Origin of the sequence: Marinovum sp. 2_MG-2023 (assembly GCF_030548265.1) — a bacterium.
Classification (GTDB): Bacteria; Pseudomonadota; Alphaproteobacteria; order Rhodobacterales; family Rhodobacteraceae; genus Marinovum.
This window is the reverse complement of sequence record NZ_JAUOSD010000008.1, coordinates 1-54,512: the sequence shown is the minus strand read 5'-3', so window position 1 is coordinate 54,512 and position 54,512 is coordinate 1. Positions and strand designations below refer to the sequence as shown.

General features: G+C 59.5%; 64 protein-coding genes and 1 pseudogene (1 of these 65 running past the window's edge). 36 read left to right on the top strand and 29 right to left on the bottom strand.

The window, feature by feature from the left end:
* The 9 genes from glcF to Q4577_RS11140 form a co-directional block, all read left to right on the top strand.
* Positions 1-211: the 3' portion of a glycolate oxidase subunit GlcF gene (glcF, locus tag Q4577_RS11180; RefSeq protein ID WP_303468038.1), read on the top strand. It extends 1,076 nt beyond the left edge of the window; the window shows 211 of its 1,287 coding nt (coding positions 1,077-1,287); its start codon lies off the left edge, out of view; the stop codon is at positions 209-211.
* 85 nt (positions 212-296) lie between these two features.
* A complete protein-coding gene (locus Q4577_RS11175) occupies positions 297-1,079 on the top strand; it encodes a serine protease (protein WP_303468036.1) in 783 nt (260 codons plus the stop codon).
* A gap of 122 nt (positions 1,080-1,201) precedes the next feature.
* Positions 1,202-1,957, top strand: coding sequence for a hypothetical protein (locus tag Q4577_RS11170; RefSeq protein WP_303468034.1), 756 nt, complete (start codon positions 1,202-1,204; stop codon positions 1,955-1,957).
* A gap of 186 nt (positions 1,958-2,143) precedes the next feature.
* Positions 2,144-2,614 carry an Hsp20 family protein gene (locus tag Q4577_RS11165; protein ID WP_244691784.1) on the top strand — a complete coding sequence of 157 codons (471 nt, stop codon included), beginning with the start codon at positions 2,144-2,146 and terminating at the stop codon, positions 2,612-2,614.
* 186 nt (positions 2,615-2,800) lie between these two features.
* On the top strand, positions 2,801-3,412 hold the full coding sequence (locus tag Q4577_RS11160; RefSeq protein WP_303468032.1) for a VOC family protein: 612 nt from the start codon (positions 2,801-2,803) through the stop codon (positions 3,410-3,412).
* The gene (locus Q4577_RS11155) at positions 3,412-3,885 is read left to right on the top strand and encodes a GNAT family N-acetyltransferase (RefSeq protein WP_303468417.1); all 474 of its coding nucleotides are present in this window, start codon (positions 3,412-3,414) and stop codon (positions 3,883-3,885) included. Before Q4577_RS11160 ends, Q4577_RS11155 begins: the two co-directional genes overlap by 1 nt.
* 43 nt (positions 3,886-3,928) lie before the next feature.
* Entirely contained in the window at positions 3,929-4,618 is a 690-nt protein-coding gene (locus Q4577_RS11150) for a molecular chaperone DjiA (protein ID WP_303468030.1), read from the top strand.
* A 176-nt stretch (positions 4,619-4,794) separates the two neighbouring features.
* Positions 4,795-5,400, top strand: a complete 606-nt coding sequence (locus Q4577_RS11145) for a TetR/AcrR family transcriptional regulator (protein ID WP_303468029.1) — start codon at positions 4,795-4,797, stop codon at positions 5,398-5,400.
* A gap of 5 nt (positions 5,401-5,405) precedes the next feature.
* Positions 5,406-6,386: a zinc-binding dehydrogenase gene (locus tag Q4577_RS11140; RefSeq protein ID WP_244691776.1), complete on the top strand. Its 981-nt coding sequence runs from the start codon at positions 5,406-5,408 to the stop codon at positions 6,384-6,386.
* A 67-nt stretch (positions 6,387-6,453) separates the two neighbouring features.
* On the opposite strand, the gene Q4577_RS11135 is transcribed toward Q4577_RS11140, so the two are convergent.
* The gene (locus tag Q4577_RS11135) at positions 6,454-7,068 is read right to left on the bottom strand and encodes a CAP domain-containing protein (protein WP_244691773.1); all 615 of its coding nucleotides are present in this window, start codon (positions 7,066-7,068) and stop codon (positions 6,454-6,456) included.
* Between the two features lie 167 nt (positions 7,069-7,235).
* Between Q4577_RS11135 and Q4577_RS11130 the strand changes: the two genes are divergently transcribed.
* Both Q4577_RS11130 and Q4577_RS11125 read left to right on the top strand, forming a co-directional pair.
* Complete coding sequence (locus tag Q4577_RS11130) at positions 7,236-7,829, top strand: L,D-transpeptidase (protein ID WP_244691771.1); 594 nt, start codon at positions 7,236-7,238, stop codon at positions 7,827-7,829.
* A gap of 149 nt (positions 7,830-7,978) precedes the next feature.
* Positions 7,979-8,173, top strand: coding sequence for a ferrochelatase (locus Q4577_RS11125; protein ID WP_244691769.1), 195 nt, complete (start codon positions 7,979-7,981; stop codon positions 8,171-8,173).
* Positions 8,174-8,221: 48 nt separating this feature from the next.
* Here the strand turns inward: Q4577_RS11125 and Q4577_RS11120 are convergent, their stop codons facing one another.
* Genes Q4577_RS11120 through Q4577_RS11110 form a run of 3 tightly spaced genes read right to left on the bottom strand, consistent with a single transcriptional unit; the run spans position 8,222 to position 10,531 of the window.
* A complete protein-coding gene (locus Q4577_RS11120) occupies positions 8,222-8,620 on the bottom strand; it encodes a VOC family protein (RefSeq protein ID WP_303468028.1) in 399 nt (132 codons plus the stop codon).
* A complete protein-coding gene (gene hemH, locus Q4577_RS11115; protein WP_303468027.1) occupies positions 8,617-9,666 on the bottom strand; it encodes a ferrochelatase in 1,050 nt (349 codons plus the stop codon). Before hemH ends, Q4577_RS11120 begins: the two co-directional genes overlap by 4 nt.
* Positions 9,667-9,718: 52 nt before the next feature.
* Positions 9,719-10,531: a methyltransferase domain-containing protein gene (locus Q4577_RS11110; RefSeq protein WP_303468026.1), complete on the bottom strand. Its 813-nt coding sequence runs from the start codon at positions 10,529-10,531 to the stop codon at positions 9,719-9,721.
* An 18-nt stretch (positions 10,532-10,549) separates the two neighbouring features.
* On the opposite strand from Q4577_RS11110, the gene Q4577_RS11105 reads away from it, so the two are divergent.
* From Q4577_RS11105 to Q4577_RS11090, 4 genes are read left to right on the top strand one after another with little or no spacing between them, the layout of a single operon-like run.
* Positions 10,550-11,281, top strand: coding sequence for a ComF family protein (locus Q4577_RS11105; RefSeq protein WP_303468025.1), 732 nt, complete (start codon positions 10,550-10,552; stop codon positions 11,279-11,281).
* A gap of 30 nt (positions 11,282-11,311) precedes the next feature.
* Complete coding sequence (gene grxC / locus Q4577_RS11100; RefSeq protein WP_244691758.1) at positions 11,312-11,572, top strand: glutaredoxin 3; 261 nt, start codon at positions 11,312-11,314, stop codon at positions 11,570-11,572.
* Positions 11,572-12,402, top strand: coding sequence for a carbon-nitrogen hydrolase family protein (locus Q4577_RS11095; RefSeq protein ID WP_303468023.1), 831 nt, complete (start codon positions 11,572-11,574; stop codon positions 12,400-12,402). The genes grxC and Q4577_RS11095 overlap by 1 nt, the downstream gene beginning before the upstream one ends.
* Positions 12,402-12,848 carry a MarR family winged helix-turn-helix transcriptional regulator gene (locus Q4577_RS11090; protein WP_244691754.1) on the top strand — a complete coding sequence of 149 codons (447 nt, stop codon included), beginning with the start codon at positions 12,402-12,404 and terminating at the stop codon, positions 12,846-12,848. Before Q4577_RS11095 ends, Q4577_RS11090 begins: the two co-directional genes overlap by 1 nt.
* Before the next feature lie 166 nt (positions 12,849-13,014).
* On the opposite strand, the gene ubiG is transcribed toward Q4577_RS11090, so the two are convergent.
* Positions 13,015-13,761, bottom strand: coding sequence for a bifunctional 2-polyprenyl-6-hydroxyphenol methylase/3-demethylubiquinol 3-O-methyltransferase UbiG (ubiG, locus tag Q4577_RS11085; protein ID WP_303468022.1), 747 nt, complete (start codon positions 13,759-13,761; stop codon positions 13,015-13,017).
* 48 nt (positions 13,762-13,809) lie between these two features.
* Between ubiG and pip the strand changes: the two genes are divergently transcribed.
* A complete protein-coding gene (pip, locus tag Q4577_RS11080) occupies positions 13,810-14,796 on the top strand; it encodes a prolyl aminopeptidase (protein ID WP_303468021.1) in 987 nt (328 codons plus the stop codon).
* A gap of 49 nt (positions 14,797-14,845) precedes the next feature.
* On the opposite strand, the pseudogene Q4577_RS11075 reads toward pip, so the two are convergent.
* A pseudogene (locus Q4577_RS11075) lies at positions 14,846-15,015 on the bottom strand (transposase); the annotation flags it as partial.
* Between the two features lie 217 nt (positions 15,016-15,232).
* Positions 15,233-15,949: a response regulator gene (locus Q4577_RS11070; RefSeq protein ID WP_244691826.1), complete on the bottom strand. Its 717-nt coding sequence runs from the start codon at positions 15,947-15,949 to the stop codon at positions 15,233-15,235.
* A gap of 135 nt (positions 15,950-16,084) precedes the next feature.
* Between Q4577_RS11070 and mce the strand changes: the two genes are divergently transcribed.
* On the top strand, positions 16,085-16,489 hold the full coding sequence (mce, locus tag Q4577_RS11065; protein WP_303468020.1) for a methylmalonyl-CoA epimerase: 405 nt from the start codon (positions 16,085-16,087) through the stop codon (positions 16,487-16,489).
* A gap of 6 nt (positions 16,490-16,495) precedes the next feature.
* The gene (locus Q4577_RS11060) at positions 16,496-16,783 is read left to right on the top strand and encodes a DUF1467 family protein (protein WP_244691831.1); all 288 of its coding nucleotides are present in this window, start codon (positions 16,496-16,498) and stop codon (positions 16,781-16,783) included.
* 23 nt (positions 16,784-16,806) lie between these two features.
* Here Q4577_RS11060 and Q4577_RS11055 read toward each other — a convergent pair whose 3' ends face one another.
* Both Q4577_RS11055 and Q4577_RS11050 read right to left on the bottom strand, forming a co-directional pair.
* Positions 16,807-17,496: an EI24 domain-containing protein gene (locus Q4577_RS11055; RefSeq protein WP_244691833.1), complete on the bottom strand. Its 690-nt coding sequence runs from the start codon at positions 17,494-17,496 to the stop codon at positions 16,807-16,809.
* The gene (locus tag Q4577_RS11050) at positions 17,493-18,071 is read right to left on the bottom strand and encodes a nitroreductase family protein (RefSeq protein WP_303468018.1); all 579 of its coding nucleotides are present in this window, start codon (positions 18,069-18,071) and stop codon (positions 17,493-17,495) included. Before Q4577_RS11050 ends, Q4577_RS11055 begins: the two co-directional genes overlap by 4 nt.
* Positions 18,072-18,168: 97 nt before the next feature.
* Here Q4577_RS11050 and Q4577_RS11045 point away from each other — a divergent pair, with 97 nt between their 5' ends.
* Positions 18,169-18,426 (top strand): DUF167 domain-containing protein, encoded by a 258-nt coding sequence (locus tag Q4577_RS11045; RefSeq protein ID WP_303468017.1) that lies wholly within the window; start codon positions 18,169-18,171, stop codon positions 18,424-18,426.
* A gap of 10 nt (positions 18,427-18,436) precedes the next feature.
* Here Q4577_RS11045 and Q4577_RS11040 read toward each other — a convergent pair whose 3' ends face one another.
* Positions 18,437-18,958, bottom strand: coding sequence for a cell wall hydrolase (locus Q4577_RS11040; protein ID WP_244691840.1), 522 nt, complete (start codon positions 18,956-18,958; stop codon positions 18,437-18,439).
* Positions 18,959-19,157: 199 nt separating this feature from the next.
* The gene (locus Q4577_RS11035) at positions 19,158-19,397 is read right to left on the bottom strand and encodes a hypothetical protein (protein WP_303468016.1); all 240 of its coding nucleotides are present in this window, start codon (positions 19,395-19,397) and stop codon (positions 19,158-19,160) included.
* Positions 19,398-19,518: 121 nt separating this feature from the next.
* Between Q4577_RS11035 and Q4577_RS11030 the strand changes: the two genes are divergently transcribed.
* Together Q4577_RS11030 and Q4577_RS11025 are read left to right on the top strand one after the other, a co-directional pair.
* Positions 19,519-20,247 (top strand): M48 family metallopeptidase, encoded by a 729-nt coding sequence (locus Q4577_RS11030; RefSeq protein WP_303468015.1) that lies wholly within the window; start codon positions 19,519-19,521, stop codon positions 20,245-20,247.
* Between the two features lie 127 nt (positions 20,248-20,374).
* Positions 20,375-21,376, top strand: coding sequence for a LacI family DNA-binding transcriptional regulator (locus tag Q4577_RS11025; RefSeq protein ID WP_303468014.1), 1,002 nt, complete (start codon positions 20,375-20,377; stop codon positions 21,374-21,376).
* Positions 21,377-21,387: 11 nt separating this feature from the next.
* Here the strand turns inward: Q4577_RS11025 and Q4577_RS11020 are convergent, their stop codons facing one another.
* Together Q4577_RS11020 and Q4577_RS11015 are read right to left on the bottom strand one after the other, a co-directional pair.
* Complete coding sequence (locus Q4577_RS11020; RefSeq protein WP_303468013.1) at positions 21,388-22,545, bottom strand: Gfo/Idh/MocA family protein; 1,158 nt, start codon at positions 22,543-22,545, stop codon at positions 21,388-21,390.
* A gap of 14 nt (positions 22,546-22,559) precedes the next feature.
* A complete protein-coding gene (locus tag Q4577_RS11015; protein ID WP_303468012.1) occupies positions 22,560-23,453 on the bottom strand; it encodes a TIM barrel protein in 894 nt (297 codons plus the stop codon).
* Positions 23,454-23,592: 139 nt separating this feature from the next.
* On the opposite strand from Q4577_RS11015, the gene iolC reads away from it, so the two are divergent.
* The 4 genes from iolC to Q4577_RS10995 all read left to right on the top strand — a co-directional run bounded on the left by iolC (position 23,593) and on the right by Q4577_RS10995 (position 26,621).
* Complete coding sequence (gene iolC / locus Q4577_RS11010) at positions 23,593-24,609, top strand: 5-dehydro-2-deoxygluconokinase (RefSeq protein WP_303468011.1); 1,017 nt, start codon at positions 23,593-23,595, stop codon at positions 24,607-24,609.
* Positions 24,610-24,612: 3 nt separating this feature from the next.
* Complete coding sequence (locus tag Q4577_RS11005) at positions 24,613-25,452, top strand: 5-deoxy-glucuronate isomerase (protein ID WP_303468010.1); 840 nt, start codon at positions 24,613-24,615, stop codon at positions 25,450-25,452.
* Positions 25,449-26,279 carry a class II fructose-bisphosphate aldolase gene (locus tag Q4577_RS11000; RefSeq protein WP_303468009.1) on the top strand — a complete coding sequence of 277 codons (831 nt, stop codon included), beginning with the start codon at positions 25,449-25,451 and terminating at the stop codon, positions 26,277-26,279. The genes Q4577_RS11005 and Q4577_RS11000 overlap by 4 nt, the downstream gene beginning before the upstream one ends.
* 84 nt (positions 26,280-26,363) lie before the next feature.
* The gene (locus Q4577_RS10995; RefSeq protein WP_303468008.1) at positions 26,364-26,621 is read left to right on the top strand and encodes a DUF6455 family protein; all 258 of its coding nucleotides are present in this window, start codon (positions 26,364-26,366) and stop codon (positions 26,619-26,621) included.
* Positions 26,622-26,737: 116 nt separating this feature from the next.
* Here the strand turns inward: Q4577_RS10995 and ygiD are convergent, their stop codons facing one another.
* Positions 26,738-27,556: a 4,5-DOPA dioxygenase extradiol gene (ygiD, locus tag Q4577_RS10990; RefSeq protein WP_303468006.1), complete on the bottom strand. Its 819-nt coding sequence runs from the start codon at positions 27,554-27,556 to the stop codon at positions 26,738-26,740.
* A gap of 260 nt (positions 27,557-27,816) precedes the next feature.
* Here ygiD and Q4577_RS10985 point away from each other — a divergent pair, with 260 nt between their 5' ends.
* Complete coding sequence (locus Q4577_RS10985) at positions 27,817-27,942, top strand: hypothetical protein (protein WP_280520750.1); 126 nt, start codon at positions 27,817-27,819, stop codon at positions 27,940-27,942.
* A 100-nt stretch (positions 27,943-28,042) separates the two neighbouring features.
* On the opposite strand, the gene Q4577_RS10980 is transcribed toward Q4577_RS10985, so the two are convergent.
* From Q4577_RS10980 to Q4577_RS10965, 4 genes are all read right to left on the bottom strand, one after another.
* The gene (locus Q4577_RS10980; protein WP_244691862.1) at positions 28,043-29,692 is read right to left on the bottom strand and encodes an ABC transporter ATP-binding protein; all 1,650 of its coding nucleotides are present in this window, start codon (positions 29,690-29,692) and stop codon (positions 28,043-28,045) included.
* 2 nt (positions 29,693-29,694) lie between these two features.
* Positions 29,695-30,759 carry an ABC transporter permease gene (locus tag Q4577_RS10975; protein ID WP_303468005.1) on the bottom strand — a complete coding sequence of 355 codons (1,065 nt, stop codon included), beginning with the start codon at positions 30,757-30,759 and terminating at the stop codon, positions 29,695-29,697.
* A 14-nt stretch (positions 30,760-30,773) separates the two neighbouring features.
* Entirely contained in the window at positions 30,774-31,730 is a 957-nt protein-coding gene (locus tag Q4577_RS10970; protein WP_303468004.1) for an ABC transporter permease, read from the bottom strand.
* A gap of 108 nt (positions 31,731-31,838) precedes the next feature.
* Positions 31,839-33,446 carry an ABC transporter substrate-binding protein gene (locus Q4577_RS10965; protein WP_303468002.1) on the bottom strand — a complete coding sequence of 536 codons (1,608 nt, stop codon included), beginning with the start codon at positions 33,444-33,446 and terminating at the stop codon, positions 31,839-31,841.
* A 356-nt stretch (positions 33,447-33,802) separates the two neighbouring features.
* Here Q4577_RS10965 and Q4577_RS10960 point away from each other — a divergent pair, with 356 nt between their 5' ends.
* Positions 33,803-34,075: a hypothetical protein gene (locus tag Q4577_RS10960; protein WP_303468000.1), complete on the top strand. Its 273-nt coding sequence runs from the start codon at positions 33,803-33,805 to the stop codon at positions 34,073-34,075.
* Here the strand turns inward: Q4577_RS10960 and Q4577_RS10955 are convergent.
* The 4 genes from Q4577_RS10955 to Q4577_RS10940 are packed head-to-tail and all read right to left on the bottom strand — an operon-like array spanning position 34,053 to position 38,145.
* Positions 34,053-35,084 carry a LacI family DNA-binding transcriptional regulator gene (locus Q4577_RS10955; protein WP_303467999.1) on the bottom strand — a complete coding sequence of 344 codons (1,032 nt, stop codon included), beginning with the start codon at positions 35,082-35,084 and terminating at the stop codon, positions 34,053-34,055. The two genes, Q4577_RS10960 and Q4577_RS10955, sit on opposite strands and share 23 nt — an antisense overlap.
* A 21-nt stretch (positions 35,085-35,105) precedes the next feature.
* Complete coding sequence (locus Q4577_RS10950) at positions 35,106-36,614, bottom strand: tripartite tricarboxylate transporter permease (RefSeq protein ID WP_303467998.1); 1,509 nt, start codon at positions 36,612-36,614, stop codon at positions 35,106-35,108.
* 11 nt (positions 36,615-36,625) lie between these two features.
* Positions 36,626-37,036, bottom strand: coding sequence for a tripartite tricarboxylate transporter TctB family protein (locus tag Q4577_RS10945; protein ID WP_303467997.1), 411 nt, complete (start codon positions 37,034-37,036; stop codon positions 36,626-36,628).
* A 59-nt stretch (positions 37,037-37,095) separates the two neighbouring features.
* Positions 37,096-38,145 carry a hypothetical protein gene (locus Q4577_RS10940; protein WP_303467996.1) on the bottom strand — a complete coding sequence of 350 codons (1,050 nt, stop codon included), beginning with the start codon at positions 38,143-38,145 and terminating at the stop codon, positions 37,096-37,098.
* Between the two features lie 224 nt (positions 38,146-38,369).
* On the opposite strand from Q4577_RS10940, the gene araD reads away from it, so the two are divergent.
* From araD to Q4577_RS10925, 3 genes are read left to right on the top strand one after another with little or no spacing between them, the layout of a single operon-like run.
* Entirely contained in the window at positions 38,370-40,109 is a 1,740-nt protein-coding gene (araD, locus tag Q4577_RS10935; protein ID WP_303467995.1) for an L-arabinonate dehydratase, read from the top strand.
* A gap of 16 nt (positions 40,110-40,125) precedes the next feature.
* Positions 40,126-41,022, top strand: a complete 897-nt coding sequence (locus tag Q4577_RS10930) for a dihydrodipicolinate synthase family protein (protein ID WP_303467994.1) — start codon at positions 40,126-40,128, stop codon at positions 41,020-41,022.
* A gap of 46 nt (positions 41,023-41,068) precedes the next feature.
* Complete coding sequence (locus tag Q4577_RS10925) at positions 41,069-41,962, top strand: SMP-30/gluconolactonase/LRE family protein (RefSeq protein ID WP_303467992.1); 894 nt, start codon at positions 41,069-41,071, stop codon at positions 41,960-41,962.
* On the opposite strand, the gene Q4577_RS10920 is transcribed toward Q4577_RS10925, so the two are convergent.
* Positions 41,959-42,807, bottom strand: coding sequence for a MurR/RpiR family transcriptional regulator (locus Q4577_RS10920; protein WP_303467991.1), 849 nt, complete (start codon positions 42,805-42,807; stop codon positions 41,959-41,961). The two genes, Q4577_RS10925 and Q4577_RS10920, sit on opposite strands and share 4 nt — an antisense overlap.
* Before the next feature lie 264 nt (positions 42,808-43,071).
* Here Q4577_RS10920 and Q4577_RS10915 point away from each other — a divergent pair, with 264 nt between their 5' ends.
* The 4 genes from Q4577_RS10915 to Q4577_RS10900 are packed head-to-tail and all read left to right on the top strand — an operon-like array spanning position 43,072 to position 46,924.
* A complete protein-coding gene (locus Q4577_RS10915; RefSeq protein ID WP_303467990.1) occupies positions 43,072-44,034 on the top strand; it encodes a tripartite tricarboxylate transporter substrate binding protein in 963 nt (320 codons plus the stop codon).
* A gap of 20 nt (positions 44,035-44,054) precedes the next feature.
* A complete protein-coding gene (locus Q4577_RS10910) occupies positions 44,055-44,981 on the top strand; it encodes a BMP family protein (protein ID WP_303467989.1) in 927 nt (308 codons plus the stop codon).
* Positions 44,963-45,409 carry a tripartite tricarboxylate transporter TctB family protein gene (locus Q4577_RS10905; RefSeq protein ID WP_244683773.1) on the top strand — a complete coding sequence of 149 codons (447 nt, stop codon included), beginning with the start codon at positions 44,963-44,965 and terminating at the stop codon, positions 45,407-45,409. Before Q4577_RS10910 ends, Q4577_RS10905 begins: the two co-directional genes overlap by 19 nt.
* 3 nt (positions 45,410-45,412) lie before the next feature.
* Positions 45,413-46,924: a tripartite tricarboxylate transporter permease gene (locus tag Q4577_RS10900; protein WP_303467985.1), complete on the top strand. Its 1,512-nt coding sequence runs from the start codon at positions 45,413-45,415 to the stop codon at positions 46,922-46,924.
* Positions 46,925-47,036: 112 nt separating this feature from the next.
* Here the strand turns inward: Q4577_RS10900 and zigA are convergent, their stop codons facing one another.
* Complete coding sequence (gene zigA, locus Q4577_RS10895; RefSeq protein WP_303467982.1) at positions 47,037-48,257, bottom strand: zinc metallochaperone GTPase ZigA; 1,221 nt, start codon at positions 48,255-48,257, stop codon at positions 47,037-47,039.
* A gap of 70 nt (positions 48,258-48,327) precedes the next feature.
* Complete coding sequence (locus tag Q4577_RS10890; RefSeq protein ID WP_303467980.1) at positions 48,328-48,981, bottom strand: metal-binding protein ZinT; 654 nt, start codon at positions 48,979-48,981, stop codon at positions 48,328-48,330.
* Between the two features lie 316 nt (positions 48,982-49,297).
* Here Q4577_RS10890 and Q4577_RS10885 point away from each other — a divergent pair, with 316 nt between their 5' ends.
* Complete coding sequence (locus Q4577_RS10885; protein ID WP_303467978.1) at positions 49,298-50,317, top strand: LacI family DNA-binding transcriptional regulator; 1,020 nt, start codon at positions 49,298-49,300, stop codon at positions 50,315-50,317.
* 57 nt (positions 50,318-50,374) lie between these two features.
* Positions 50,375-50,905, top strand: a complete 531-nt coding sequence (locus tag Q4577_RS10880; RefSeq protein ID WP_244683782.1) for a gamma carbonic anhydrase family protein — start codon at positions 50,375-50,377, stop codon at positions 50,903-50,905.
* 21 nt (positions 50,906-50,926) lie between these two features.
* On the opposite strand, the gene Q4577_RS10875 is transcribed toward Q4577_RS10880, so the two are convergent.
* The 4 genes from Q4577_RS10875 to Q4577_RS10860 all read right to left on the bottom strand — a co-directional run.
* Positions 50,927-52,849, bottom strand: coding sequence for an acyl CoA:acetate/3-ketoacid CoA transferase (locus Q4577_RS10875; RefSeq protein ID WP_303467975.1), 1,923 nt, complete (start codon positions 52,847-52,849; stop codon positions 50,927-50,929).
* A 2-nt stretch (positions 52,850-52,851) separates the two neighbouring features.
* Positions 52,852-53,640, bottom strand: a complete 789-nt coding sequence (locus tag Q4577_RS10870; protein WP_303467973.1) for a 3-hydroxybutyrate dehydrogenase — start codon at positions 53,638-53,640, stop codon at positions 52,852-52,854.
* Between the two features lie 28 nt (positions 53,641-53,668).
* A complete protein-coding gene (locus Q4577_RS10865; protein WP_244683789.1) occupies positions 53,669-54,292 on the bottom strand; it encodes a CoA transferase subunit B in 624 nt (207 codons plus the stop codon).
* A gap of 58 nt (positions 54,293-54,350) precedes the next feature.
* A partial coding sequence (locus Q4577_RS10860) for a CoA-transferase (protein WP_303468416.1) occupies positions 54,351-54,512 on the bottom strand: 162 nt, incomplete at its 5' end.

Sequence of the window (54,512 nt, the reverse complement as noted above, 5' to 3'; positions counted from 1 at the left end):
GACATACAACCTGATGCAGCCGGAAATATCCGGCCAGTTGAAGGCGCGAAAGGTCAATACGCTGGAGGCCGTGACCCCGGATGTGATTGCCGCCGGCAACATCGGGTGCATGATGCAGATCGGTTCCGGCACCGAGGTGCCCGTGGTGCATACGGTCGAATTGCTGGACTGGGCGACCGGTGGGCCAAAGCCGCAGGCATTGCGTCCGTGACGCGCCAAATTGAAAAGGCTTGGCGGCGCCGCAATTTTGCCTAAACTTGTTGATAGCCCAAAGGGCGGACGACAGGGGCTGACTTTTGCGCATATTCCATCTGCTACTCGCTGTGATCATGACCGTGACAACGGCACAGGCAGAAATGCGCGAGTTACGACAGCTGAACACCGGCGACGACAGCCGCGGATGGGAAGCGGTTGGCCGGATTGATTTTGGGCGCACCGGATTTTGCACCGGTGTGCTGGTCGCGCCCGATCTGGTGCTGACCGCCGGTCACTGCCTGTTCAACAAGGCCACAGGCGAGCGGTTTGGCGCATCGGACATCCGGTTCAGTGCCGGTCTGCGCAATGGCCGGGCCTCGGCCTATCGCAATGTGAAATACGCGGTGGTGCATCCAAAGTACCGGTTTGCGCAGAACACCAAAGCATCGCAGGTCCGCGATGATGTGGCGCTTTTGCAATTGGCGCATCCAATCCGCAACACCGGCGTCTTGCCGTTTGAAACCACTGACCGGCCGGCGCCGGGTGCGCGGATTGCGGTTGTCAGCTATGCGCATGACCGCGCCGAAGCGCCCTCCCTTCAGGAAGCCTGTGAGGTGATCGACCGTCGGCGCGGCGTTCTTGTCATGTCTTGTGCCGCCGATTTCGGCGCATCGGGTGCACCGGTGTTTTCGATAGAGGGCGGCGTGCCGCGCATTGTGGCGCTGATTTCAGCCAAGGCAGAGGCGGGCGGCGTGCCGGTATCCCTTGGCACCTCGCTGAAAGAGCCGCTGGCGCTGCTGAAGGTGGAATTGAACGCACAATCCTTGTTCAAACAGGTCGGCACGGATGAGCGCCCGTCGGGGGCCAAATTTCTGCGGCCCTGAAGTTTCGGAATTTGACGACGAGTATTTCGGGGGCGGCCGGGGCAGAACTGCGCCACAAAATGGCCTGAAAGCATTGGTATTATTGGCTGACGCAACATCGCCACACGCCACGGAGGTCGCGCATGACAGCCAATCGCCATAGGTTGAACACAGATCCCCGGCCGGGCGCCGATGATGGCGGGCCGGTAGATGATCCAACAACATTGGCAATTCGTGCGCTGATGGCAGAGGAAAACGCCGCAACGCCCGAGCCGGCAAAGCCCGAACCCGCAAAGCCTGCGCCCGCGCAACTCGAACCCGCACAGCCAAAACCCGCACGGGCCAAGCCGACAAATCCCCGTCGGGATATCATTTCCCGCCCTGTTGTGCTGCCGCAGGCAGAGGCGTCAGCACCCACCGACGCAATGGACCGTCCTGCAAAGCGCCAAAACAGGCCGCATGCCGGCCCGCGCCGTGGGGGTGTGATGGCGATCATGGGCCATATTCGCCGGTTTCTGCGTCGCCCGGATGCGCCCCGGATACTGGCGTTGGGTGCGCTGTTCATTGTCGTTCTGGTGCGACCCTGGCTTGTGGTTGCAGTGGGTCTTTTGGCGCTGCTGACAGCCGCCGTTGTCTATTTCTCGCTGGGGCCGGACCGGGTTTGTGACCTGGTTGTGAGATGGTACACCCGGCTGCGCGAACGTGATCCTGATCGTGCCGAAGCGATCCGGCAGCGGGCCTCTGACGCCAGTGCCCGATTTGCCAAGCTGCTGGATCGGTTGCCCGCGTCTTGGACCCAAGGGATCTATGTCCCGGCTTTTGAACCGGACACCGAATTGCTTGATGACACAAGGCCCGATCCCTTTGACCGCCTCGCGGCAGAGGCGCGGCGATACTGAGCTCTGCCAAGGCCCACATCGGCGGTCGGCGCGGGATGGCGTAAATCCGTTTACGCCGGGGTCTTGAAACCGGCAAAGACCTTCCCCAAATCATTGCTGTTCGGACGCCCAATGTGGGTCCGGATGTCACCGTCTGTCCCGATGGGAAGACGCACCATAATGGTATCGCTCAATGGAGGATGACCCATGCGTAGCTATGATTTTGCACCACTTCACCGTGCCACTGTCGGCTTTGATCAAATTGCCGACCTGATGGATCGGGTGTTGGCCAATGATGTCCAAAACCAGACCTATCCACCTTATAACATTGAAAAAACCGCTGATGATGCATATCGCATTTCGATTGCGGTTGCCGGATTTTCCGCAGCAGACCTGAGCGTCGAGGCCAAGGAAAACGCCGTCGTTGTCACCGCCCGCAAGGCTGACGACGCACCGAAACAATCCTACTTGCACCGCGGTATTGCCGCCCGCGCCTTTGAGCGCAAATTCCATCTGGCCGACCATGTGCGCGTCACCGGGGCCAGCCATGAAAACGGCATGCTGCATATCGACCTGGAGCGTGAGATTCCCGAAGCGTTGAAACCGCGCCGGATTGAAATTGTCGGCACGCCCCCCGCGATCACCAAGGATGTGGTTGACGGACAATCCGTTAACTAGGCCAAAATGATCGAAAACTGCCCCTCGGTGCAAACCGGGGGGTCTTTGCATGTCTGGATTGTGTGACGCGTTCCCATTTGTCACGAAATCTGATATATCTTGACGACGGAATGACGGTGCAATGACCGATAAAAAGATGGGTCAAAGGCCGATTCTTGACGGGGCACGCCAAGCGGGAGACATGCCATGCTGCACCTAGACCATATCGCTGTTTCGGGGCTGTCACGCGACATTGGTCGCGCGCATGTGCAGGACCATTTGCACGTCGAAATGGCGACGGGCGGCGAACATCCGTTTTTTGGCACCCATAATCACCTGATGTCCCTGTCGGATGGGCTGTATCTCGAGGCGATTGCCATTGATCCCGCCGCGCCTGCGCTGGATCACGCCCGCTGGTTCGGGCTGGATCATTTTTCCGGTCCGCCCCGGCTGACCAATTGGATTTGCCAGACCAAAGATCTTGAAACCCTTGTGCGTGACCTGCCAGAGGCGGGCCGGATCGTCGAGCTGGAGCGCGGCAATCTGCGCTGGCGGATGTCGGTGCCGCAGCATGGCATGTTGTCGTATGATGGGTGTTTTCCGGCCCTGATAGAATGGGATTGCGCGGATCATCCGGGCCGGATGTTGCCGGAAACGGGCTGTACGCTGGACGCCCTGACGATTTTCCACCCAGAGGTGGATCGCCTGCAACAGCGGCTTGCGCCCTATCTGGATGATGCGCGCGTGCGGTTTGAACATGGCTCGCCGCATCTTGTGGCGTCGATCGAGACTCCGCAGGGGAGCGTGGCCTTAAGATGATCTTGCGCCCAGCACAGGTGGGGGATGCACCGGGAATTGCCGCTGTGGTCAACCCGGTCATTCGTGACACGACAATCAGTTTCAGATCCGATGAAAAACCGGTCCAGGAGTATGCAGAAAGCATTCGCGACAGTGGCCGCTATTTTGTTGCGGAACGGGACGGCCAGATTATCGGATATGCCTGTTATTTCCAGTTTCGCGGCGGGGATGGCTATCGTCATACCTGCGAACATTCCATTGCGTTGTTGCCGGCGGCCCGTGGCCTTGGCGCCGGGCGCGGGTTGATGGCGATGCTGGAAAATCACGCGCGTGCCGCCGGGGTTCACACCCTGTTCGCCGGCGTCAGCGGGGAAAACCCGGATGGCATCGCCTTTCATGCGGCAATCGGGTTTCGTCAGGTTTCGGTCCTGCCCGAGGTCGGGTATAAATTCGGGCGCTGGATTGATCTGGTGCTGATGCAAAAATTTTTGTGATTGTCACACTGACTTAGATCAAACCGAGGTATAACATTCGCCCATGTCCATATGGTCCCGCATATCGGCCGCGATTTCGGCCCTCGCCAGTGGCGCGCCGCTTAGTCAGGTGTTTGACCAGCTGCGCACGCCACCAGAGCGCAGTGTCGCCTTTACCATTGCGGTGATCGCGTTGGGCGCGAAAATGGCCAAGGCAGATGGTCTTGTCACCCGGGACGAGGTGACGGCGTTCCGCGAGGTGTTTCACATCGCCCCCGAGGATGAGGATCAGGCCGCGCGGGTGTTCAATCTGGCCCGGCAGGATGTGGCCGGTTACGCCGATTACGCCCGCCGCATTCGTGCGATGTTTGATGAGACCGGCACCGCGCTGTGCGACCTGCTGGAGGGGCTGTTTCATATCGCGGTCGCGGATGGCAGCTATCATCCCGCCGAAGACGATTTCCTGCGCGAAGTTTCGATGATCTTTGGTCTGGATGAACGCCAGTTTCTGGCGTTTCGGGCGCGTTTTGTGCCCGATGCACCGAATGATCCCTATACCGTTCTGGGCGTCAGCCCCGATACGCCACTGGACGACATTCGCAAAGTCTGGCGTCAAGCGGTGCGCGAGGGGCATCCAGACCGCATGATGGCCCGTGGCGTGCCGCAAGAAGCCGTGCGCCTGAGCGAGCGGCGGTTGATCGACATCAACCGCGCCTGGGATGATATTCAGGCCAGCCACCGGGAACTGGCCTAAGGAACTGGCACGGGACGCTGGCCGAGAGAGCCCGGCCCTTGGGTAGCTGGCCAAGGCTGTCTGCCCGAAGACGCAAGACACCTCTGATTTTGGGATTTGACCTCGTGGTTTACCGCCCTGTCACATGGCTGTGATGATACCTAGACGACCGGTCTATTACTGATTAACTCCGCCCTATGGATGAGCAAACCAAATCAGATCGCAAGCGACAGCATATTCTGGATACCGGCAGGGCCCTGGTGATCAAACACGGGTTTGGCGGCGTCGGGATTGCCCGCCTGTTGACGGAATGCAACATCCCGAAGGGGTCGTTTTACTACTACTTCGCGTCGAAAGAGGCCTTTGGACAGGCGCTTTTGGCTGACTATGTTCAGGACTATCTGGATCGGTTTGACCGATTGGCCAATGGACCGGGGACCGCCGCGGAAAAGCTGGGGGCATTCTGGTCCGGTTGGTTGGCACAAGCCGGGGCAGAAGGCATTGCCACGCAATGTCTTGTCGTCAAATTGGGGGCCGAAGTGGCCGACCTTTCTGACGCGATGCGCGTGATCCTGAACGATGGCATCACCGAATTTGTCCAACGTATCGCAACGCTTTTGCGTCAGGGCGCATCCGAAGGGTCATTGCCCCGGTTTTCCGACCCCGTCGCAACGGCGCAAATGCTCTACGCGCAATGGCTCGGGGCGTCGATCTTGGCAAAGCTGTCACGCTCTCAGACGCCACTGGAACAGGCGTTAAAACAAACGACCGGTCTTCTCACTCAAGACAACTTACAAGGATAATCACAATGAAAGCCGCAGTACACGACACCTTTGGTGAACCCATTGACGTGCTTAAAACCGCAGAAACCGAAAAACCCACCCCCAAGGCAGGCGAAGTCCTGGTCAAGATGACGTTGTCGCCGATCCACAACCATGATCTTTGGACGATCCGTGGCAATTACGGCTATAAACCCGAACTGCCCGGCGCAACCGGCGGGTCAGAGGCGCTGGGCACGGTTGACGCCGTCGGCGAAGGTGTCGATGCCGCGCTGATTGGTCAACGCATTGCCATCGCGGGCATTCATGGCAGCTGGGCGGAGTATTTCACCGCCCCCGCCGAAGGGGTTCTGCCGCTTCCTGCCGCGATCAGCGATACCGTTGGCGCGCAGCTGATTGCGATGCCGTTCAGCGCCCTGTCGCTCCTTGAAAGCCTCAAGGCGAAAAAGGGGGATTGGATCGTGCAAACGGCCGCCAATGGCGCCGTCGGCAAAATCATGACGGTTCTGGCAAAATCGCGCGGAATTCATCTGCTGAACCTCGTGCGCCGGGATGCTGCGGTGGCCGAGCTGGAAAACCTCGGGATCGACAACGTGCTTTCGACCGCGTCCGAAGGGTGGAAGGAAAAGGCACAGGCGCTGATCGGCGATGCCGGTGCGGTATCGGCGATTGATTCCGTCGGCGGCGATATTTCCGGCGATCTCGTTGATCTGCTTGGTGTTGACGGCGAATTGGTGGTGTTCGGCACAGCCACAGGCGCGCCCATGCCGCTGTCTTCGGGGGCGTTGATCATGAAACACATCACGGCAAAAGGCTTCTGGGGATCGCGCGTCAGCAGCGAAATGGCCCCGGAGGAACGCAAGCGCCTGATCACGGAATTGGTGATGCTGGCGGCGAATGGCGAGCTGAAACTGGAAGACGGCGGAGCCTATTCTCTGGATCAGGTCAGCGATGCCATGACCGCAGCGCTGACACCGGGACGCGCAGGCAAGGTGATGCTGCGCGCATAACCGCGACGAAACAAATCAGCCCCCCATCCAGTGATCCCTGATCAGCGGGTGGGGGGCCAGAATTCGATCAGCCGTCGCTCAGATCAATGGCTGCCGCGGCGATGTCTTCGATGGATTGGCTGTTGGCGGGGCTGGCCGAGGGGACAAAACCCGCGTTGCCCGGCGCGCCCATCACCAATGTCCACCAGATCTTGCCGTTGGGTTCCTGAAAATAGGCGAATCCCATATCGCGCGCGTCCGCTGCCATGATCACCTCGCGGGTGCCCGGTTCTTCCATCCAGGCGGCAAGGGTCTCGATCTCGGTTTCGTAGGTTTCGGAAATCGCTTCGCCCAACATCCGGCCCGCATATCCGACACGCGCCACCCGGTCGATCGGCGATGATCCGTCCGATCCGAAATGCCAGGGGCGGTTTTGCACCGACATGTCGCGCGCATGGGTCGCGGCCGCAGCGTTGAGCGCGGCATTCAGCGACACCTGCGGCAGGCTGCGCGCCTGGCGCAATGCATTGATCGAATCAAGCATACGGAATTGAACCCGTCCCTCTGCCCCCGGCCCCAGATTGTACACCTTTGGCAGCGGCTTGCCGTCCGGGCCCAGGGTCGGCGTCGTGGACGACGGTGTCGTCGTACAGGCCGCAAGAATCAGAACAAGCGGAAGCAAAAGTGCAGCAAGACGTTTCATCGGTGAGACCATCCAATAATTTGGTTACGCGAGACTTAGCCGGAAAAAAGTGACCTTTCAAACCCACCTCGGCGATGATCCGCGTCTTGACAGTGGTTTGATTTGCGACTGCGGCTTTCGCGCACTAAAATAACTGTGATCAATGCAGCATACCCAGGGAGTGGGATATGAAGACACCATCCACACAAAAATGGAACAGACGGGCCTTTCTGGCGGGGACTGCTGCAATGGCCGCAACCCCGGTCTTGGCCCAGAACGACGGCAGCACCGAGCTTGAGGGCGATATTTCGCACGCCGTGCGCCGCAATATCTCCAGCTTTCGATCGCTGGATTGGCGGCCGTATTTCAGCGATCTCAGCAATGGCGCAATTCTGGTCGATATCACCAGCCGGGCGCTGCATTATTGGTCGGCCAATGGCACGACCTACAAGCTCTATCCAACCTCGGTTCCCCTGACAGAGGATCTGACGCGCCGCGGCCGCACGTCGGTGGTGCGCAAGGTGGAAGGCCCGTCGTGGCGCCCCACCCCGTCGATGAAAATCCGCAATCCCGAATGGCCGGACTTTGTTGGTCCGGGCCCTGACAACCCTCTGGGAACGCACGCGCTTTACCTGAGCTGGACGTATTACCGTATCCACGGAACGCACGACACACGCAAAATCGGACGCCGGTCTTCGAACGGCTGTATCGGTCTTTACAACCAACATATCTCCGAGCTTTTCGCCCAGACAAAAGTGGGCACCCAAGTGTTGCTAATTTGACGACATGTGGCGGCGGCGCGGCGAGAACATGCAAAGATCGGTTTGCATTTCGCCAGAATAGCTGCAAAGAAAAAGTACGAGGTAAGTCTTGGGTGCTTGCCGCAACCAGTTTGGTATGAGCGGCAGGTGAATATCTGGAGGATATGATTATGAAGAAACTCGCACTCGCAGCGGCACTGTCCGCAGCAGCATCGACAGCATTCGCTGGTTCCTATGCAAAAGACGACGTCATCATCGAAGCACCGGTGATCGTTGAAGAAACTGCACAAGCATCTTCGTCGGCTGGCATCATTGTCCCGCTGATCCTGCTTGCTGTTGTTATCGCAGTTGCAGCTTCCGAGTAATTCGGACTGACATCTACAAGGAAAAGCGGCGCCTCGGCGCCGCTTTTTCTATGTCTGGGGATAGGTTTTCAGGCTGTCATCCTCATTCTCGCCGCGTGCAAAGATATGCAGCTGATTGCCGTCCGGGTCGGCAAAGCGCAGCACATAGGCCCCGCTGACATGATCCGCCCATGCCGCATCAGGGCACTGTCGGCGCACCTGGGCCAGGGTGGTCGCGCGATCTTCGCAAATCATATGAAAATCGAGATCACCGCCCGGTGCCCTGCTGGTGTCGGATTTGCCGATCTCGTATAGCGCGATGCCAAATTGTCCGCCGGAAAGTTGAACCCAACCGTATTTTTCAACGGTGAACAACACAGACAACCCAAGGGTATCACAGTAAAACGGCAGCGATCGCGCCAGATCGGTGACCGGAATCTTGACCGTGCCCAGATGCAGCGCGCTCATGCCGTCCAGCCAGCCAGATTTTCGGAAATCACTTGCGACAGCGCGTCAATATGGGCCGGATCGTCGTTCAGACAGGGGATATAGGTGAATTTCTCTCCACCGGCCTCTTCGAAACTTTCGCGGATCTCTTCGTTGATCTCTTCCAGAGTTTCGATACAATCCGCAGAAAAGGCCGGGGCGATGACCGCGATATTCTTTTTGCCATCTTCGCGGGCCAGGCGCGCAACCTCTTCCACGGTATAGGGTTTCAGCCATTCCTCGGGGCCAAATTGCGATTGGAAGGTGGTCTTGATGTCGGTATCGGCCCAGCCCAGCCGTTCCTTCAACAGCCGCGTCGTTTTCTGGCACTGGCAATGATAGGGGTCACCTTCCAGCAAATACCGCTGCGGCAAGCCGTGGTAAGAACAGATAAGGATTTCGGGTCGTTGGTCCAAGCTGGCATATTTGCGCTCAACCGACTGCGCCAGCGCGTCAATATAGGCAGGATGTTCGAAATAGGGGTCGACGACCCGCGCCGTGGGTTGCCATTTTTCCTCCATCAACGCCCGAAAGAACGCGTCATTCGCGGTGGCCGATGTCGCGCCGGCATATTGCGGATAAAGCGGGAAAAACAGGATCTTGTGGCACCCTGCCTCGACCATCGCCCGCACCTTTGATTTGGTCGACGGGTTGCCGTAGCGCATACAGAAATCCACCATCACGCTGTCGCCGAACTGGTCCGCCATCCTGCTGGCAATCGCGGCGGTCTGATCCTTGGTGATGGTCATCAGCGGGCTTTCATCCGCTTCGTTGTTCCAGATCGTCCGATAGGCCGCACCCGAGGTAAACGGCCGTTTTGTAAGGATAATCAACTGCAACAGCGGTTGCCATTTCCAAGCCGGGTAATCAATCACGCGCTTGTCCGACAGGAATTCGCCCAGATACCGACGCATCGACCAATAGTCGGTGCCATCCGGCGTCCCAAGATTGGCGAGCAAGACACCAATTTTTCGTGGCGGCAGGGCGGGATGATCGGCCGGGCTGTTGGCTGGGCGTGTGTCGGGCATTTCGGTCTCCGCGATGTCGATTTAGCGACAGATAACCCTGTGGCTGGTTGGGTCAATCTTTCAGCTTGGTTTCCGGTACTTTCAATGCGTCCGCCAGTCGCGCCTTGGCCGATCCGGGCCGCAGCGGCTTTGGCTGGCTGTCATCGGGGGCCCATCCGGTCAGGACGATGAATTCAAATGTTGCCGGGATACGGCCATCGGGCTGGGCATGAAGCTGGCTGTAAAGCTCCGCTGCCCGCAACAGCACCGCGCGCCGGGTTGGGCGGCGCAGACGTGCGTCCAGCGCATTGCCCTCGCCCATGGCGCGCAGTTCGCGCATCAGATGCAGCGGTGTTTCATAGGTCACCGTCAATCGAAAGGCATCCGCCACCGGCAGGGCAAATCCGGCACGCTGCAACAGCGCGCCCATATCGCGGATCTCGGCCATGGGGGCGATGCGCGGCGACAGCCCGCCGGTCAGCTCTGTCTCGGCACTGGCCAGACAGGCACGCAGTTCCTGCAAGGTCTGGCCGCCAAACAGCGACGCCAAAAAGAACCCATCCGGTTTCAGCGCGCGGCGACATTGAATCAGCTGCCCCACCGGATCATTGGCCCAATGCAGGCTGTGGCTGTGCAAAATCGCGTCATGCGCGCCGGGTTCCAACGGCAATGTGTCGTCATCGGCAACAATGCGGGTGCTTTCCGCCAGATTGCCCCAGATTTCCGGCTGCCCGGTGACAATTGCTGGCGCGGTAAAGGTTCTCTTAACCAAGCTGAGGCGATCTTCAAGATCGTCGCGCGCAGATTCAAACAAGAACAGCGCATCCAAAGAGGCGCGGCGACGGTTGCGGATCAAAGCCGCAGGATCAGTGAGACGGGGCTGCATAGGGGCCTAGATAGTGGTATGAGTGAGATTGTTCAAACGGCCTTGCGGGTTGTCTATCCGTCCCAATGCCTGATCTGTCGGGATCTGGTTGAAACCGACTTTGGTCTGTGTGGGGCCTGTTGGCGCGATACACCGTTTACCGGTGGATTGGTCTGTGATTGCTGCGGCGTGCCCCTGCCCGGCGAGAATACAGAAGAGATTGCCCATTGTGATTCCTGCATTTCTGCGCCGCCTGCTTGGGATCGGGGGCGGGCGGCGCTGTTGTATCGCGACAACGGGCGGCGCATTGTGATGGGGCTGAAACACAATGACCGTCAGGATATCGCCCCGGTGGGGGCAAAATGGCTGGCGCGGGCGGTCGGGCCCCTGATCCTGCCGGATATGTTGGTGGCGCCGGTGCCCCTGCATTGGATGCGGATGATGTCGCGGCGATACAATCAATCCGCCCTGCTGGCCGAATCATTGGCGCGGGAATTGGGGTTGGCCTATTGCCCGGATCTGTTGAAACGGGTGCGCCGCACCCGAAGTCTTGATCGTTTCAGCGGTGCCGAGCGGCGCGAGATCCTCGACGGGGCGATCCAGATGCATCGGGGGCGGCGCGGCCGCGTGGCGGGCGGGCGACCGGTGTTGCTGATTGACGATGTTTTGACCACCGGGGCGACCCTTGGCGCCTGTGCAGAGGTGCTTCGTGCGTCAGGTGCAGGTCCGCTCTGCATTGGCGCACTGGCAAGGGTGAGCCGGGACGACTAAGTTACGGACAAGATCGTAAAGGAACGTATCATGTCCACTATTGAAATCTACACCTCGCCGCTCTGCGGTTTTTGTCACGCGGCCAAACGGCTTTTGAAGCAGAAAGGCGCGGCGTTCAGCGAAATTGACGTCCTGGCCAACCCGGATCGCAAACCCGAAATGATCCAGCGCGCCAATGGCGGTCGCACCGTGCCACAGATCTTTATCGGCGATATCCACGTCGGCGGCTGTGATGACCTTTTCGCGCTTGATCGCGCGGGCAAGCTTGATCCGTTGCTGAAAGCCGCGTGATGCGGGCGGCGCTGCTGCAATTGTCGTCCACTGATGACCCGGTCGAAAATCTGCGCACCACCTCCGCAATGATCGACCGGGCTGTCGAGGACGGCGCCGGATTCGTCCTGACGCCGGAGGTGACGAATTGTGTGTCGACCAGTCGCACACATCAGATGAACGTGTTGCAGCACGAAGCCGATGATCACACGCTGACCGGATTGCGCGATCTGGCGGCGCGGCGCGGGATTTGGCTTTCGATTGGTTCGCTTGCGCTGAAAACCGATGATCCCGATGGCCGTTTTGCCAATCGGTCGTTTCTGATTTCCCCCGATGGCGGCATTGCGGCGCGGTATGACAAGATTCACATGTTCGACGTGCAGGTCAGTGAGACCGAGACCTATCGGGAAAGCGCCGGATACCGCCCCGGTGACCAAGCCGTGGTTGCGGACACGCCATTTGCCCGGATCGGGATGAGCATCTGTTACGATGTGCGGTTTGCGTATCTTTACCGCGCCTTGGCCCAGGCCGGGGCCGAGGTTCTTTTGGTGCCATCCGCGTTTTCACCGGTGACCGGGGCTGCGCATTGGCAGGCGCTTTTGCAAGCGCGGGCCATAGAGACCGGCGCCTGGGTATTGGCGGCGGCGCAATGCGGGCAGCATCAGATCCGTCAGGGCAAGGCGCGGCGCACCTATGGGCATTCGATGGCGGTGTCCCCTTGGGGCGTAGTTATGGCCGAGGCGGGGGAAGAACCTGACATTGTCTTTGTTGACCTTGACCACGAAGCAGTGGACAAAGCCCGCGGGCAGGTGCCCGCCTTAACCCACGACCGAAAATTCAAGGGGCCCTGATGGCCGATCAAAACGCCAATTCCTTGGCTGTTGCGCTGTTTTCCGAGTTGTTTACAGCCGATCAGATGCTGCGCAACCGGCTGAGCCGGATGTTGCCCAAGGGAATGGAACTTTCGCATTTTTCGGTTCTGAACCATCTGGCGCGGTTCAAACAGGAACGCACGCCGGCGCAATTGGCGAAATCCTTTCATGTGACCCGTGGGGCGATGACCAACACGTTGAACAAGCTGGAAATCGCCGGGTATGTGCATATCCGCCCGGATTGGGATGATGCGCGGTCGAAACTGGTGACGATTTCCCCGGCGGGGGTGCAGGCCCGCGATGCGGCGCTTGAGGCAATCACGCCATTGATCACGGAATTGGTCGCGGATCTGGGCGCGGACAAGGTGCGCGCCGCCCTGCCCATCCTGCGCGACTTGCGTCTGAAGTTGGAAGAAGAGGGCTAGCAGGGCGCCGTCGCAAAGGACGACGGGGGCTTTGCCGCAGTGGAAGAACGGGGGCTTCGCCGCAGGGAAAGGCGGGGGGCTTTGCCCCCAGGCCGATGGCCTTCCCCCAGGATATTTTTTAACAGAAGAAGTGCGGCGGCCCCTGTCTTCAGGGGCCCCGGTGACGTCAGGCGGGCTTTACGCTGGTGGTGACATAATTGACGCTGAGATCGCTGGCCGAGAGCGACCATTGCCAAGTGATCGGATTGAAGACGAACCCCTTGCGATCAACCGGCGTCACATGCGATTTTTCCAGGAGATCAAAAAGTTCGTCCGGCGTTATGAATTTCGCCCAATCATGTGTGCCTTTGGGCAGCCAGCGCATAACCCATTCCGCGCCGATTATGGCCATGGCAAAGCTTTTGGGATTGCGGTTTATGGTGGAACAAATCTCGATCCCGCCGGGGCGCAGAAGCCGCTGACAGGCGGTCAGATAGGCAAGCGGATCGGCGACATGTTCCACCACTTCCATGTTCAGAACGACGTCGAATTGCGCGCCTTCGTCGACCAGTGCCTCTGCTGTGATATGACGATAGGTGATTTTCAGACCCTGTTGGTCGGCATGGACCTGCGCCACGGGGATATTGCCGGCGGCGGCATCCGCGCCGGTAATTGTTGCGCCAAGCCGGGCCATCGGTTCACACAACAGCCCACCGCCACAGCCGATGTCGAGGATACGCAGCCCGGCAAAGGGGCGTGGTGATTTCAGATCGCGCCCAAATTCGCCGGCGATTTGTGTCGTGATGTAATCCAGACGGCAGGGGTTGAGCATATGCAGCGGTTTGAATTTACCGTTCGGATCCCACCATTCGGCGGCCATTGCTTCGAATTTAGCGATTTCCGCGGGGTCGACGGTTACAGTGGCCTCTGGCATGGTGTCCTCGCTATGGTCAATCGGTGCTTCTGTCTCATATAGAAAGTCATGGACAAATTCTCAGGTCAAAAACGCGCAGCGCAATTTCTCTATCCGCCGATCGACCCGTTTGATCAGCGGATGCTGGATGTAGGCGACGGCCACAAGATCTATGTGGAGCAATCGGGCAATCCGGTTGGCATTCCCGTTGTGGTGTTGCACGGCGGCCCGGGCGGCGGATGCAGCCCGGGGATGCGGCGGTATTTTGACCCTGACGTTTACCGGGTGATCCTGTTTGATCAACGGGGCTGCAGCAGATCACAGCCCAATGCCAGCGTCAGCCACAACACCACCTGGCATCTGGTGGCGGATATCGAACGTATTCGTCACACGTTGGGGATCGACAATTGGATTGTGTTCGGGGGCTCTTGGGGGGCGACGCTTGCGCTGATCTATGCCCAGGCGCATCCCGAAGTGGTGCGCCAACTGGTGTTGCGCGGTGTGTTTCTGATGACCCAGGCGGAGCTGGACTGGTTTTATGGCGGCGGTGCCGGGCAATTCTGGCCAGAGACCTGGGCGCGTTTTGCCAGCCTGATTCCCGAAGATGAGCGCGGCGATATGATTGCCGCCTATCACAAGCGGCTGTTTTCCGGCAATTTGGTCGAGGAAACCCGTTATGGTCAGGCTTGGGCGGCTTGGGAAAATGCCCTCGCCTCGGTTCAATCTTCTGGTCAAAGCGGCGTGCCGCCCGGTGGATATGCCCGGGCGTTTTCGCGGTTGGAGAACCATTATTTCATCAATGCCGGGTTTCTGGAATATGATGGTCAAATTCTGGATCAGATGGACCGTATCGCCCATATCCCCGGTGTGATTGTTCAGGGCCGCTACGACATGATCTGTCCGCCGCATACGGCCTGGAAATTGTCGCAACGCTGGCCAAATGCGGAATTGCGGATGATCCGTAATGCGGGCCATGCCATGTCGGAACCCGGAATCAGCGAGGAATTGGTGCGGGTGATGGATCAATTGGCGGAAGAAAGTCAGGATCAGGGCTGATAGCCCGTGAAGGGTGATTTCCGCCAGTGCGATGGCTGGGGAAAACGCCTTCGTAGCGGGTCACGACGCGCCCCCAATCCCTGAACCTGCCGAACTTGATCTCTATGCGGTTGCGGCCCTTGTCGTATTCCACGGCTTTCTTTCGCTGTTTCCGCCAGGGATGCACGGGCGTATCCCCTTGTCTTTTATCGTCTCTCTGAACCAGTCAGCATCATAGCCCGGCCACCGAGCAACCATTCCACTCTTGGGGCTGCTGATCAGCCGACTTTTTGACGCCCAAGCTGGGCGGCGGTTTGGGTGATCCGCTTCTTTGACCGGTACAGTTCTGAAAACCCAGGATATTTGGACGCCACGCCCAGCGGTCTTTTCGACACTGACGGAACACCGGGCGAGGCCAGATGGGCCGCACCCCATCGCTGGCTCAAACTTCATCCAATCAAATGGCAATCCGGTGCGTCAAACGCTCCTGAATAAGGCCGGCAATACGCGCGGTTTGGCTGCCCACTGGCTGGCCCTCGCGGCGCATCAGAATCAACTTTTCGGCGGCATCGCTCAATGCGTCGTCATGGGCGATCCGTGCCACCCCGCTCAGGAACTGGCCGACGTAATCCATGGTTTTGTCATCGGTGCCATCACAGAGGATACCGGCGATATGCGCCATATCGTCCTGAAAGGCGATCTGATCTGGATGCAACTCGACCTCGGTCAGGGGGCGGGGGCCGGTGGGCTGGCGTTCCGGCGGCAGAAGCGACAGGATCAATTCCTGAAAATTGATCAGCGAAACAATGGGTTTCAACATGAACCCATCCGCGCCGGCGGCCACGGCCATATCTTCGGCAAAATCATCGCCACTGGTGCCCAGAATAACCGGGATGCGTGGGCTGCCAGCGGCCAGTTCGGCAATCAATTCTGCACCCGAACCATCGGGCAGGCCAAGATCGACAATTGTCACCGATGGCCGGTACACCCGCAAATGCCGCCGTGCCGAGCGCAGACAATCCGCCCGCCTGATGCGCGCACCGGACCTGAGACACAGCAATCGCATCGCCTCACAGGCGAAACGGCTGTCTTCGACCACAAGAACGGTTAACCCCAACAAGGGTCTTTCCGGTGATGGTGTGCGATCAATTTGCAGATTTTCGAGGTCGTCCATGCCTAGCCCTCCAGATTCCCTCCAGAATGCGCATTCGAAGTTACCAAAGGTTTAATGCGCGCTCCTGTCCAATTGCCTGTTGCCGCCACAACGGCGATAACCTTCGCAAATGACCCGCAAACAGGAGCCTCGCCCATGATCGGCCGCCTCAATCACGTTGCCATCGCCGTCCCTGACCTTGACGCCGCTGCGGCGCAATATCGCTCTGCTTTGGGGGCCACGGTCGGCGCACCGCAGGACGAACCGGATCATGGCGTCACGGTGATTTTCATCGAATTGCCAAACACAAAAATCGAATTGCTTTACCCCCTGGGCGAAGATTCCCCCATCCAAGGGTTTCTGGACAAAAACCCGGCCGGCGGCATTCATCATATCTGCTACGAAGTGGACGACATCCTGGCCGCGCGCGACCATTTGCAATCCACCGGCGCCCGGGTTCTGGGCAGTGGCGAACCAAAGATCGGCGCCCATGGCAAACCGGTTTTGTTCTTGCATCCCAAAGACTTCAACGGCTGTCTCGTTGAACTGGAACAGGTGTAATCGAAAATGGCCATCACATCCGCCATCGTGCTTTTTGCTGTTTTGTGGTTCATGACCTTTCTGGTGGTCATCCCGTTTCGCATCCAGACCCAGGGCGACCTGGGCGAGGTGGTCGAAGGCACCCACGCCGGTGCCCCCCAGGTGCATAACCTGAAGCGCAAGGCATGGATCACCACCGCCATCGCCGGCGTCCTCTGGGCGATTTTGACGGCAATCATCCTGCTAGAGATCGTGACCGTCCGCGACATCGACAGCTGGATGTTCCAACGGATGCCACCCGCGACCACGCAATAGGCAAACGCCCCGTTTTCCCGGCATCACCGCCGGGAAAGCGCGTGATAAATATGGGTAAAGGTCGCCGCCCCCAGAATCGGAATCAGCAGGTTCACCAACGGGATACTCAGCGGCATCGCCATCAACACCCCGGCAATCCAGATCGTGCCGAGATGTTTCTTGCGCATCGCGCGCGCGCCGTCGCGGCCAATGCGCCGCATCGCGGCCAGGGTGAAATATTCCCGCCCCAACAAGAACCCGTTCATCCCCCAAAAGATGAACAGCGCGGCAAAGGGCAACATCACGTAAAGGATGATCGCCAGGATATTTGCCGCCACCAATACGCCCAGGAAATTCAGCGTATCGCGCAGCGCATCGGCAAAAGGCACCGGGGCAGCGGCGGGCAGATGCGAATAATGTCGGTCTTCGACCGCCTGCGCCACCTCGTCCAAAAACAGCGATGTGATCGCTGAGGCCACCGGCACCATCAAAAACGCCGACAACACCACCATGAAGATCAGCGACCCAAAGCTGAGCAGATCGCCAACCCAGGTCACCTCGCCCACCAACGGCAATGTCGTTGTGTCGCCGGTCATCCATTCGACCAGCCACAACAGCCCGGCATAAGCACCAAACAACAACGCCAACGTCAGACCGATTCCCATGCCAAGGACACGGCGAAAGCGCGGATCGCTCAGCTGGGCCAGAGATTTGGTAAAGGCGGCAAGAATCATGTGTCCATCCAGGTTGTCTTGGCTGTCAGATCCGGGCGCGGGCGTTCGGGCGGTGCGGCACGTTCGGTGCCGATATGCAGGATGCCCGCCACATGTTCCCCGGCGGACAACCCCAGACCCTGTTCAACGAAATCACGGTCATGACTGGCCCAACCCGACAACCAGTTCGCCCCCCAACCCGAGGCCAGTGCCGCATTCAGCAGCGCCAGACAGACCGCCCCGGCGGAATAGAATTGCTCTATCTCCGGCACTTTTTCCGAAGCAACCGGCGCGGCAACCACAACCACCGCCAGCGGGCTGTCGGCAAAGGCGGCCTGGGCCTTGGCAATCTGTTCGCCATCCATCGCCAGCGCCGCACCCCGCGCACCAACCAGCGCCGCCAATCGGTCCAGCGCCGCACGTTCCAACACGATAAATCGCCAGGGTTCCAGCTTGCCATGATCGGGGCTGCGCGCCGCCGCGGTCAGGATCGGGGCCAGTGCCGCACGATCCGGCGCCGGCGCCTGCAATGTCTTGGCCGGGCGGGACCGGCGGTTCAACAGAAATTCCATGGCGGCAGGATTCGGCTGGGGCATCGGGTCTCCAATGTATCGCGCGTTATGTCATGCCTTCGGTATGTCACCCGCCCCGTGCCGGGTTTCAAGTGCCCTGCCCCCGGTTTATGCCAGAGAGATGAGGAAGCTGCCCGATCTTGCCCACCTGGCCCAGGCCGACACCGACATCGCCGTGCGCGTCACGCCGGGGGCCTCGCGCAATGCGATTACCGTCGCAGAGGGGCTTATTTCCGTCCGCGTTACGGCCCCGCCACAGGATGGCAAAGCCAATGAAGCGGTGCGCAAATTGCTTGCCAAATCTCTGGGTCTGGCCAAATCCCGATTGACCTTGGTCCGGGGGGCGACATCGCGGGACAAGGTTTTTCGGGTGAGTTAAGTCAAGCGGCTTATCGCGGCGCCAGCCCTTCGGTCGGGGGACGCGGCGAAGAAGCGGTGACAAATTCCGCCCGGCGCTTTTCATAGAACGCGTTGCCGCCGGTGGTCACCACATAATGCATGTTGTTGTAATTGGCCTGATACCAGGCTGCGTGGAAAAACTTGGCAATGCCGACATGCGGGTGCCGTGTGCCGCTGAGCACCGCGCGGGCGGCCTCCTGTGCCAGCGGCGCGCCGCGATCGGTCATCGGTTTCGACATGACGCCGGGGGCAAATTGGTTTTTCTGGCTGACGACACCACAGACGGTGTTCGGGAAAGCATCCGATTTGACCCGGTTCATCACCACACTGCCGACCGCGATCATCCCGTCCCAGCTTGACCTGTTGGATTCAAAATACATCGCCCGCGACATGCATTCCAGATCCGCGGCCTGTGGTTTGGATGGCTTTGATTTCGGGCCGCCACAGGCCGCCAAAACGGACAAACCGACCAAAGCGATGACCCGCAGGCCGGTCATTTGGGTTACGGACATGAGTGCGGCCTTTTCTTGGGACTTTGGGACGGTGCGCATCGCCAGATTTACCCGGCATTCGCCGCCAAGGGCAAGGGGCGGCTTTGCCCGGGACACACGCCCAGACCAAAGCATCACGCCCGAGGATTAAACACCAAAAGCCGTGGCAAAAATCCCGTTAGCAACCTGATAAAAAACGAAAATCAATCCCGACCGGCGTCTAGTCTTCGCCTTCGTCGCGCCGGTACACCCCTTCGGGCAGGTCGATCGCCGTGGCCAGATCACGCATTTGCGATATGGAAAAGGTGATTTTATGCACCTTGTCTTCGCGCGGATCATATTGTTCGACGGTGATACATTCCGCAAAGCTGTTGACGACAACATCCTCCTGAAGCGGTGTTTCGCCTTCATCCACCAGTGTGACCACTGTGGCATCAAATTCGTGCTCGATGCTGAACATAGCCGCAGATTAGCCACTGATCCGGCATTTGCAACCGCCGGCCCGCCGATAACCGGAATTTGCCGCTTCGTGATCATTCGCCTCTGGCACCTTGCCGGAACCCTCCGTAATCTGGGGGGATATGATCCGCTATGTACTCTTCATTTCCCTGTTTCTGCTCTCGGCCTGCGCCGAGATCACACCCATGCCGCCCACAGCGCCCGGGGATGAAAGAGACACGCTCAGCGATGCCGAAATCCAACGCTTTGCCGACCGCGCTGCCCGGCAATTCGTCCGTGTGGTCGAAACGGTAGAGCCGGTCGCCGAAGCCGAATGTCGCAATCGCACGCGGGATGTGTCCTGCGATTTTCAGATTGTGGTGGATGATCGGCTGAACCAGCCGCCAAATGCGTTTCACACGCTGGATCGCAATGGCCAGCCAATCATCGCATTCAACCTTGCGCTGATTCTGGCGGTGGAAAACGCCGATGAGCTGGCCTTTATCATGGGCCATGAGGCCGCACACCACATTGCCGGTCATATTGAACGCGCCCGCCAGAACGCGACCCTCGGCGCGCAGGTCCTGGCCAGTGCGGCGGCGACGATTTCCGGTGGCGACAGCGATGCCATCCGCGCTGGGCAACAGCTGGGCGCGGCCATCGGACGCCAGAGTTTCACCAAGGATTTCGAGCTGGAGGCAGATGCCCTTGGCACGATCATCGCCTACCGGGCCGGATATGATCCGGTGAAGGGCGCGAAATTCTTTAGCCGCATTCCTGATCCCGGCAACCGGTTTCTGGGCACCCATCCGCCCAATGCCGCCCGCATCGAAACGGTGCGCCGGGTCGCGGCGGGACTACAGGGCAGCTAACGCCAGTTCCCCGCTCGCGACAGCGACTTGCGCAGTGACCCTGTGTCGGAACGTCGGCGTTCATGTTTCAACAATGTCGAAAACCCTTTAGACTGCCCCGAAATCACCCGCGGGGACGTCGATTGCCATGGCAGTGACATTGAAAGAGGTCGCAGAACGCGCCGGGGTGTCCCGGTCGGCGGTGTCACGCACCTTTACCGATGGGGCATCGGTGTCGGCGAAAATGCGCAGCAAGGTGGAAAAAGCCGCGCGTGAATTGGGCTATAGCCCCAATGCGCTGGCCTCGTCGCTGACCACCGGGCGCACAAAGCTGATCGGGTTGGTCTCCAACAACTTTCACAACCCGGTGTTTCTGGAGGTATTCGATCTTTTCACCCGTGGCATTCAGGATCGCGGCCTGCGGCCCCTGTTGGTCAACCTGTCAGAGGAAACCGATGCACAGGCCACGCAACGCATGTTGCAGCAATATTCGGTGGATGGGGTTGTTGTGGCGTCCTCCACCCTGCCACCGGGGTTTTCGCGTGCATTTCGCGATGTGGACGTGCCGGTGGTCCATGCCTTTGGCCGCGCGACCACCCCGGCCCAGGTGCATATGGTCGGGATAGACAACACGGCCTGCGGGCGCATGGCAGCGCGGGAATTCATCACGCGCGGCTATCGCGCGCTTGCGTTCCTTGGCGGTCCAGAGGCCGCAACATCGACCCAGGACCGGCTGTCCGGATTCCTGTCAGAAGTTGCCCTGCACCCGGGCATAACCGCCAGTTTCAGTTTTGCCGAGGCCTATTCCTTTGACGCGGGGCGCGCGGAAATGGAACGTCTTTTGACCTGTGTCCCGGCAGAGGCCTATTTCTGCGGCGATGATGTCCTGGCGATTGGGGCGCTTTCGGCGATCAAGGATCGCGGGCTGGCGGTGCCCGGCGACATCGGTATTCTGGGCCTGAATGACATGCAAATCTCAGGCTGGCCCAATATCGACCTGACGACCATCCGGCAGCCGTTTCCACAAATCGTGGCCTCGGCGTTGGACATGATCACATCAATGCTGAAGGCACCTGCCAGTCTTCCGGAAACCCGGGTTTTTCCCTGTACGCTGGTTGAACGCGGAACACTGCGATTGCCGCCGCGGTGATCCGCGTGCCCTTAGCGAAACATCGGCGGCCGGGCATCCACCCATGCGCCGTCATGTGCGCCGCTGTGCGCCACGGCAAAAACCGCCGCCATCGACCGCAGACCATCCTCGGCACGCGGATATAGATCCGCCGCCGGGTCGATGGGGCGCGCGTCTTTTTCTGCGCGGATCGCCTCGGCCAGATCAGCATAGATATTGGCAAAGGCCAGCGGCATCCCCTCGGCATGGCCGATGGTTACCCGGGTTGTGCGATCCGCCTCGGGCGAGAGATCGGCCTCGCCACGTTCGATCACCTGCAACCGCCCGCCAAGGGGCATATGATAAAGCTGATTTGGCTGTTCCTGCGCCCAGCGCAATCCGCCCGTTTCGCCGAACACCTGCAAGGTCAATCCATGTTGACGGCCCAATGCAATGGACGAGGTCCAAAGCCGCCCAACCGCACCGCCGTCAAACCGCAGATTGACCATGGCGTCATCTTCCAGAACCCGGCTTTGGATGCACGACACCGTATCCGCCGAAAGCTTTGTCACCTCCTGCCCGATCACGAAACTTGCCATATGCAACGCGTGAATGCCGCAATCCGCAAATTGCGCGCTGACCCCGGCCTGTGCCGGATCATAGCGCCAGCGGACCCGCGGGTTGTCGGCGTCGCCCGCATCGGCGTGGTGGCCATGGGCGAATTCCGCCTTGATCAGCCGGATTTTCCCCAGATCCCCCCGCGCCACCATCGCCCGCATATGTCGGACCAGCGAATAACCGGAATAGCCGTAATTGACCGCACAGATCCGTCCGCTGGACTTGGCCAGCCGCACGATTTCCTCGGCCTCTTCCACGGTCATCGTCATCGGCTTTTCGCACAGCACGTGAAACCCGGCTGACAAGAAACCCTTGGCAATTTCAAAGTGGGTGGCATTTGGCGTGGCGATTGTCACAAGGTCAACCCGGTCGTCACGGCCCTGTTCGCCCGCCAGCATCTCTTGCCAACTGCCATAGGCGCGATCCGCCGCCAGCCCAAGCCGCTGGCCATACTCCCGCCCGACGTCCGGGCGGTGATCCAATGCGCCAGCGACAAAGTCAAACGCGCCATCAAGCCCGGCACCCAACCGATGCGCAGGCCCGATTTGACTGCCCTCGCCGCCGCCGATCATACCCCATTTCAACTTTGCCAATTCCGGTCCCCCCCTCAGGTAAAGCCAATGGATCGAAGGTATTCGCGATTCTTGCAAGCATCACCCAGCGGATCAGGGTCAAGCGCAGGATCGCAATCCTGTTCCACCGTACACCAGCCGCTGAAATCTGCATCCAGAAGCAGCTGTCGGACAGCGGCCAAATCGACATCCCCCGCGCCGAGATTACAGAATATGCCCTGCCCGCACGCATCGTAGAACCCGGTGCGGTTGGCAATGACGCGGAATTTGACGGTTGGATCTATATCCTTGAAATGCACATAGGAAATCCGGTCCATATGGCGTTTCATGAACGCAACCGGATCGTAACCGGCATAGGAATGGTGGCCGGTATCCAGGCAGATTTTCAACAGGCTGTCGTCGACTTCGGCCAACAGCCGCTCCAGCTCTGGTTCGAAATCAATGAATCCGCCAGCATGTGCATGGATGCCAACCGTCAGGCCGTATTCCTGCGTCGCAATCCGCGCCGCTTCTGCGATGCGATCGCGAAAGGCGACCCATTCAGCGGGCTCCATTTGCTCGGCCTCTTGCGCGCGGCCCGCGGTCGGGGCGCGTCGCGGCGAAATCGAATCAATCAAAACCAGATGCTGCGCGCCATGCGCCCGCAAGGCCCGCGCGGTGCGGTGGGTTGCATCCAGCACGTCATCCCAGGCCCCCGGATCATGAAACGGGCGAAACACCACGCCGCCAATCAACGTCAGATCATGATCGGCCAGCGCCGCGCCCAACACCGCCGGATCCTCTGGCATATAGCCAACAGGGCCAAGTTCGATCCCGCGAAACCCGGCGGCGGCGCAATCGCGCAGCACGTCCTGCCAGGTTGGATTGCGCGAATCCCTGGCAAATTCAACGCCCCAGGAACAGGGCGCATTGCCGATCTGAATGGTCATTTTCGGCCCCTTTTTGATCGTGGTGCACCAATCAATTGCTAATGCAACCGGTTGCAAAATTTGTAGCCCCGGCTATGCTGCCGCGCAAGTCACATCCCGCCAAACAGCGCGTTTTGCAATCATGAGGGGAGCACCGCATATGACAGATCAGGTCCGGGAAACCGGTCAGGGCGGCCTGATTGATGGTATCCAAAAAGGCCGCTTTGTGGTTTTTGGCCGTGCAGGAATGGATATGTTTGCCGATCCCCCCGGCACCCCCGCGGATGAGGCCGAAAGCTTCCGTGCCGATCTGGGCGGGTCATCGGCCAATATCTGCGCCGGGCTGTGCAAGCTGGGGTTGCAGGCGGCTTTGGTGACCTCGGTGTCCCATGATGCGGCTGGGCGGTTTTGCGTCAACCGGCTGCGCCATTACGGGGTGAATACCGATTATGTCCAGGTTCTGGACGGCGAGCATCGGGTGTCACTGGCGGTCTATGAAAGCCGGATCGAGGATTTCCAACTGGTGATCTATCGCAACAATGCGGTGGATTTTCAGGTCAGCAACGCGGATGTCGACCGGGTGAATTATGCGGATTTTGGCGCATTGATCACGGCGGGCACCGTCTTTGCCGCCGAACCGTCGCGCAGCTCGACCTTTCATGCGTTTTCCAATGCACGTGCCGCCGGGGTGCCGGTGATTTTTGACATTGATTACAGGCCGTACTCCTGGCCGTCGCCGGAAATTGCCTCTCAGGTTCTGACCCGTGCGGGCGAAGAAAGCGACATGATTGTCGGCAATGACGAGGAATTCGGCTTTATGGCTGGCGGGATCGAACGTGGCTTGGACAAGGCCCGCGCACTGGCGGCACAGAACAAATTGGTGATCTACAAGCGGGGCGAAAAGGGCGCGATAACCCTGATGGGGGATCAGGAGATCCACACCGGCATTTATCCCGCCACCCCGATGAAACCGGTTGGCACCGGTGACAGCTTCATGGCCGGGCTGCTGGCCGCCTTGGCCGAGGGGCGCCCGCTGCGTGACGCGGTGTTGCGCGGGTCTGCCTGTGCTTCGATCGTGGTCGGCCAACCCGGTTGCGCCCCCGCGATGCCGACATTGGCCGAATTGAACGCCTATCTTGGGTCGCACCCCGGCCCCACAGACCCCGACAAAGGATGAAAGATGCATATCGCCCCCTATGACAACGCCAACACGCCCATCGTCGATGTCGATCACGACCTGGTGCCGCTGAATTATTTCAATATCGTCAAACTGAAGGCGGGCGACACATTCGAATACGACGTCGCGGGGTATGAAACCTGCGTTGTGCCCGCGACCGGCACTGTCGATGTCGATGTCGAGGGCGCGGTGTTTTCCCAGATCGGCAATCGCGGCGTAGATGTCTGGGACGGCGAGCCAGAGGGCGTCTATGCGCCCACCGGCACCAAGGTGCGCCTGACCTGTACCCGTGATGCCGAAGTATTTGTTGCCGGCGCAAAATTTGACCGCGTGCTGGAACCGTTCGAGGTCCGGCCAGATGCGCTGGACAAGGTGCAATACGGCTCGGACGACACCAAGACCCATCGCAAGATCAAACATATTCTGGGCGCGGCGGATCATGACCGGGTGGGCCGTTTGTTGGTCAGCGAATTGTTTACGGTTGGCACCGGCGGCTGGTCGGGATTTCCCAGCCACAAACACGACACGGACCGTTTGCCGGAGGAAACCCGCCACGACGAAACCTATAACTTTCGGTTCAAACCGGACTACGGTTCCGGGCTTCAGATGTTGCAACGGGTCGATAATGAGCCCGGCGATGCCTATCATATCGTGAATGGATCGACGGTTCTGATCGACAAGGGATACCACCCCTGCGTCGCGCTGCCGGGGTATGAGATGTATTATTTCACCATTCTGGGCGGGCTGACCCAGCGGTCGCTAAAGCAATATTTCCAACCCACACATGCCGAGCAATTGCATACCATCCCCGGCATCATGGATATGGTGGCCAAGTTCAAATGACCCTGGTGACCTTGGCTCAGGTGCTGCAACCGGCGCTGCACGGCGGCTCTGCCGTGGCCGGTCTGGTCTCGCTTGGCTGGGAAGATATGTGCGCCTATGTCGCCGCCGCCGAGGCCGAGGGCGTGCCGGTGATCCTTCAGGCCGGGCCGGGATGTCGCGATCATACCCCCCTGCCGGTCCTTGGCGCGATGTTTCGGCATTTGGCCGAAGGCGCATCTGTGCCGGTGGTGGCGCATCTGGATCATGGCTATTGCGCCGAGGATTGCCGCATCGCGATTGACTGTGGCTTTACCTCGGTCATGTTTGATGGGTCTGGCAAACCCCTGCAACAGAACATTGACGAAACCGCCGCGATTGCCGAAATGGCCCATGCGGCGGCGGTATCCTGTGAGGGTGAAATTGGGTTCGTCGGCTATGCCGACGGTGCAGACTCGACCGGCACCGCCCCGGACGAGGCCGCGCAATTCGCAAGAGAGACCGGCGTGGATGCCATGGCAATTTCGGTCGGCAACACACATTTGCAACAAAAAACCGGCGCCGGATTGGATGAAGACCGCATTCGCGCGATTGAAGCCGTCACAGACGTGCCCCTGGTCATCCATGGCGGGTCTGGCGTGCCGCTGGACCAACGCCGCCATCTGGCCCGGACGTCAAAGATCTGTAAATTCAACATCGGCACCGAATTGCGGATGGTGTTCGGTGAATCCCTGCGCGCGGCTTTGGCAAATGACCCCGCTGTCTTTGACCGCAATGCGATCCTGCGCGCAACGCAAGATCCGATGATTTCGGCCACCCGGCAGGTGCTTCGGGCGTTCAAACCGACCTGACCCAGTTTTTGATACACATCAAAGTTCCGCGCGACCCCGGCCCCTATGCTGACACCCAACAGCCAGAATCGGGAAGGACAGCAGATGCTTTCGTCGGAACAGATCAAACGTCACGCGATCCTGATGGACCGCATGGGCGATGCCCGCGGGCTGGATATGGAAGAGCAGGTGCTGCGCGGCAAAATCACCAGCGCGGAACTGGCCGATCGGGTGCTGAGCTGTGCCAATTGCACCGGACCACAGGATTGCGCGCATTGGCTGGATGCCCGCACCGGCGTAGAGGGTGAAAGCCCAAGCTATTGCCGCAATGCGGATCTGTTCGACGACCTTTCAAAACGCTGACAACTGTTCCCAAAGGGCGCAGGTTGTGGGGGAACCGGCACCCGGAGGGCGGGGAGGTGTGATGGCCATCCAAAGAGGTGGCCATCACCGTTCAGCGCCATTCAGTTCAGCGCCATTCAGTGAAAAATGAAGCTGCGCATGGATATGCTGGACAAATCAATGCTTTCGGTCATGAAGGTCAGCTGATCCGCAGCATTTGCCGCCCCGGCCACCGCCAATGCAGGCAAATAGTGATCAACCGAAGGGTGTGCCATGGTCAGCAGGTTGCCCAACCCACGGCGATCCGCCAATGCGGCCAGATCGCGCTCTGCCAGACGATCGGCAAACAGCGCGTCGAATTCTGTGGCCCAATCATGCGCCGATGCGCCCGGACGAATCTGCCGCAAGTTGTGCACCACATTGCCACTGCCAAGTATCAACACACCGCGATTGCGCAGCTCGGCCAGCTTCTGACCAATCTCCAGATGCCAATCCAGATCTTTGGCCATGTCGATCGACAATTGAAACACCGGGACATCGGCCTGCGGATACAGGAATTTCAACACCTGCCAGGCCCCGTGATCCAGACCCCAGGTTTCATCACCCTCGGCATGATGGCTGGCCAGCAGTGAAATCACGTCTTGCGCCAAGGCCGGATCGCCCTTTGCGGGATATTGTTCACGGTACAGCGCCTCTGGAAAGCCGTTGAAATCATGGATCGTGCGCGGCATCGCCGATACATCAACCAGCGTGCTGCCCCGGGTCATCCAATGCGCCGACACCACCAAAATCGCCTGTGGCCGGGGAAGGGTGCGACCCAGCTCAGCCCAGCTTTTGGCATAGGGGTTGTCTTCGATGGCGTTCATCGGGCTGCCATGGCCGAGAAAAACCACCGGCATCCGATCCGAAACAGCAAATCGGTCTTGTAACGATTGCAGCGATTGAGCGACGCTCATGTCTGGCTCCTTTTGAAATGCAGCTCCTGTGCCGCCTTGCAAAAAATATAGCCCAGCGCGGGGCTTATACCTATGGCGATAGGATCACAGACAATGTGCAGGAAAACGCGGCTACCGGCAGAGCATGGCCGATATGCAAAAATTTCGGAAACATTTGAAACTCAAGTCTTGCCCGACTCAGAATGATGGCCTAATTGCGATTCTAGAGACAGGTAAACCAACGGCCAATTTGGCCACATGACGAGCGACAGGAGGCCACCATGCCGACGACCCGCGACGAATGGATCCGCGACGTACGCAGCCGGGCAGCAACACTGCCGGCGGTGTTTATCGTGTATGGTTTTCTTGTGATCACGATGATCGCCACCGGGATGGCGATGACCTAGGATCGGATTGACGCCCCCGGGCTGTCGCCGTTTTCAGCAATCTGGACCGATGAAACACGCCCGGCTTTTGCCGGACGCATTCTGATTTCCCGCGACTGACTTAAACCTCGGCCCCTTCGCCAAGGTTTTCTATGCCGCGTTCTTCCAGCAAATCGGTCAGCCAATTCGGATCCATTTCCGGCACCGAGCTAAGCAACAGATCGGTATAGGGATGGTGCGGCGGGGTGAACATCTGGTCTTTGGCCCCCTGCTCAACCACCTTGCCCTGCTGCATCACCACAACTTCGTCTGCGATTGAACGCACCGTTGCCAGATCGTGGGTGATGAACATATAGGCCAGATCCAATTCGCTCTGAAGCCGGTCGAGCAGTTTCAAAATGCCCTCGGCCACCAGCTGGTCAAGCGCCGAGGTCACCTCGTCACAGATGATGAACGTCGGTTCCGCTGCCAGTGCACGGGCAATGCCGATCCGCTGTTTCTGACCGCCCGAAAGCTCTGGCGGGTAGCGGTTGTAATATTTCGACGGTTCCAGCTCGATCAGATCGAGCAATTCATCCACCCGATGTTTCAGCGCCGCGCCGGACAGGCCCGAATAAAACTGTGCCGGGCGGCCAATGATTTCACTGATCCGTACCTTTGGATTCAGCGCGGTATCGGCCATCTGATAAATCATCTGCGCCTGACGCAACTGATCCTTGGACCGGTTCAGATAGCTGGGCGGCAGGGCCTCACCTTTGAACAGGATCTCACCCGACATTGGCGGCAAGAGGCCGGTGATACAGCGCGCGGTGGTCGATTTGCCCGATCCGCTTTCGCCGACAACCGCAACCGTCATGCCCTTGTAGATATCGAATGACACGTCATCCAACACCTTGGCGCCGCCGGTATAAGCCGCGCTGACGTTTTTGACCGAAATCAGCGGGCCTTCGTCCGTTGGCCGGGATTTTTGCGGCTTTTCAAAGCTGCGCACCGCCCAGAGCGACTTGGTGTAATCCTCTTGCGGGTTTTCCAGCATGTCTTCGGTCGAGGCCTGTTCGACCTCTTCGCCCTTGAGCAGCACCTTGATGGTATCGGCCATCTGCGCCACGACCGCCAAATCATGGGTAATATAGATCGCGGCGGTGTTGAACTGATCAACGATGTCGCGGATCGCGGCCAGAACCTCGATCTGGGTGGTCACGTCCAGCGCCGTGGTCGGTTCGTCAAAGATGATCAGATCGGGACGACAGGCCATCGCCATCGCGGTCATCGCCCGCTGCAACTGACCGCCCGACACCTGATGCGGATACCGAAAGCCGATTTCCTGCGGATTGGGCAGGCGCAAACGTTCGTACAGATCCATCGCATCTTCTTGCGCCTCGATGCGTTTCTGGATGCGATATTGCAGCGGCGCTTCGGTATGCTGATCAATGATCTTATGCGCCGGATTGAAGGATGCCGCCGCCGATTGCGCCACATAGGCGATGCGCGAACCGCGCAACGCCCGTTTTTCGCCCTCTGTCGCGGTGGTCAGCTCCATCCCGTCGAATTCAATCGACCCGCTGGAAATCCGCGTGCCATCCCGGGCATAGCCCATGGCCGCGGCCCCAATGGTGGATTTGCCAGCCCCGGATTCCCCGATCAGGCCCATGACCTCGCCACGGTGCAATTTCAGGTCAACGCCCTTGATGATCGGCACCCAGTCTTCGCCGGTATAGCCCTCGATGCGCAGATCTTCGATGTCGAGAAGGACAGATTTATCATGTACCATTCTTATTGCTCCTTCAGACCAGAGGACCGGAACAGCATCCAGTCGACCACGAAGTTGACCGCCACAGTCAGCAGCGCAATCGCCCCGGCCGGGATCAGGGGGGTGATATCGCCAAAGGAAATCAGCGTCGCGTTTTCACGCACCATCGACCCCCAATCGGCGGTGGGCGGCTGAATGCCAAGACCCAGGAACGAAAGCCCCGCCACCAGCAGGAAGACGAAACAGAATTCCAGCCCGAACTCTGCCACCAGAGGCGCGGAACAATTGGGCAGGATTTCCTTGCGGATCAGATACCAGGTCTTTTCACCGCGCAGCTTGGCCGCTTCGATATAATCCATGACGACAACATTGCCCGCCACCGCCCGTGTCAGACGGAACACCCGTGGCGCATAGATGATGGCGACGGCCACGATGATGACAATGGTCTGCGGGCCAAAGATCGACAGCATCAACAGGGCAAAGATCAGTGACGGGATCGACATGATCACATCGGCGAACCGGCCCATCAGCTGGTCGAACCAGCCGCCTTTGGTTGCGGCCAGAAGTCCGGCAAACGCCCCCATGCCAAAGGCAGAGATCGTCGCCAGAAGCGCGAGACCCACGGTATTGCGGGCGCCGTAAATGATCCGGCTGAACATATCGCGGCCCAATTGATCGGCACCAAGCAGCATGTTTTCATCTGCAGGGGCAAAGGAGGATGCGATCACCTCGCTTTCGCCAAAGGGCGCGATCCACGGCGCAAAGATACCGGCAATCGCATAGGTGAAGATAATGAACATGCCAAAGGCCGCGGTCAAAGGTGCGGTCTTCAGCTCCTTTGACAGGTTGGTGGGCGTGATCAACACCAGAAATTCGCGGAAACAATAGGACGTCGCCGCAGCAAACCCCAAAAGACCCGCCGCAATCGCCACATTGCGCAGCGGCCCAACGCCGCCGACAATGCCCAGCACAAAGCTGACCAGTGTCAGCGAAAACAGCAGCATGAATGCGCCGCGCTTTTCATAATACGCCGCCAGACAGGAGGCGATGATCAGACAGGCGAAGTAGAGAATGACGAATGTGCTCATGTGATGCCCCTCCCTTACTTCGGATGCCGCAAACGCGGGTTTGTCAGAATGGCGCCGACATCTGCTGCGAGATTGAGCAGAATGAAGGTCGCCGCGAAGATCAGACAACAGGCCTGAACGATCGGGAAGTCACGTTTGGACACCGCATCGACCAGCGCCTGGCCAATTCCGGGATAGACAAACACCACCTCGACCAGCACCACCCCGGTGATGAGGTAAGCCAGGTTCAGCGCAATCACGTTGATGATCGGCGCCCAGGCGTTCGGCAGCGCGTGTTTCACGATCACCTTCCAGGGCGGCGTGCCTTTCAGCCGGGCCATTTCGATATAGGGGGACGCCAAGAGATTGATGATTGCCGCCCGCGTCATCCGCATCATATGCGCCGTGACCACCAGAACCAGCGTCAGGGCCGGCAGGAAGGTCCGGTGCAGAAGCTCCGGGAATGTCATCCCCGAGCTCAGACTGGAAATCGCCGGGAACATGCTGGTTTTCACCGCAAGATACAGGATCAGGATGTAGCCAAGAAAGAATTCCGGGCTGGAAATCGACGTCAGGGTCAGCACATTTGCCACCCGGTCAAACAGCGTGTTGCGCAGCAGCGCCACGATAATGCCCAGCGTGATCGCAAAGGGAACAGCAATCACCGCCGCATAGGCCGCAAGGAACAACGTGTTGACAAATCGGTCGCCGATTATATCGATCACACGGTCACCGCTGACCACTGATGTGCCGAAATCGCCGATAATTGCCCCGCCAAGCCATTCAAAATAACGCACAAACGCCGGTTTGTTCAAACCCATCTGTTCGCGCATGGCGGCGAGGGTTTCCTCGGTTGCGCCCTGGCCAAGAACCGCCTCGGCGATGTCGCCCGGCAAAAGTTCGACCATGAAAAAGATGATCACTGAAATAATCAGAAGCGTGATAAGGCCAAACCCCAGTCGCTTCAGAACCAGACCAAAGATGTCGCCCATTTTGTCCCTCTGTTGTTATCCCGCGCTGTAATCGGCGGGTTTTTGGGCCTTGCGGCCAAAGCGGCAGTCCGGGGGCAATTGCCCCCGAACCACCACGAAGTGTCGGCGTTAACCGTCGAACCACCAGCGGCTGGCGGCGCGACAGCCATCCATTTCCCAGCTGGCGGCAAGCTCGCCCGTGGTCTGGACGTTGGAACGGCGTCCATAGACAAAGTTGCGGAAGAACGGGATGATCGTTCCGCCATCATCGCGGGCGATTTCCGCCATTTCACGATAGATTTCCGACCGCTTGCCATCGTCCAGCTCGCCTTTGCCCTGACGCAGCAGCACGTTGAACCGTTCGTTGATCCAGCGGCTTTCGTTCCAGGCGGCATCATCTTTGTAAGCCAGCGAATACATCACATCCGGTGTCGGACGTGCGCCCCATGCCACGGCACAGAACGGCTTTTTCAGCCAGACATCCGAATAATAGCCATCGTTCGGCTCGCGGATGGCGTTGACCTTGATGCCCGCGGCCTTGGCCTGCTCTGCATAAAGAACGCACATGTCGACCGCGCCCGAGAACAGGGAATCTGCGGTCGAAACGCTGACCTCCAGCCCCTCTGCACCGGCTTCTTTCAGCAATGCCTTGGCCTTGTCCGGGTCATACGCCAACTGGTCAAGCCCTTCGGGATAATAAGGCTGGGCCGGCGAATGGTGGAAATCATTGCCCGGTATGGCCGCGCCAAAGGCGATCTTCTCGACGATTTCATCGCGGTTCATGGCCAGTTTCAGCGCCATGCGGACCTTGACGTCGTCAAACGGCGCGGTGTCGCAATGCATCGGCATGGTGATCGCAGAGGCCGACGGCACATTGTCCACCAGAAGGTTCGGGTTGCGCTGCATCAGCGCCATGGTTTTCAGGTCAATCGCCGATACCGCGTCGACATCGCCGGTGACCAGCGCCGTTTGACGGGCGTTCGGGTCGTTGATCGCAATCATTTCGACCGTGTCGAAATAGGCGCCTTCCAGGTGCCAGCCATCGTGACGCTCAAGCTTGAAGCCCACACCGAATTCGCCGTCGACGATTTTATAGGGGCCACAGCCAATGCCGGATTCCCAATCAATGCCGTCTTCGGTCGCCGGCAGGATCGCCAGGTGATAATCGGTCATCAGCCAGGGCAGATCGGCATTCGGACCGGCCAGTTTGAAGACCACGGTCAGGTCATCGGTCTTGGTGATGTCGACAACATCCGCCAACAGCGCCTTGGCCGCCGAGGTCGACGCGTCACCACGGTGGAAGTTCATCGAAGCAATGACGTCATCCGCCGTAACCTTGCTGCCATCGTGGAAGGTGACATTGTCACGCATCTTGAAGGTCCATTCCGATGCGTCTTCGGAACCGGACCAATCTTCGGCCACGTCGCCGCCCAATGTCTGATCGGTGTTGATCAGGGTCAGGAAGGACCGGTGCGTGTGCGCAAGGAAAATCTGCTGCACCGACAAATAGGTGCCGGGGTTGTGGGTGTCAGAGCTGTTGTTGTCGTGAATGGCCACACGGAAAGCGCCGCCGGATTTCGGCTGGGCTTTCGCCTCGGACGTCCAAAGCCCGGTGGCGGTCGCGGTGGTCAGACCCGCCGCAACGGAATGGCGCATGAATGCACGGCGTGACAAACGGCCAAGCCGAGCCTCGTTGGTCAGTCGGTCAATCAGGCCCAGATCCTTGGGTTTCGTCATTTGCTGTGTCTCCCTGTTTTCATTTTGTTGCCCGCACCCCGGTCAGGGAACGCGGGAATATCCATGTCATGATATGGCGCGCGGCCGCCGAACGGCCAGTCCATGTGATGCATTTGATCGATGTGCAGTCGGAAGGCCCACGCCGCGCCGAAAGAATGTTCCCGGCTGCGCGCCAAACGCCGAAGCGTCGGGCGCGATACGCGCAGTCGATAAAGGCGCCTCGGCCAAACCGGTTTGAGAACCCGGCATCGTCTCGGTCATCTTGCCTCCTTGACCCAGTCACGGTTTGCAAAGCTGATATTTCTCCAACGGCGGTTACGCCGATTTGAAACCCGGCACACAAATGCGACACATCTATGGAAACAGAAACAGGCGCAGGTATCCACCCAAATTATCATTTTTATTGGCAAATTAACGGGAACGCCCCGGAATTTCAGCATTTTCGCGTGGTCTGTTTGCGACATCTGGGTTCAGATCGCGGCCTGAAATCCACCGAATCTGTTGATCATCAAAAGCCTTACCTAGGGTCAAATTGCGACGTTTCCGGCCACAAATCCAATGAAAAGAAACCCCGTCAAAACCTTCTGGCGGGCGAAGTGGGCCGTTTTATGCCGACGCCCGGCGAATGATCTCAAACCCCAGATTCATGACCGGGGTTTCCGGGGTGTTGCCCGCCAAACGGGTCAAAAGCGCATCCGCCGCCGTATGGCCCAGACGCACCCGGTCGATCATCACCGTGGTCAGCGCCGGTTCCAGATCGCGGGCGAAATCCTGATCGCCCAGGCCCATCAGCGCCAGATCATCCGGCACCACAAGACCGCGGTGCCGGGCCTCGATCAGCGCACCATGCGCCAGCAAATCGGAACTACAGAACACCGCGCCGCCCGTCAGGCCATTTTGGTCGATCAAATGCGCCAGAGCGCGCCGCCCAGCGCCAATGCTGGCGGGACCGCCGGTGTTGGCGTCGGTCACTGCCGCGCCGGTCATTTCCTGAAATCGGGTGGCAAAGGCACCTTGGCGCCGCACTGCGCGTTCATCGCCGGCAGTGATGGTTGCCGCGGCTTTGTAACCTCGTTCCGCCAGATAGTGCGCAGCGGCCCGCCCGGCATCGACATGATTGAAACCAACACACATGTCGATCGGGCTGTCGGTGACGTCCCAGACCTCTATCACCGGGATATTGGCCCCCAAAAGCATTCTCCGGGTCTCTGCGCTGTGATGAATTCCGGTCAACAGCATCGCATCGGGACGACGTGACAGATGGGCGGCAATCAACCCCGCTTCGGCATCGGGATCAAACCCGGTTTCCGACAACAGGATCTGGTAACCATGGCCGCGCATCTGCGCCGAAAACGTGGCCGCGAACGACGAATAGACAATATTGGTCAGCGACGGGATCAAGGCGGTGATCAGGTTCGACCGTTTCGACGCCAGCGCCCCCGCCAGCGCATTGGGCACGAATCCCGTGACCTCTATCGCGTCACGAATGCGGCGCAGCGTATCCGGCGACACCTTGCCCGGATGCGACAGCGCACGCGACACCGTCACCTGCGACACGCCAGCCATGCGGCCGACCGCCGCCATTGTAACACGGGCCTTGCCGTTATCCGGGGGGCTATCCTTTTTCATCGGCAGCATAATCGACCCAAGTTCGGGGGCTTACAAGTCCCCATGCGGTGCCGGTTGCGGTGGACGCTTGCGCGCCATCACCACCGACCCGGCCAGCGAGCCAATAATCAGCAGCCACAACACAACCGCAATCCAGCTTTTGGTAAAGAAAATCGTCAGATCACCAAAGGATTCGACGCTTTTGACAAAATAGATCTCGGCGGACGGCCCCAGGATAAAACCGATGATAAAGGGCGCGATTTCGATGCCGATCTTGGTCGCGACCCAGCCGAAGACACCAAAGATCAGCAAGGTCCAGACATCGAACATAATGCCGTAATTGATGGTATAGGCGCCAATGACACACATCATCAGGATGATCGGAAACAGGATGTGTTTCGGGATCGTGACCACCAGGGCAAAATAGCGGATCGCGTAATACATCATTGCAAACATTGCCAGATTTGCCAGCAACATGGCGATGATCATCGCGTTCCAGGTGTCGGGGTTGTTACCGATGAACAGCGGCCCAACCTGTATCCCCTGAAGCGTGAAAGCCCCGATCAGAAGCGCCGTTGTGGCATCGCCGGGAATGCCAAGCGACAGAAGCGGCACCAACGCACCACCGGTCAATCCGTTGTTGCCGGCCTCTGATGCCATGATTCCAGCCGGTTCACCTTTGCCAAAGGTTTCGGGATGGGACGAAAACGTCTTGGCATTGGAATAGGCCAGGATCGAGGCCGCAGAACCGCCAACGCCCGGCAAGATGCCGACAAAGGTGCCGATGCCGGAAGACCGGATCAGATTGGTGAACTGGCCTTTGAAAATCGAAAAGCTGAAGCTCTTGGCACCGCCGATTTTCACGTCATCGCGTGACTGGCCCTTGGGCACGCCGATTTCGGCCTGTTCCAGGATGGCGGCCAGCCCGAACAACCCGATCAGCACCGGCAAAAGGGAAAACCCGCTGTCCAGCCAATATTCCGTGCCCGGCGGCACCAACCGCAGCTCGCCATTGCCACCCTTTTGAATGGAATAGGTGCCAATCAGGCTGACAAAGATGCCCAGGAAACCCGAAAAGATGCCCATCAACATGTCAGACGACAGCGCCGCCATGACCGTCAGGGCAAACAGGATGATCAGGAATTTCTCGACATAGGAAAAGGCGATGGCAAAATCCGCCAGGGCAGGCGCAAAGAAATAGAGCGCCACAAGGCTGACAATCCCGCCGACCAGTGACGCCACGATGCCGATACGCAGGGCCTTTTCGCCTTCGCCGCGTTTGGCCATTGGATAGCCATCGAATGTGGTGGTGATCGAACTTGGCGTGCCGGGAATACCCAACAGGATCGCGGGCACCAGCCCGCCTGAAATCCCGCCAACATAAAGCCCCAACAACAGCGCCAGACCGTTTTCCAACCCCAGCGAATAGGTCAGCGGTAAACAGACCGCCACCGCCATGGTGGCCGTCATGCCGGGAATGGCGCCAAAAATGATGCCGATCAACGTGCCACCGACGGTCAGAAGCACAAACAGCGGCGTGATATTGGCCAGGAAATCCATGGGGGCACCTTTTAGGGAAGGGTAAGGAAGAAAAGCTCTGTAAAGAGATACCAGATCACCGTCGGCGCAATCAGCGCCACCACAATCAGGGGGCCGGCCTGGCGCAAACCGCGATCATGCATGAACAACAATCCGGTCAGCAGCACATAGGGGATCGAACAGATCAAAAACCCCATGCCGGTATTGGGCCAGACATCCCCGACCGGCACCATCGCGATGAAATACACCAGTGTCAGCGCCAGAGCGCCCAGGAACCGCAGCCGATCCATACGGTTGGCAATTTGCGCCAGATAGGCGCCACAATGGGCAATGCGGGCAAAGCGGGTCACCACAATGGCGCCGCCCAACAGCACCAGAATACAGGCGATCAACGTCGGAAAGACCAGATGAGAGGTCTCAAAATCAATGGTCACTTGGGTCATTGCATCCTCCGCCAGGGGTCGCAGGGCCCGACCCCAATGCGGGGTCGGACCGTATCAGATCAGGAACCGGTTGCGATTTCGGCAATCACCTTGCGATAGGTATCGCGCTTGTCCCCAAGATGCCGTTGCGCATCCGCCTGTGGCAAAAAGTTCGGGATAAAGAAGGATTCCTTCTGCCGCGCCTGAATTTCGCCCTTGGCAAAGATTTCAGTCAGGGCGGTGTCGATCTGGGCGGCAATCGCCGGATCCATATCTTTGTTGAACAAGAAGAAGAATTCCTTGTCGAAAGTGAAATCACCTTCGGCATCCACCGGCACCGAGGTCACCGGCGAGGCAAATTGCAACATGTCGTCGCGCGTGGTGCCGCCCATGCCGGCCTCTGGCGCCTGTTCCAGTGTCGCGGCGCGGGCCGTGATCCAGACAAACTTCATGGCCTTGGGATCGTCGGCTGGCAGTTGGGTGAATTGTTCATTGCCCTGAATAGAGCCGTTGATCACATCCGAAAGCCCATCCCACATGGTCTGGTTCTTGTCCGACTGGCCGCCGGTATTGACCGCAACGATATTTTCTTCGGATCCGGGGCTGCGCAGCTTTGCCGCGTTTTTCATCGCGGAAAAGCCGATTTCCGACACGCCGCCGGGCTGGATTGCGACGCGCACCCGCGTCCCCGCCTCTGCTGCGGCAAGGATGTCTTCCATCGTGTTATACGGGGAATTTGCGGGCACCAGATAGGCGTTGCCGGGGTTGATCGCGACGGTCGGGCCAACGTTGTAATCGGCAAATGGATCGGCATAGCCGGTCACGCCATAGAGGTTGCCAAGATAGGATTGATCGTGGAACACCATCAACGTGGTGCCGCGGCTGTCGCGATCCAATGCCTTGAACGCCGCAGAGGCACCAACCGCATCCACCTTGATGTTGATCCCCAGATGCTCGGCCAATGCATCCGCAACAATCGCCGAGTTCTGATATGTGTCGCCCCCGGTCGAGGTCGAGCCGATCACCATGCGCACATTGCGCGGCAATTCCTGAGCAGTGGCAGCAAACGGAGCGGCCAGCAAAGCAGCGGCGGCAAATCCGGCGAAAAGTGTTCTGCGTTGAATAGTCATGATGTCCTCCCGGTCGGGGTGAAGCCCCGGTTTTTGTCGGTCCGTATTTTCGAACCATGCGATGTATGCGCATACACAGACTTACATCACACCCAACAACATTCTGTCAACATCTTTGATTGAAGCGCAAAAATACAATAAAGTCGCGCCCTTGATCATTGACAGCCGCAAATGTATACGCAAACATAGAACAAGATAATTCAGACCCGAAGTTGGAGACCACAATGAATCGCCCCCGCAAAACACCCGAGACATTGCGAAGCGCGCGCTGGTTTGGGCCGGATGATTTGCGCAGCTTTGGCCATCGGTCGCGGATGATGCAGCTGGGGTATTCCGAAGAAGAATTCATGGGCCGGCCGATCATTGGCATCCTCAATACCTGGTCGGAACTGAACTCTTGCCACAGCCACTTTCCGGAACGGGTCAAGGATGTGAAGCGCGGGATTTTGCAGGCCGGGGGATTTCCGGTCGAATTGCCGTCCCTTTCGGTGGATGAAAGCTTCTCCAAGCCGACCTCGATGCTCTATCGCAACATGCTGGCGATGGAGGTTGAGGAAAACATCCGCTCGCATCCGCTGGACGGTGTGGTGCTGATGGGCGGTTGTGACAAATCCACGCCGGGGCTGGTGATGGGGGCCATCACCGCCGGTGTGCCGATGATTTACCTGCCTGCCGGGCCAATGCTGCGCGGCAATTTCGCGGGCAAGACGCTGGGCTCTGGCTCTGACGCGTGGAAATTCTGGGATGAGCGGCGCGCGGGCAATATTTCCGACGCCGAATGGGTCGGGGTGCAGGGTGGCATCGCGCGCTCGGCGGGAACCTGTATGACCATGGGCACGGCTTCGACCATGACGGCGATTGCCGACTCTCTCGGGCTGACCTTGCCGGGGGCCTCGTCGATCCCGGCGGCGGATTCCGGCCATCAACGCATGGGCGCCGACTGTGGCCGCCGCATTGTCGATATGGTCTGGGAGGATCTGACCCCCGAGGTGATCGTGACCGAAGCCGCCGTGCGCAATGCCGCAATCGTCGCCATGGCAACCGGTTGTTCGACCAATGCGGTGGTGCATCTGATCGCGATGGCACGCCGCGCCGGGGTTCAGTTGACGCTGGACGATCTGGATGCGCTGGGCCGGGTCACGCCGCTGATCGCCAATGTGCGGCCTTCGGGCAAAGATTATCTGATGGAAGATTTCTATTTCGCCGGCGGTTTGCGGGCGCTGATGAAGCAGATCGAGGATCGGTTGGACACAACCTGCATCACCGTGACGGGCAAAACCCTGGCCGAGAATTTGGAAGGCGCAGTTGTCTACAATGACGATGTGATCCGCCCGTTGTCGAACCCGGTCTACAAGGAAGGCTCGCTTGCGGTGCTGAAGGGCAATCTCTGCCCTTCGGGTGCGGTGATCAAACCGGCGGCCTGTGATCCGAAATATTATCAACACGAAGGCCCGGCGCTGGTCTTTGACAGCTATCCCGAGATGAAGGCGGCCATTGACGACGAGGATCTGGATGTAACGCCCGACACCGTATTGGTGCTGCGCAATGCCGGGCCGCAGGGTGGACCGGGGATGCCGGAATGGGGCATGTTGCCGATCCCCAAGGCGCTGATCAAACAGGGCCACCGCGACATGTTGCGGATTTCCGATGCGCGGATGTCGGGCACTTCTTATGGTGCTTGCGTGCTGCATGTCGCCCCCGAAAGCTTTGTTGGCGGGCCGCTGGCGCTGTTGAAAACCGGCGACATTGTGCGGCTGGATCTGGAAGGGCGGCGTTTGGACATGCTGGTCGACGAGACCGAAATCGCCGCGCGCCGCGCCGCATGGTCGCCGCCGGAGCGTCGTTTCGAACGGGGCTGGGGCTGGATGTTCTCGCAGCATGTGGGTCAGGCCGACAGCGGATGTGACTTTGACTATTTGCAGCGCGACTTTGGTGCAGCAGCAGGCGAACCCGATATTTTCTGATGAAAAGGAGAGGCGCATGGCCCTCAATCTCGACACGGCCCTGCGGGGCATTTCCGGTATTCTTGTCACGCCTTATGATGATGCGGGCGACGTCGCGCCGCAAAAGCTGACCCCGATCATCGACCGCGCATTGGGGGCCGGGGTGCATATGCCTGTGGTGAATGGCAACACCGGCGAATTCTATGCCCTGACCACCGAAGAAGCCGTCACCATGGTGCGCGAGGTTGCCGGTCTGATCAACGGGCGCGCGCCGCTTCTGGCCGGTGTCGGGCGCGGTGTGCGCGATGCCGTGCGTCTGGCCAAGGCCAGCGCCGATGCGGGCGCGACCGCCCTGATGATCCACCAGCCGCCCGACCCCTTTGTAAGCCCCCGTGGCACCGTCGATTACATCAAAGCGGTGTCGGATGCCGCCGGCCTGCCGCTTATGCTCTATCTGCGCAATGATACCATCGGCACCAAAGGGATCGAGGCGCTCTGTGCCGTTGATGGCGTCAAGGGCGTGAAATGGGCCACGCCCAACCCCCTGAAACTGGCAGAGGCGATCAAGGCCTGCGATCCGTCGATTGTCTGGGTTGGCGGTCTGGCCGAGGTTTGGGCCCCGCCCCTCTATGCTGTCGGTGCGCGCGGCTTCACCTCTGGCTTGATCAACGTTTGGCCGGAACGGTCGGTCGCGATCCATGCGGCGCTGGATGCAGGCGATTATCCGACCGCCAACGCATTGATCGCAGAAATGCGCACATTCGAGGACATTCGCGCCGAGGAATTGAACGGCACCAATGTCACCGGCGTCAAAGCGGCATTGCGGGCGCAGGGTCTCGACTGTGGTCCGACGCGCCCGCCCTCGGCCTGGCCATTGACCGCGGACCAACAGGCGCAACTTGATGGTTTCATGGCGGCGAATAACCTGATTTGATAGGCGCTGTTGCCTTTGGCAGGATCGGGAATGGGAAGATCACGACATGGACAAATACGAAATTATCGACCCGGTGTTTGACACCTATATCATTGGCAACGCGCATCTGAAACAGCTCGCTACCGGATTTGACTGGGTCGAAGGCCCGGTCTGGTTCGGCGATGCGGACTGTCTTCTGTTTTCGGACATTCCCAACAATGTCATCCATCGCTGGAACCGGGAAACCGGGCTGTCGACCTATCGCAATCCGTCGAATTTTGCCAATGGCCACACCCGCGACCGGCAAGGGCGGCTGGTGTCCTGTGAACATGGCACGCGGCGGGTGACCCGAACCGAATTCGACGGCACCATCACCGTGATTGCCGACAGCTTTCAGGGCAAGCGCCTGAATTCACCCAATGATGTCGTGGTCAAATCCGATGGCAGCATTTGGTTTACCGACCCGCATTACGGCATCATCTGCGATTACGAAGGCCATCGCGGAACCGAGGAACTGCCCTGCAACGTGTATCGCGTCGATCCCGACGCCGGCACAATGGATGCGGTGTTGACCGACTTTGACTGCCCCAATGGATTGGCGTTTTCACCGGATGAGAGCGTGCTTTACGTGGCGGATACCGGGCGCAGGTTCGATACGGTGCGCACCCGACATATCCGCGCCTTTGCCGTGGAGGACGATCGCGGCCTCAGCGGTGGCGATGTGTTCCACAAAGTGTCACCCGGGGCGGCAGATGGGTTCCGGTTGGACGTGCACGGCAATATCTGGACCTCTGCGGCGGATGGCGTGCATTGCATTGCGCCCGACGGCAGGCTGCTGGGCAAGGTGTTTGTGCCAGAGCTGGTCTCGAACGTCTGTTTTGGCGGCCGTGCCAAACACCAGCTCTTCATCACCGCCACAACAAGCGTCTACATGATCGCGCTTGGGGTTTCGGGCGCCTAGACCTCGCCCAGACGCTCGTTGATTTCATCAATCTCGCGCAGGCGACTGCGCCCGTCCAACCCGGCCTGTACCGTCGCGCGTGTCACGATCTGATGGCAAAGCGAAAGCACAGAGGCATGGTTGAACTGCGGGCTTGAGGTTTCGATGCGACACCGGAAATGCCAGCGCACGCGGTCGTCCAGATCACTGCCCTCGTCGGTGATCAGGGCGGTGGTGATCCCGCGCGCCTGCAATTCATCCAGCGCGGCATCGGTGTTGGCCATACGGCGGCGCAATGCGATCCAGATCACCAGATCACCGGGCTGCATGGCGGCAAAGTGCTCTCCCAGACTTTCGCCCGCCTGGGGGATGACGGTGGCATCCGGCACCACCTTGACCAATTGCCAATACACGTAATCGGCGATGCTGCGGCTGATGCGATACCCCGCCAGCCAGACCTTGCGCGCCCCGACAATAGAATGCGCCAAATCATCCAGATCGGCGCTGTCGATACGTTCAAAGGTCCAGGCGATGTTTTGCAGCTCTTCCTGCATGCTGGCGGCGATTTGCTTTTCGGCGGAAATATCCTCGGCATGGGCCAGAAAGTGGCGTGACCCGTTCTGGCGCTCTTCCCGTGCTGCGCGCCGGGCCGTGTCGTAAGAGGCAAAGCCAATGCGACGCACAAACCGCGACACGGTCGCCTTGGACACACCGCTCAGCCGGGCCAGTTCCTGGGCATCGTAAGAGGCAAGATCGCCCGGGAAATCGAGCAGGAACATGCCCAGCTTGCGCTCTGCGCGATGCAGATCGGGCAAACAGCTGCGAATACGGGCCAAAAAGGTCGCGTCGTGGAACTCGGGTTTCATAGCGTCAATTTGCGCGACGGCGCGCGCGTGAACAAGCCGGAAGTGACAGTGATTCGCGTTTTCCAGCCTGCGGATGGCACAGTTCGGCGGATTTGCGGCGCAATTCCTGCCGGATTTCGTGCAATGATCGCGAAAATGCGCACAGGATTTACGCGAAACCAGAATTTCACACTCCGGATTCATGAAATCGTGATTTCATTGCTAGGCGGAATCACAAAGCTGTGGAACCTTGGTTTCATCAAGACATCAACAGGGAAACAGAACATGCAGCGCAGAACACTTCTTGCCACAACAGTCGCCGCTTTGGCGACACTGTCCATGCCGGTCCTGGCCGATACCAACTGGCCAGAGCGTCCGGTGCGGATATTGGTATCCTTTCCCCCCGGCGGGTCAAGCGATCTGGTGGCGCGGCTTTTGGGTGAAAAACTCTCGGCCAGCCTGGGTCAGCAATTTGTCGTCGAAAACAAACCCGGCGCTGCCGGCACCGTGGCGGCCTCTGCCCTGAAAGAGGCGGAACCGGACGGCTATACGTTGATGCTGTCTAACCTGACGCCGTTCAATGTGGCGCCCATCCGATTTCCCGACACGCCCTATGATGCAATCGCGGATTTTGACCATATCACCTATGTCGGCACCGTGCATCTTGGCCTGTTTGCCGCACCGTCGATGGGGGTCAGCGACCTTGCGGGCCTGATTGACGCCGCCAAGGCCGATCCCGGCGCATATGAATACGGCAGTTCCGGCGTGGGGTCCTGGGGCCACATCATCGCTGAACAATTCCAAAACGTCAGCGACACAGAACTGTTCCACATCCCCTACAAAGGGTCCGGCCCGATGCGGCTTGATTTCCGGGGCGGCGTGGTGCCGTCGATCTTTGACGCGGTGCCCCAAAACCTGCCCGCCGTCGAAGAAGGCACAGCCATCCCTCTGGCGGTGACCGCGACCGAACGGCTAAGCTCGCTGCCGGATGTGCCGACATTCACCGAATTGGGCTATGACATCGTGGCCGAAAACTGGCTGGGGTTCAGCGCACCTGCCGGCGTGCCGGAAGACATCAAAACCAAACTGGACAGCGCCCTGACCGACGCAATGGCCCTGCCCGAGGTCAAGGCACAGTTTGACACCTGGGGATTGGTCCGCGCGCCCAAGACAAGCGAAGCGTTTTCCGAATACGTCAGTGCCCAGCTCGACCAATGGACGCCCATGGTCAAAGCAGCGATGGAATGACCCAAGGCAAGGAGCAACCGATGAAAATCGCAGTTTTCTTCGTTGGAGAGGTGGATGACGCCGGTTTCAACGCCAGCGCCCTGATCGGTGCCAATGCCGCACGCGAGATGGCCGATATTTCGGTCATCTCGGATGTGCGCTATGATCAGGATGCAATCCGCGCCCGCCTGGCCGAGGTCGTACCACAGGTGGACGGCCTGATCTTTATCGGCGGACAGGGCAATATCGCCACCCCGGAAATTGCGGCGGCCTTTCCGGACAAACGGTTTGCCGTGGTACAGGGCCATAAAACGGCGGCAAATCTGGCCAGCTATGATGTGCGGCAGGAAGATTCAGCCTTTTTGGCCGGGGTTCTGGCGGCGCAACTGACCCGTACCGGCATTGTCGGGCATCTGTCCGGCCATCGGGTGCCGCCGGGGCTGAAGGGGCGGGCGGCCTTTGTTGCCGGCGTGGCCCACACAGACCCAAAGGTGCAGGTGCTGACCGGTTTTTGCGGCACCCAGGATGACAGCCGCATCACCCGCGATTGGGCAGCGGCGGAAATTGCCGCAGGTGCCGATATCATGTTCACAATGCTGAACGGCGCCCGCAGCGGGGCCATTGCCGCCTGCCGCGAGGGCGGCGCACATCAGATTGGCAATGCGCTGGATTGGGTCACGGTCGACCCGGGGGTTTTTGTCGGCTCGGCAATTGCCCGCATCGACCTGGGCGTCACACGTGCGGTGGCCGATATGACCCGGCACATCACCCCGGAGCGCGTGATCCAATTCGGTCTGGCCGATGGCGAATTTGTCGACCTGTCGATGGGAACCACGGTACCGGCGGAAGTGCGGGCAAAGATCACCGCTGCCGCCGAAGACATTCGCACCGGTACAATTCACGTGCCAGAAAGCTATGATGGTCCGGAATTTCAGCCCGAGGGTCTGACATGCATAATGGAAAGCTGATCACTCATCTTGGGCCGCTGATCATGCTGGTGGCGGGGCTGACCTTTGCCTTTGGTGCCGTGGCCAGCCTTGATCTCGGCTCGTTCCGGCGCATGGGGCCGGGGGCCTTTCCGCTACTTGTTGGTGCGCTTTTGGCGGTTTTGGCCGCCATTGGTCTGGTGCAGAACCTGCGCGCACCGATGGCCACCGAAAAGGCCGACCCGATTGCCGTGCTTGGCGTGGTGGCCGGCGTGTCGGCCTTTGCCTTCTTGACGCCATTACTTGGGGTTTTGCCGGCCACGGCGGTGGCGGTGTTTGCCACCGGATCGGCCATTCCGGGGTTTCGCTGGCCACTGCGCGCCGCCCTGGCGGTTGGGGTGGCGATTGGCGTCTGGTTGATTTTTGTCCGCGGGCTGGGCATGCCCTTTGTCGCGATCCGGGGGATCTAACACATGGAGATGTTTGCGAATCTCAGCCTTGGGCTGGCCACAGCGGCCACAATGACCAATCTGACCTATTGTTTTGTCGGTGTGTTCCTTGGCACCTTTATTGGCGTGTTGCCCGGCGTTGGGCCGCTTGCGGCGGTGGCGATGCTGTTGCCGATTTCGTTCTATTTGGAACCGTCCACCGCATTGGTGATGCTGGCCGGGGTCTATTACGGTGCCGAATACGGCGGCTCGATCGCGTCGATCCTGCTGAACATTCCCGGCACCCCCTCGTCATCGGTCACCTGCATCGACGGCTATCCGATGGCGCAACAGGGGCGCGCCGGTGTTGCCCTTTTTGCCACCTCGGTTGCATCGTTTTTCGGGGCGATCTTTGGCGTGATTGTCATGGTGTTGCTGTCACCCCGGCTGGCGGAATTTGCGCTGCTGTTCCAGCCGGCGGAATATTTCTCTGTCATGGTGCTGGGTCTGATTGCGGCATCTATTGTCAGCTCCTCCGGTGTCTTGCGCGGGCTGATGATGGTCTGTCTTGGCATCCTGCTGGGCACGATCGGCGTGGATGTGAACAGCGGCGACACCCGGTTCACTGGCGGCATTGCCGAATTGCGGGACGGGGTATCGCTGGTCGTGGTGGCCATGGGGCTTTTCGGCATTTCCGAGGTCATGATATCGCTGCGCGGCGCCACCCAAAGCTATGCCGGCCAGACCCTGCGCGGGCGCGACATCTATCCCAGCTGGGGCGAATGGCGGCGCAGCTTTCTGCCGGCGCTGCGCGGGTCCACCATTGGCGCGTTTTTCGGCACCCTGCCCGGCACCGGTCAGACCGTGGCCAGCTTTGTCGGCTATGCCCTGGAAAAACGCGTCAGCCGCAACAAGGACAACTTTGGCAAAGGCGCAATCGAGGGGGTTGTCGTGCCGGAGGCGGCCAATAATGCTGCGGCACAGACCGCATTCATTCCAACCCTGACACTGGGCATTCCCGGATCAACCACCATGGCGCTGATGTTGGGCGCGCTGATGATCCACGGCATTACGCCGGGGCCGCGATTGATTTCGGATCACCCGGACCTGTTCTGGGGGCTGGTTGTCAGCTTTCTGTTTGGCAATCTGTTCTTGCTGGTGCTGAACATCCCGTTGATCGGCCTCTGGGTGCGTCTGCTGCGGGTGCCGCATTACTATCTTTATCCCACGGTGATCATGATGATCTGTGTCGGGGTTTACGGCATTTCTAATTCGCTGACCGATGTATGGGCGACGCTGGCCTTTGGCGTCATTGGCTATGTGCTGCGTCTGTTCCGGTTTGAACCGGCCCCGATGCTGATCGGGTTTGTTCTGGGACCGATGATGGAGGAATATTTCCGCCGCGCCATGTTGCTGTCGCGGGGCGATCCACTGGTCTTTCTCGAACGGCCCGGCAGCGCGGCATTGTTGGGGATTGGGGTTCTGTTGCTCTGTGCCACGGCATTTCCGGTCAAAAAGATCCTGACCAACCTGATCGCCCGCAAAGGCACAGCATAAGCCGCCTTTGCACTTGTCCGAAACCGCCAGCGGGCCGTATCAACGGCCCGCTGCTGTCGTTCTGGCACGCCCTTCGGCACGGGGTGCCGTCACTGGCTGAACGCAACCTGTGTCATGCTGCCGCCGGGGCCTCGCGCCAATTCGGGAACGGATCGGGCAATTTCGGCCAATCCTCGGCCTGTGCCATCTGGTCGTCATCCAGCAATGCCGCATCAAGGGCGGCAGTGATCTCTGGCTTGTTCATGCCGGACCCGATCAGAACCAATTCCTGTCTGCGATCCCCGAATGGCTCTGCCCAATGCCGCTCCAGATAGGCGATGGCCTCTGGATGGTTGGGGCGTCGGTCCTGGGGCACGCTTGCCCACCATTTGCCCAGCGGTCGCACCGAGCTTAGCGCGCCGGCCAGGGAAAATTCGGCCAACCAATCCGGCCGGGTCGCAATCCAGAAATGACCCTTTGCGCGAAGCACACCCGGCAACGCGCCATTCAGCACATCATGGATCTTTTGCGGGTGGAATGGCCGCCGTGCGCGATACACAAAGGACGAAACACCATATTCTTCGGTCTCTGGCACATGGTCCGCGAAACCATAGAGTTCCTTTGCCCAAAGGGGGTGTTCATGCGCGGTTTCAAAATCAAACAGGCCGGTGTCGAAAATCCGGTCCTGCGGCACAGCGCTATAGTCGGTTTCGACGATCTTTGCATCGGGGTTCAGCGCGGTAATGATCTTGCGCGCCGCATCCAACCGCTCTGCGCCGGCAATGCTGACCTTGTTCAGGACAACCACATCGGCAAATTCGATCTGATCCACCAGAAGATCGACCAGGGTCCGGTCGTCGGCATCGCCAATCTCCTGCCCCCGGTCTTTCAGGAAATCATGGCTGGCGTAATCCTTGAGAAGGTTCATCGTGTCCACAACCGTGACCATCGTATCCAGCCGTGCCACATCCGACAGGCTCTGGCCCTCTTCGTCGCGGAAATCAAAGGTCGCCGCCACCGGCAGGGGCTCTGACACGCCGGAAGATTCAATCAACAGATAGTCAAATCGCCCCTCACCGGCGAGCCGCCGCACCTCAAGCAGCAGATCATCGCGCAGGGTACAACAGATACATCCATTCGACATTTCAACCAGTGTTTCATCGGTATGGCTCAGATCGGCACCGCCTTCGCGGATCAGATCGGCGTCGATGTTGACCTCGGACATGTCATTCACGATCACAGCAACGCGCCGCCCTTCCCGGTTGTTCAGGACGCTGTTCAAAAGCGTGGTTTTGCCAGCACCAAGAAAGCCGGAAAGCACGGTGACAGGAAGGCGGGAATCTTGCGTTTTCATGGGGAACAATCGCTCGTTTGATGGAAGTGGTGGTTGGGGCATGTCACCCGACATGCCCCGGTGCCCGGGCTTAACGCGCGCGCATCTCCGCCGAGATGTCAGCGCCGCTGAGGTCGGACGGATAATAGGTCGGCCAATTCGTCAGCTCTTCGAGCAAGGCCGCGCGATCATCGCCCCAATAGAGGTGGTAGTGATCCGACTTGGCCGGTGCGATGCGGTGATCGCTGAACTGAAAATACGCCGGCGCGTCGGCATCGCCGCTGACCTTTGCAAACACATAGCGCACGCCACGATTGCCCGAGTCATAGGTCAATACTTCGTAACCGTCGTTTTTGTACCGGGCCTGAAACGGCGCGCCGTTGCGAAAGAAGGTGGCGGTGTCGCCTTCGAATAGGATGCGCTCTACATCGGTGGCATATCCGACCTCGTAATAGGCTTTGTATTCGGCGGCGGTGCGGTCGCCATGCGCCGCCTTGTCCGCCATCACATCATCCAAAGATCCATCCAGCAAAAGCGGATAGACCGACTGCCAGTCTCCGGCCCAATCCGACAAGTCACGCGGCTGGATTTGATCGTCATCAAAGATGCCTTTGTAGATGTCTTCGGCGGAATGGCTGTGGGCGCTGTCGTGCGCCTTGCTGGATTCAGCGAACACAGCAGGGGTCAACGCGATCGACGCGCAAATGGCGATCGCGCTGATATGTTTGGCCGATTTGAGTGGCATGGGGGATCTCCGGGTTATTGCGACCAGTGGGTCAATTTGATTCGGCATGTTATAACATAACATACCGGAGCGTTACCCTATCACTCTGCCGCCAGCAACAGCGATATGGCCGAAAACCGACAAGAGCCCCGGATGTCACGCCGCCAGAAATTGGGAAGGTTCCTTGTAATCACGGAAATTGTGAAAGCGCTTTCACAGACTATTTCATGCACTTACCGCCAAATAGTCGCGGAAATTCTATGGCTATGCACCATTATTTGAAAATTCTCGCCTAACGGTGTAAGCGTTCTCTAAGAAATGGAATCGGATAAGCCCCGTGGAAAAAGAGACCCCTGAAAGCCGCAAACAGGTCCGTATGCAGGATGTTGCCGCCGCCGCTGGCGTCTCACTCGCTTCGGTGTCGCGTGTGTTGCGCACCCCCGGCGCAGCGTCGCCGGACATCACGGCCCGCGTTCAGGAGGCCGTCAAACGACTGGGCTATGCCCCCAGCCCGATTGCCAGTTCCATGGCGGGTGCACAGTCGCCGATTGTCGGCGTGGTGGTGCCAACGCTGGCCAATGCGTTTTTCAGCCAGTCGCTTCAGGCGATGTCGTCGGAATTGGAAATATCGGGCCTTCAGTTGATGATGGGCACCCATGACTATGACCCGCTGCGCGAAGAACAGGCCATTCAGGCCTTTTTGCGCTGGAACCCCGTGGCCCTGATTGTGACGGGAATTCATCACAGCCGCGATGCAATGCGCCTGCTTTTGGGGGCGAATTGCCCGGTCTACGAGATGTGGGATTACACCGACAGGCCGCTGGACAATGTCATTGGCTTCTCGATGGAGGGCGCGGGCCGCGCCGTGGCGCAGCATCTGATTAAAAAGCGGCGCCGCAACCTTGTCTTTGTCGGGCACCAACTGGCGCGTGATCCCCGCGCCAAGGTCCGTGCCGATGCCTTTATGGCGGTGGTCGCAGGCCATGACGGGGTCACGGGGCGGGTGATGGAAGTGGGCGAACGCAACGCCGCCGCCGGTATTGCGATCATGCAGCAGATTTTGACAGAATTCCGCGATGTCGATGGCGTGGCCTTTTCCGGCGATGCCGTGGCGCTTGGCGGGCTGACCGCTGCGCAAGACAAGGGTCGGCACGTGCCCGGGGACATTTCGGTCATTGGGTTCGGGGATCTTGATCCCACCGTGGCCAGCCGCCCGCCCCTGACAACCATTCGCCCCCCGCACGAAGAAATGGGCCGTCTGATCGCACAGAGCATCCTGCGCCGGGCCAAAACCCCCGACAGCGCCCCCCAGAAAATCAACCTTGGCTTTGAACTCATCGAACGGGGCAGCACCTGACCGTCCCGGCGGCCACAGAATCCTGCCTGTTCGGACCTTTGAAAAGGAACCTGTTGAATGACGATCTATGCACTTGGCGACATTGCGCCGCAAACCGCCGGTCCCGGCACCTATTGGGTCGCCCCGGGCGCGCATGTCATTGGGGACGTGCGGTTGGGGCGGGATGTTGGCATCTGGTTCGGGGCCGTCCTGCGCGGTGACAAGGAACCGCTGAGCATCGGCGACGGCACCAATATTCAGGAACACGCCATGATCCATGCCGATCCCGGTTTTCCGGCGATCATCGGCAAGGGCGTCACCGTCGGGCACCGCGCGATTGTGCATGGCTGTACCATCGGCGACGGCACCCTGATCGGCATGGGGGCGACCATCCTGAACGGTGCCAAAATCGGCAAAAACTGCCTGATCGGCGCGGGCGCTCTGGTGACCGAAGGCAAAGAGATCCCGGACGGCTCCCTCGTCATGGGATCGCCGGCCAAAGTCGTGCGCGCGCTTGGCGAAGAGGGGCTGGCCACGCTGCGCAAACCTGCCGACAACTACGTCAAGAACTGGAAACGTTTCGAAGCCGAAATGACCATTGTCGAATGACACCCGACCCGCTGCGCGCCTTTAATCCAGAAAGGCGCGCGCCTGCTGGCCCGTTTCAAAGATATGGGTGCGCGCGTCTGGAAAAACCTCGCCCAGTTTCATCCGCATGAAGGCCGATCCGGAATATCGCGACACGGTGCCATAGTATTTCCCGGTCAGATCCGCGACCATGCGCGCCCAACCGGCCTCCAGCGTTTCATCAATCCGAAAACCGTCATAGTTCACCACCACATCAACCCGCCGCCCAAACGCGGCGCAGGTTCCGGCCACCAATTCGCCGACCCGACGCACATCCCCCTCGCTTCTGACGCGCATCTTTTCAAAGTTGAGGAACAGCCGGTCGCGCCCCGCGTCCAGCGCCACCCGATCCGGCAAATCCAGATGCAGCAGGTTGGTGCGCAGGTCCATTTCACCCTCGGCAAAGATCCGGGCATCCATCTCCTGTACCTCGTCCAGGATCGGGGGCACATCCATCAGCGCAAGCACATGCCGGTCAAGGTCGATGCCCGGCGCCACTTCGATCAGCTTCAGCCCCTCGGTGGTCAGCTCGAACACACAGCGTTCGGTCACATAGAGCACTTTCTGCCCCAGCCGCGCCGCCCGTGCACCGGAAAATGTGATCTGTTCGACCGAAGACAGGAACTTGCGATGTGTGCCTTCCTGTTGAATATCGACACCCTGTTCGGAAATCCCGACCACCAGCCCCTTGGCGGTGAACGTTCCGGCAAAGACCAACGCGCGGGCGTTCTGGCTGATATTGATAAATCCGCCCGCCCCGGCCAGTCGCGGCCCGAAGCGCGAGACATTGACGTTGCCGGTTTGGTCGGCCTGCGCCAGCCCAAGACAGGCCAGATCAAGCCCGCCGCCGTCGTAGAAATCAAATTGGTTGTTCTGGGGGATCACCGCATCGGTATTGACCGCCGCGCCAAAATCCAACCCCGAGGCCGGTTGCCCGCCAATCACCCCCGGCTCTGCCGTCAGGGTCAGATGATCCAACAACCCCTCTTCGGCAGCGACACAGGCCACGCCTTCGGGCATGCCAATCCCAAGATTGACCACCCCGTTGATCGGCAATTCAAAGGCACAGCGCCGGGCAATGATCTTGCGCGCGTCCAGCGGCATCGGCGGCATTTCCCCTTCGGGCGGGCGGATGCGATTGGTAAAGGCCTGACTGAATGCGGTGGCATAGGTCTGGACGTGGTTTTCCGGTTTCGACACCACAACGGCATCGACAAAAATTCCGGGAATATGCACCTCGCGCGCGGCAAGTGTGCGCGCACGGGCGACGCGTTCGACCTGAACAATGACCACGCCGCCGGAATTCTTGACCGCCATCGCCTGCGCCAGATTGTCGATGGTCAGCGCCTCGCGCTCCATCGTGATATTGCCCGCTTCATCCGCCGTGGTGCCGCGCAACAACGCCACACTCAGCCGCTGCGCCGGATAAAACAGCACATCTTCGCCGCCGATCTGCATCAATTCGACCTGCGGTGCGGTCGAAATATCGTTGATCGCGCCGCCACCCAGACGCGGATCAACAAAGGTTTCCAACCCCACCTTGGACAGCATCCCCGGCTTGCCCGCCGCAATATCGCGATACAGCTGGCTGATGCAGCCCTGCGGCAGGTTCCAGCCCTCGATCTTGCCCGATACGGCCAGCGCCGCGACCTTGGGGATCAACCCCCAATGGCCGCCAATCACCCGTTTCAGCAAACCTTGGTGGCCCAACCGGTTCAGCCCCCGATCCTTGCCATCGCCCTGCCCTGCGGCAAACACAAGGCTCAAGTCACGTGGATGGCCAGTGTCCAGAAAACGTGTCTCAACCGCGGCCAGCAATTCATCCGGCACCCCGATGCCGACGAATCCCGAGGTCGTGACAACATCACCATCCTTGACCAATGCAGCGGCCTCTGCCGCGGATACGATTTTGTTGCGCATACTCATGTCTAGGCCGCCGTCCAGCCGCCATCAACCGGCAGGGCGACTCCGGTGATGTTTTCCGCGACATCGGAACACAGAAACAGCGCAACCCCGGCAAGCTGCTCTACGGTGACGAATTTCTTGGTCCATTGCGCCGCCAACAGCACGTCGCGCTTGACCTCTTCTTCGGTCATGCCGCGCGCCTTGGCGGTGTCGGGGATCTGCGACTCGACCAGGGGCGTCAGGACATAGCCGGGGCAGATCGCATTGCAGGTAATACCGTCCTGCGCGACCTCCAACGCGACGGTCTTGGTCAGACCGACAACCCCGTGTTTCGCGGTGACATAGGCGGATTTGAACGGCGACGCCACCAGCCCATGCGCCGAAGCGATATTGATGATCCGCCCCCAACCTGCTGATTTCATATGCGGAACCGCCGCACGCACCACATGAAACGCCGAATTCATGTTGATGTCGATGATCATGTCCCAACGGTCCTTGGGGAAGTCTTCGACCGGTGACACGGTTTGAACACCGGCATTATTGACCACAATATCAACCCTGCCGAATTCGGCGGCGGCGGTGGTGACCATCGCCTCGATCTGGTCCGGCTTTGTCATATCGGCACCGTCATAGATCACGCGACCGGCGCCAAGGCCGTCCAATTCCCGCCGCGTGGCCTCTATTTCCGCTGCATCGCCAAAACCGTTCAGCACGACATGCGCCCCGGCGGCGGCGAAACCGCGTGCCAGCCCCAGACCAATTCCCGACGTTGATCCGGTCACGATTGCGGTTTTTCCGTTCATATCCGTCATAGATTTCTCCAAGGCTGGCGTTTCGATGTTAGAGTATGGTCGCTTCTGTTGCGGCGCGCAGGTCTGCTTCTGTGACGCCATCGGCGCATTCGACGATTTTAAGCCCACCTTCGACCACGTCCAGCACGCCGAGGTTGGTGATGATCCGGTCAACGACGCTGCGCCCGGTCAGCGGCAGGGTGCAGGCTTTCAACACTTTGGAATCGCCATGTTTGTTCTGGTGGTCCATCACCACGATGACGCGACCAACACCGGCCACAAGATCCATCGCGCCGCCCATGCCTTTGACCAGCTTGCCGGGAATCATCCAATTCGCCAAGTCGCCGTTTTCCGCCACTTCCATCGCGCCCAGGATCGCCGCCGCGATCTTGCCGCCGCGGATCATACCAAAGCTGGTGGCGCTGTCGAAATAGGACGTCCGCGCCAGTTCGGTGATCGTCTGCTTGCCCGCATTGATCAGGTCGGGGTCTTCTTCGCCCTCGAACGGGAAGGGGCCCATGCCCAGCATGCCGTTTTCCGATTGCAGGGTGATGTCCTTGTCGCCGACGTAATTCGCCACCAGCGTCGGAATGCCGATGCCAAGGTTCACATACATGCCGTCTTCGAGTTCCTGTGCGGCGCGCGCCGCCATCTGATTACGATCCCAAGGCATCAGGCTTCCTCCCTTTTTTGTTGGTCGACGCACGGGCATGAAAACCGGTTCCCACTTTTCATTGTGCGTCCTCCCTTTTCCGAACGGTCCGTTGTTCGATGCGTTTTTCGTGGTCGCCCTGAATGATCCGGTGCACATAGATACCGGGCAGGTGGATGTGATCGGGGTCAAGGCTGCCGCGCGGCACGATTTCCTCGACCTCGACCACACAGATCTTGCC

Bases quoted from the DNA above. Each gene is read 5' to 3' on its own strand.
- Q4577_RS11170 (WP_303468034.1), top strand. From the start codon at position 1,202: ATGACAGCCAATCGCCATAGGTTGAACACAGATCCCCGGCCGGGCGCC.
- Q4577_RS11165 (WP_244691784.1), top strand. From the start codon at position 2,144: ATGCGTAGCTATGATTTTGCACCACTTCACCGTGCCACTGTCGGCTTT.
- Q4577_RS11160 (WP_303468032.1), top strand. From the start codon at position 2,801: ATGCTGCACCTAGACCATATCGCTGTTTCGGGGCTGTCACGCGACATT.
- Q4577_RS11150 (WP_303468030.1), top strand. From the start codon at position 3,929: ATGTCCATATGGTCCCGCATATCGGCCGCGATTTCGGCCCTCGCCAGT.
- Q4577_RS11145 (WP_303468029.1), top strand. From the start codon at position 4,795: ATGGATGAGCAAACCAAATCAGATCGCAAGCGACAGCATATTCTGGAT.
- Q4577_RS11140 (WP_244691776.1), top strand. From the start codon at position 5,406: ATGAAAGCCGCAGTACACGACACCTTTGGTGAACCCATTGACGTGCTT.
- Q4577_RS11135 (WP_244691773.1), bottom strand. From the start codon at position 7,068: ATGAAACGTCTTGCTGCACTTTTGCTTCCGCTTGTTCTGATTCTTGCG.
- Q4577_RS11130 (WP_244691771.1), top strand. From the start codon at position 7,236: ATGAAGACACCATCCACACAAAAATGGAACAGACGGGCCTTTCTGGCG.
- Q4577_RS11125 (WP_244691769.1), top strand. From the start codon at position 7,979: ATGAAGAAACTCGCACTCGCAGCGGCACTGTCCGCAGCAGCATCGACA.
- Q4577_RS11120 (WP_303468028.1), bottom strand. From the start codon at position 8,620: ATGAGCGCGCTGCATCTGGGCACGGTCAAGATTCCGGTCACCGATCTG.
- hemH (WP_303468027.1), bottom strand. From the start codon at position 9,666: ATGCCCGACACACGCCCAGCCAACAGCCCGGCCGATCATCCCGCCCTG.
- Q4577_RS11110 (WP_303468026.1), bottom strand. From the start codon at position 10,531: ATGCAGCCCCGTCTCACTGATCCTGCGGCTTTGATCCGCAACCGTCGC.
- Q4577_RS11105 (WP_303468025.1), top strand. From the start codon at position 10,550: ATGAGTGAGATTGTTCAAACGGCCTTGCGGGTTGTCTATCCGTCCCAA.
- grxC (WP_244691758.1), top strand. From the start codon at position 11,312: ATGTCCACTATTGAAATCTACACCTCGCCGCTCTGCGGTTTTTGTCAC.
- Q4577_RS11095 (WP_303468023.1), top strand. From the start codon at position 11,572: ATGCGGGCGGCGCTGCTGCAATTGTCGTCCACTGATGACCCGGTCGAA.
- Q4577_RS11090 (WP_244691754.1), top strand. From the start codon at position 12,402: ATGGCCGATCAAAACGCCAATTCCTTGGCTGTTGCGCTGTTTTCCGAG.
- ubiG (WP_303468022.1), bottom strand. From the start codon at position 13,761: ATGCCAGAGGCCACTGTAACCGTCGACCCCGCGGAAATCGCTAAATTC.
- pip (WP_303468021.1), top strand. From the start codon at position 13,810: ATGGACAAATTCTCAGGTCAAAAACGCGCAGCGCAATTTCTCTATCCG.
- Q4577_RS11070 (WP_244691826.1), bottom strand. From the start codon at position 15,949: ATGGACGACCTCGAAAATCTGCAAATTGATCGCACACCATCACCGGAA.
- mce (WP_303468020.1), top strand. From the start codon at position 16,085: ATGATCGGCCGCCTCAATCACGTTGCCATCGCCGTCCCTGACCTTGAC.
- Q4577_RS11060 (WP_244691831.1), top strand. From the start codon at position 16,496: ATGGCCATCACATCCGCCATCGTGCTTTTTGCTGTTTTGTGGTTCATG.
- Q4577_RS11055 (WP_244691833.1), bottom strand. From the start codon at position 17,496: ATGATTCTTGCCGCCTTTACCAAATCTCTGGCCCAGCTGAGCGATCCG.
- Q4577_RS11050 (WP_303468018.1), bottom strand. From the start codon at position 18,071: ATGCCCCAGCCGAATCCTGCCGCCATGGAATTTCTGTTGAACCGCCGG.
- Q4577_RS11045 (WP_303468017.1), top strand. From the start codon at position 18,169: ATGAGGAAGCTGCCCGATCTTGCCCACCTGGCCCAGGCCGACACCGAC.
- Q4577_RS11040 (WP_244691840.1), bottom strand. From the start codon at position 18,958: ATGTCCGTAACCCAAATGACCGGCCTGCGGGTCATCGCTTTGGTCGGT.
- Q4577_RS11035 (WP_303468016.1), bottom strand. From the start codon at position 19,397: ATGTTCAGCATCGAGCACGAATTTGATGCCACAGTGGTCACACTGGTG.
- Q4577_RS11030 (WP_303468015.1), top strand. From the start codon at position 19,519: ATGATCCGCTATGTACTCTTCATTTCCCTGTTTCTGCTCTCGGCCTGC.
- Q4577_RS11025 (WP_303468014.1), top strand. From the start codon at position 20,375: ATGGCAGTGACATTGAAAGAGGTCGCAGAACGCGCCGGGGTGTCCCGG.
- Q4577_RS11015 (WP_303468012.1), bottom strand. From the start codon at position 23,453: ATGACCATTCAGATCGGCAATGCGCCCTGTTCCTGGGGCGTTGAATTT.
- iolC (WP_303468011.1), top strand. From the start codon at position 23,593: ATGACAGATCAGGTCCGGGAAACCGGTCAGGGCGGCCTGATTGATGGT.
- Q4577_RS11005 (WP_303468010.1), top strand. From the start codon at position 24,613: ATGCATATCGCCCCCTATGACAACGCCAACACGCCCATCGTCGATGTC.
- Q4577_RS11000 (WP_303468009.1), top strand. From the start codon at position 25,449: ATGACCCTGGTGACCTTGGCTCAGGTGCTGCAACCGGCGCTGCACGGC.
- Q4577_RS10995 (WP_303468008.1), top strand. From the start codon at position 26,364: ATGCTTTCGTCGGAACAGATCAAACGTCACGCGATCCTGATGGACCGC.
- ygiD (WP_303468006.1), bottom strand. From the start codon at position 27,556: ATGAGCGTCGCTCAATCGCTGCAATCGTTACAAGACCGATTTGCTGTT.
- Q4577_RS10985 (WP_280520750.1), top strand. From the start codon at position 27,817: ATGCCGACGACCCGCGACGAATGGATCCGCGACGTACGCAGCCGGGCA.
- Q4577_RS10980 (WP_244691862.1), bottom strand. From the start codon at position 29,692: ATGGTACATGATAAATCTGTCCTTCTCGACATCGAAGATCTGCGCATC.
- Q4577_RS10975 (WP_303468005.1), bottom strand. From the start codon at position 30,759: ATGAGCACATTCGTCATTCTCTACTTCGCCTGTCTGATCATCGCCTCC.
- Q4577_RS10970 (WP_303468004.1), bottom strand. From the start codon at position 31,730: ATGGGCGACATCTTTGGTCTGGTTCTGAAGCGACTGGGGTTTGGCCTT.
- Q4577_RS10965 (WP_303468002.1), bottom strand. From the start codon at position 33,446: ATGACGAAACCCAAGGATCTGGGCCTGATTGACCGACTGACCAACGAG.
- Q4577_RS10960 (WP_303468000.1), top strand. From the start codon at position 33,803: ATGGAAACAGAAACAGGCGCAGGTATCCACCCAAATTATCATTTTTAT.
- Q4577_RS10955 (WP_303467999.1), bottom strand. From the start codon at position 35,084: ATGCTGCCGATGAAAAAGGATAGCCCCCCGGATAACGGCAAGGCCCGT.
- Q4577_RS10950 (WP_303467998.1), bottom strand. From the start codon at position 36,614: ATGGATTTCCTGGCCAATATCACGCCGCTGTTTGTGCTTCTGACCGTC.
- Q4577_RS10945 (WP_303467997.1), bottom strand. From the start codon at position 37,036: ATGACCCAAGTGACCATTGATTTTGAGACCTCTCATCTGGTCTTTCCG.
- Q4577_RS10940 (WP_303467996.1), bottom strand. From the start codon at position 38,145: ATGACTATTCAACGCAGAACACTTTTCGCCGGATTTGCCGCCGCTGCT.
- araD (WP_303467995.1), top strand. From the start codon at position 38,370: ATGAATCGCCCCCGCAAAACACCCGAGACATTGCGAAGCGCGCGCTGG.
- Q4577_RS10930 (WP_303467994.1), top strand. From the start codon at position 40,126: ATGGCCCTCAATCTCGACACGGCCCTGCGGGGCATTTCCGGTATTCTT.
- Q4577_RS10925 (WP_303467992.1), top strand. From the start codon at position 41,069: ATGGACAAATACGAAATTATCGACCCGGTGTTTGACACCTATATCATT.
- Q4577_RS10920 (WP_303467991.1), bottom strand. From the start codon at position 42,807: ATGAAACCCGAGTTCCACGACGCGACCTTTTTGGCCCGTATTCGCAGC.
- Q4577_RS10915 (WP_303467990.1), top strand. From the start codon at position 43,072: ATGCAGCGCAGAACACTTCTTGCCACAACAGTCGCCGCTTTGGCGACA.
- Q4577_RS10910 (WP_303467989.1), top strand. From the start codon at position 44,055: ATGAAAATCGCAGTTTTCTTCGTTGGAGAGGTGGATGACGCCGGTTTC.
- Q4577_RS10905 (WP_244683773.1), top strand. From the start codon at position 44,963: ATGCATAATGGAAAGCTGATCACTCATCTTGGGCCGCTGATCATGCTG.
- Q4577_RS10900 (WP_303467985.1), top strand. From the start codon at position 45,413: ATGGAGATGTTTGCGAATCTCAGCCTTGGGCTGGCCACAGCGGCCACA.
- zigA (WP_303467982.1), bottom strand. From the start codon at position 48,257: ATGAAAACGCAAGATTCCCGCCTTCCTGTCACCGTGCTTTCCGGCTTT.
- Q4577_RS10890 (WP_303467980.1), bottom strand. From the start codon at position 48,981: ATGCCACTCAAATCGGCCAAACATATCAGCGCGATCGCCATTTGCGCG.
- Q4577_RS10880 (WP_244683782.1), top strand. From the start codon at position 50,375: ATGACGATCTATGCACTTGGCGACATTGCGCCGCAAACCGCCGGTCCC.
- Q4577_RS10875 (WP_303467975.1), bottom strand. From the start codon at position 52,849: ATGAGTATGCGCAACAAAATCGTATCCGCGGCAGAGGCCGCTGCATTG.
- Q4577_RS10870 (WP_303467973.1), bottom strand. From the start codon at position 53,640: ATGACGGATATGAACGGAAAAACCGCAATCGTGACCGGATCAACGTCG.
- Q4577_RS10865 (WP_244683789.1), bottom strand. From the start codon at position 54,292: ATGCCTTGGGATCGTAATCAGATGGCGGCGCGCGCCGCACAGGAACTC.